A 56,614-nucleotide genomic window follows, 5' to 3' on the forward strand; every position below is an offset into this window, starting at 1 on the left:
AAGGGGCAGGAAACGACGGGCCAGAAGTTCTCCGACTATTTCGACTGGCGCGAGCGCCTGGAGCGGATGCCCTCGCACCGGGTACTGGCGGTGTTCCGCGGCGAGAAGGAGGAGGTGCTCGACCTCGCCTTCGCCGCGGAGGGCGAGGATTCCGCGCCCGGCGTGCCGGGGCCGTTCGAACTCGCCGTCTGCCGCCGGTTCGGCGTCTCCGCGCGGGGCCGGCCGGCGGATGCGTGGCTGCTCGACACGGTTCGCATCGCCTGGCGCACCAAGATTCGCACCGGCATCAAGGCCGATCTGCGGGCGCGCCTGTTCGAGGGGCGGAGGAGGCAGCGGTGAAGATATTCGCCGGCAACCTCAAGGATCTGCTGCTTGCCGCCCCCGCGGGCGGGCGAGCGACGCTCGGGCTCGATCCCGGCTACCGCAACGGCGTGAAGGCGGCGGTGGTCGACCGCACCGGCAAGGTCGTGGCGGTCGAGACCACCTATCCGCACGAGCCGCAGCGCCGCTGGAAGGAGGCGGTGGCCTCGCTCTCCCGGCTCTGTCGCCAGCACGGCGTTGAGCTGATCGCCATCGGCAACGGCACAGCCTCGCGCGAGACCGACCGGCTCGCCACCGAGATCCTGGCCGCCAACCCCGATCTCAAGATGGCCAAGGTCACGGTGTCGGAGGCCGGCGCCTCGGTCTACTCGGCCTCGGCCATCGCCACCCGTGAGTTGCCGGACCTCGACGTGTCGCATCGCGGGGCCGTCTCCATCGCCCGGCGCTTGCAGGACCCGCTGGCGGAACTGGTGAAGATCGACCCGAAATCCATCGGCGTTGGCCAGTACCAGCACGACGTCACCGAGCAGAAGCTGTCACGCTCGCTTCAAGCGGTGGTCGAGGATGCGGTGAACGCGGTCGGCGTCGATGTGAACACCGCCTCCGGCCCGCTGCTGGCCCAGGTCTCGGGCCTCGGCGCGTCGGTGGCGGACAAGATCGTGACCCACCGCGACGCCCACGGCCCGTTCCGTACCCGCGCCGGACTGAAGAAGGTGCCGGGCCTCGGCGCTAAGACTTTTGAGCTCGCGGCGGGCTTCCTGCGCATCCCCGATGGCGAGGACCCGCTCGACCGCTCCGGCGTCCACCCGGAGGCCTATCCGGTGGTGCGCCGCATCCTGGAGGCGACGAAGAGCGACATCCGCGTGCTGATCGGCAATGAAGCGGTCCTGCGCCCGCTCTCCCCCGCCGCCTTCGCCGACGAGCGCTTCGGCGTGCCGACCGTGCGCGACATCATCGCCGAGCTGGAAAAGCCCGGCCGCGACCCGCGCCCGGCCTTCAAGACCGCGAGCTTCCAGGAAGGGGTCGAGACGATCGGCGACCTCAAGCCGGGGATGCAGTTGGAGGGCGTCGTCACCAACGTCGCGGCCTTCGGCGCGTTCGTCGATATCGGCGTGCATCAGGACGGACTCGTCCACATCTCGGCGATGGCCCGCAAGCGGATCGCCTCGCCCTCCGAGGTGGTGAAGACCGGCGACGTGGTGCGTGTGCTGGTGTTGTCGGTCGATGTGCCGCGCAAGCGCATCGCGCTGTCGATGCGGCTCGACGACCCCCTCGAAGGCGCGACGCCGCCGCGTGGAAACGCCCCCCGCCACGAGGCGCAGCCCCGGCGCCCGGCGCCCGCAGCCCCGCCGCAGGACGGGGCGCTGGCCGACGCGCTCCGGCGCGCCGGAGTCTCCTCGTCTAAGCGTTCTTGAGCGACAAGCGGACAACCTGCCCGCGGGCTGGGACCGGCGTTTCGCGGCGGGAGACCTCCGGGACCGTCGCCGATCTTTGAACCGGCCACCGCAGCACGTCGCCCATCTCACGGTGGGAATGGGCGTTCCGACAGACGGGTAGCCCGGCCTGATGCGTCAGCGTGAGGGCGGACGTTTGCCCCGTCGAATCCCAGCTCTTGAGCCCGCAGAGTACAAGGTAATCCTGGATCGTAATCAGATCCGCATCCACGAGTGCTAGGGCCTCTTCGCGTGTCTCGATCAGATCGGGATTCAAGGCCTGCTCCACCGCAAAAACAAACTTAGAAGAAATTATTCGTCTCGGAAAATCAACCCAAGGTATGGGTACAGGATCGAGCCGGATCTCCTCCGCACACGACAAGCCGCTGGTGGGCGAGCCGTCGTCCGGACGGTCGATCGCCGGCATCGTCGAGAGCATTCTCGCCCATCCGAACATCATTCGACGTCGCTCGGCCGTACACACCATATCCGGCAGCGATGGCCTTTCACGACGTGAGGCATCGGTGACGGATCGGGATGACTGCGCCGTGCTCATGGGGGCGAGAGACCGGTTGGATGCGGTGAAGCCGATCGGGTCGCTTCCCTGTGTGCATCGCCAGTGAGACGCACGCGTTCGAGATGGTGTCGTGCAAGCTGGGATCGGCGTGCCGTCCCCAGATTCGCCGCTTTTTTCGGTTTCCTGCGCTGCACAAGGTGCGGGTTTCACCCGCCCGATATGCCTCGCCGACTTTCGCTGGCGACGCGGCGGTCGTACGGCGAGCGCATCCGTTGTGTCGGTCCGGCCCGCAACGTTCACCGGTGGAGCCTACCGAACCGTGATCCGCTTCGAGAACGTCACCAAGGTCTATTCCACCTATGGTCGGCGGCGCACCATCCTCGACCGGGTGAACTTCACCCTGAAGCCCGGCATCAGCTACGGCATCATGGGGATCAACGGCGCCGGCAAATCGACCACCATGAAGCTCATCGCCGGCGTCGAGGAGCCGACCCGGGGCCGCATCGTCCGGGGTCTTCGCGTCTCCTGGCCGCTCGGCTTCGCAGGCGGCTTCAACTCCAAGATGACCGGTCGCGACAACGTCATCTTCGTCGCCCGGATCTACGGGGAGGATCCGCGGCGCGTGCTCGAATTCGTCGAGGATTTTTCCGAACTCGGCAGCTACCTGAACATGCCGGTCAACACCTACTCGTCCGGCATGGGCTCACGCCTTGCCTTCGGGATGAGCATGGCGATTCCCTTCGACACCTACCTCATCGACGAAACGCTCTCCGTGGGCGACGCGCGCTTCCAGAAGCGGTGCGCCGAGGTGTTCAACAAGCGGCGCGAGACCGCGGACGTGATCCTGATCTCCCACAGCATGGAACAGATCCGCGAATACTGCAGTCAGGCGCTGATCCTGATCAACGGGCAGGCGGTGGTCTACGACGATGTCGATGAGGCGATCACGGCCTACCGGCGCCTGAACAGCTGAAGGGTCGCCCTGCCGCGGGACGCCATCGCCCCATTCAAGGTTCGGACACGCTTTCGCCGCGAGGGCGGGCCAGAGACGCAAGCGTGCGATCCGTCGCCGCCCTGACGCGGCGCGGCTGACCGCGCGAGGCGTGCGAGCACCGAGACCATGAGCACCGAGATCAGCAGTCCGAACAGCGCAGCGGTGACCACCGCCGACCGCTCGACCGCGGTCACGGAATCGCTCAAGCGGTTTGCCCGCATCGCGCGCCAGTCCGACCACAAGAAGGGCATTCGCGCCTATCAGACGCATATCCGGCGCGATCCCTGGATCCCCGCCTTCTTCGTGCTTCTGTTCCTGCTGCCGACGATGGTCACCGCCGGCTATTTCTATCTTATCGCCTCCGACCGCTACATCACCGAGGCACGCTTCGCCCTGCGTCCGGCGCTCGGCAACGTCGACAAGGTGCAGAGCGAGGAAACGGGCAACAACAGCTCCCTGTCCAAGCAGATGATCGCTCAGGACACGCTGATCACGACGAGCTACATCGCCAGCCGGCAGATGATCGAGACCATGGAGCGGCAAATGCCGCTTCGCGAGATGTTCTCGCGGGACGGCATCGACTTCTTCTCGCGCTTCGACGCCAGCGAGCCGATCGAGCGGTTCATGCTCTACTGGCACAAGCGCGTGACGACCTCGGTCGATTCCAATGGCGGTATCATCAGCCTGAAGGTCGCCGCCTTCGACCCGCAGGAATCCTACACGCTGACCCGCGCGCTTCTGGACGAGAGCGAGCGCATGGTGAATGAACTCAGCCTCAAGGCGCGCAACGCCGCGCTGGCTGAGAGCACCCGCGAACTCAAGAACGCCGAAGAGCGCCTGCTCACCGTCCAGCGTGCCATGCGCGACCTGCGCAACCGCGCCGGCATTCTCGATGCGCAATCGGCCAACAAGAACAACCTCTTGGTCATCGCGGAGCTGCGCAAGAAGCGCATCGACCTGTCGGTGCAGCTCAACCAAAGCCTGCGCGACCTCGCGCCGGAGCGGCGTCCGATCCAGGATTTGAAGGCGCAGATCCAAGATCTCGATGACAACATCGAGAAGATCGAACGGCAGATGACCAGCACCGATCCGGATCAGCGACGCCTACTATCGGAGGCGATGACAGAATTCGAGGGGCTGGAGAACGAGCGCAAGAACGCGCTCCTCTATCATAACAAGGTGTTGGCCGCGAGCGAGCAGGCCCGCATCGTCGCCAACCGTCAGATCGAGTTCTTCACCCCCGTGGTCAATCCGGTCGTGCCCACATCGGCGATCGAGCCGCGCAAGCACTTGATCACGAGCATCGTCGCGCTCGTGGCCATGGCTTTGTTCGGCTTCAGCGTCCTGATCCGAAAGTATCTCTATAGCTGACGCACCGGTCAGGCGATCTCACCGGGTGGACGGCGGGTCGGCGGCGAGGCGGTGGGATCGGCCGGCGTACCCGGCTCGGGCGCCAGGGCCGGTTCGGGCACCGGCGAGGGCGTTCCGGTCGCGCGCGGCTCACCCGTGGTTCCGCCGGTCCAGCCCTGCGCCCGCCAACCCTCGGCGCGCTCGTCGAGATCGACCGCGCCGGCGCGCTGCATCAGAGCGATGACACGGTCGGCGACCTCCCCGTCCGCCCGCACGGTGACCAGTGTGCCACCGCGTCGGATCCCCTCGGCATAGGTCTCGGCATCGGCGCCGCTCAGCCCCGCGCCGGTCAAGGCGCCGATCAGGCCGCCCGCGGCCGCCCCCACCCCTGCCCCCGACAGGGCGGCGACGAGCCAGCCCGCCGCGATCACCGGACCGGCGCCGGGGATCGCGAGCAGCCCCAGGCTTGCCAGCAGGCCCGCGCCGCCGCCAAGGACGGTGCCGACCGTCGCACCCGCCCCCGCCCCTTCGGCCGCCGAACCCTCGTGCTCACTTGCCGAGGCATGGCCCTGCGCCACGGGCTCACCGGTGGCGCCGCCGGCCAAGGCACCGGCCGGCCGATCCGCGCCGTTCAGCGAAACGATGCCGATATCCGAGTGCGGCACCCCCTCCGCCTCGATGCGATCGATGACGCGAGCGGCGGTGTCCTGATTGTCGAACAGGGCGGTGACGGCGCGTGTTGCCATGGTCGTTCCTCTCGTCTGATTTGGGGTGGCCAGCCGCTACTCGGCGGCGACGTTGCCCCGGAAATCCATGCCGACGCTCAGCGTGCGGCCCGCATGCTCGGCACGCCCGCGCCAGATGCCCTGCCCGTCGAGTTGCAGGTCGGCGACGTCGGCAAAGCCCATCTCGGCGAACCGCGCGCGCACCTGAGCGGTGGTGAAGCTGTTGGCGCCCGGTTCGAGCCGCCCGCCCACTGCCCCGTGCGCCTTTTCCGCAGGTGTCGCGGCGGGCGCCTCCGCCGGCTCCGGCGCGGCACGGACCGCCGTCGATGCCAGTACGGCGAGGAGGAGAAGGGGAAGGGCGCGCATGATCCAAGGCTCGTCCGCAGGGGCCGGCCGTTCGCCGAGCCGGTTGCCTGACCAAGCCCCGGTCACCGGCCGAGGTTCCGTATCGACGCGGGCGTTGTCAGGGTCGGCGTTAACGCATCGCTAACCCTGTACCCGGCAAATCCTGCCGGGTGCGGTCCTGCGGGTAGGCCCGCGCGATTCGTCTTCGGGGATTCGGCGCGATGAGCGAAACGGCCAGGGCCGTTCCAGCGGGAGCAGGCGGGCTTGGCGGCCTGTCGTCCCTGCGCATGCCGAACCGGGCGAGCTTCCAGGCGCTCTCCAAGCGCTCGGACCTGTTCTTCGCCACCGCGGTGATGGGCATCCTCGTGGTGCTGATCTTTCCGCTGCCAGCCTTCCTGCTCGACCTGCTGCTCGCGGTCTCGATCATCATCTCGGTGCTGATCATGATGACCGGGCTGTTCATCGACAACCCGCTCGAATTCACCGTCTTCCCGACGCTGCTGCTGGTCGCGACCTTGCTGCGGCTTGCGCTCAACCTCGCCTCGACCCGGCTGATCCTCGGTCACGGCCACGAGGGCACGGCGGCGGCGGGCCACGTCATCGAGGCCTTCGGGCACTTCGTGATGGGCGGCAACTTCGTGATCGGGATCATCGTCTTCGCGATCCTGATCATCGTGAACTTCGTCGTCATCACCAAGGGCTCGGGCCGCATCGCCGAGGTGGCGGCGCGCTTCACCCTCGACGCCATGCCCGGCAAGCAGATGGCGATCGACGCCGACCTCTCGGCCGGGCTGATCGACGAGAAGGTCGCCAAGGCCCGCCGCTCGGCACTCGAAGAGGAATCCTCCTTCTTCGGCGCCATGGACGGCGCCTCGAAGTTCGTGCGCGGCGACGCGGTGGCCGCGCTCCTCATCACCGGCATCAACGTGGTCGGCGGCATCATCATCGGCGTCGCACAGCAGGGACTCGGCTTCGCCGAGGCGGCCAAGACCTACACCCTGCTCACCATCGGCGACGGGCTGGCCTCCCAGGTGCCGGCGCTGATCGTCTCGACCGCGGCCGGTATCCTCGTCTCGAAGGCCGGCGTGAAGGGCGCAGCCGACAAGGCGCTCGGCAAGCAGATGGCGAACTATCCGAAAGCCCTCGGCATGTCGGCGGGCGTCATGATCCTGATCGCGCTCCTGCCCGGCATGCCGATGCTGCCCTTCCTCGCGCTCGGCGGCGCCTCCGGCTACGCGGCGTGGCGCATCGCCAAGACGCAACGCGAGACCCCGCCCGCGGTGGCAGAGGGCACGCCCGGCGCTCCCGCCCCCGGCGGGGCACCGGCCGAGGAGACCGTCACCGATCTGCTCAAGCTCGACGATCTCAAGCTGGAGATGGGCTACGCGCTCCTCGCCCTCGTCAACGGCGAGGGCCAGGATCGGCTCACCGACCAGATCAAGGCCTTGCGCCGCCAGCTCGCGGCGGAGCTCGGCATCGTCATGCCCTCGGTGCGCATCCTCGACAACGTGAGCCTGGAGGCCAACACCTACGTGGTGCGGGTGAAAGAGATCGAGGCCGGCACGGGCCAAGTCTTCCCCGGCCAGTTCATGGCGATGGACCCGATGGGCGGCCAGGTGCAGTTGCCCGGCCAGCACCTGCTGGAGCCGACCTTCGGCCTGCCCGCGACCTGGGTCGATGCCGGCTTGCGGGATCAGGCCCAGCTCAAGGGCTACACCGTGGTCGATGCGGCCACCGTGATCTCAACGCACCTGACCGAACTGATCAAGGCCCACGTCTCGGAACTCCTGAACCACGTCGAGGTGCAGAAGCTGCTGCGCGAACTGCCCAAGGAGCACACCGAACTCCTCAAGGAAGTGGTGCCCTCGCAGATCGCCACCACCGGCATCCAGCGCGTGCTGCAACTGCTGCTCACCGAGCGAGTCTCGGTGCGCGACCTCGGCTCCATCGTTGAGGGCATCGCCGAAGTGGCCGGCCACGTGAAGAACCCGCGCGACATCGTCGAGCATGTCCGCGCCCGCCTCGGCCGGCAGATCTGCGCGCAATACCAGGGCCCGGACGGAACGCTGCCGATCATCACCCTGTCGCCGGCCTGGGAGCAGGCCTTCCTCGAATCGATCGTCGGCGAGCGCGAGGAGCGCTACCTCGCGATGCAGCCGTCGAAGCTCACGGAGTTCGTCAATACGGTGCGCGACCGCTTCGAGCAGGCCGCGCGCATGGGCGAGATGCCGGTGCTCGTCACCTCGGTCCAGGCCCGGCCCTTCGTGCGCTCGATCATCGAGCGCTTCCGCCGCGAGACCCCGGTGATGAGCCAGGCGGAGATCCATTCCCGCGCGCGGCTGCGGACGGTCGGATCGGTGTAGACGAGCAATCGAACCCTTTCGCGGTGATCGTATCCAATCACCGATCACCCTTAGTACGGCCGGGCAGAAAGCATCCGCCGATCACCCGTAGCGTCATGAGCGGCTGTGTTCGATGCACATCGATCGCGGCCAGACGGCAACTTGTATAAATTCCGACAGGGACTGCAATTTTTAGCTTTTGTTAATAGCCAAAAATCTACTTTCGTCGCTGTCCTGCGGCAAGAATCGGACCGTGGGGCATCGAGGGATCTAGCCGTGCTGCGTTTCGATATCCCGAGGAAGCTCTACACGCTCGTTGGCCTGTCGGCGCTGAGCCTCCTGGCGATCTGCACCGTCGCGCTGACCTACCAGTACAACGCGATGTACGCGCAGCGCCTCAGCCAGCTCGAGCTGATGACGGAATCGGCCATCAACCTGGTCGACCACCATTACCGGCTCGCCCAGAAGGGGGAGATGCCGGAGGCGACAGCCCGTGCGTCCGCCTATGCCGGCGTCTCGGCGATGCGGCACGGTGCGGACGGCTACTTCTTCATCTGGGACCGCGACGTGACCGTGGTCGCACACGCGGACAAGACCCTGCTCGGCCGCAACTTCAGCAATCTCAAGGACACAACGGGCTTCGCCTTCGTCGCGGACGTGCTGCCACGGGCCGTGCGGGATGGGGTGGCATCGGTCGTCTACACCTGGAAGCGCGCACCGGATTCTGCGGCGACGGCGAAGGTCGCCACGTTTCGCTACCATGCGCCCTGGGGGCTGTATGTCGCCACCGGCGTCCATATCGACGATCTAAAGGCGACGCTGTGGGAGCAGATCCTGCGCCTCGGCGCGATCGCGCTCGGCATTCTCCTTCTTCTCGGCGCCGCCTCCTGGGCGATCATCCGCTCCATCGTGCGCCCGATGAACGCCCTGCGGGCGACGATGGGCCGGCTCGCGCAGGGACGCACCGACATCGCCCTGCCGGAGGCTGAGCGCAGCGACGAGGTCGGCGCGATGGCGCGCGCCGTGGCGGTCTTCCGCGACAACGCCGTCGAGCGCGAGCGGCTGCAAGGGGCGCAGGATGCCGACCAGGCGCTGAAGATGGAGCGGGCCGAGCGGCTCAACGCCCTGATTCAGGGGTTCGAGGGCACGATCACCGGCATCGTCACCACCATCGGCGGGGCCGCTTCGCAACTGCAATCGACGGCCCAGGGCCTCGCCGGTACGGCGAACCAGACCGCCGGGCAATCGACCGCCGTCGCCGCGGCCGCCGAGGAGGCGACCACGAACGTCAACACCGTGGCCGCCGCCGCCGAGGAACTGGGCAGCTCCGTCCAGGAGATCGGCCGACAGGTGGACGGGTCGGCCGCCCTATCCCGCACGGCGGTGGAGGAGGCCGGCCAGACCGGACAGCTCGTCCAGGATTTGAGCGAAGCCGCCGCCCGCATCGGCGATGTCGTGGCGATGATCTCGGACATCGCCGGCCAAACCAATCTGCTGGCCCTCAACGCGACGATCGAGGCGGCACGCGCGGGCGAAGCGGGCCGGGGCTTCGCCGTGGTGGCGGCGGAGGTGAAGGAGTTGGCGAGCCAGACCGCGCGGGCGACGACGGACATCTCGGAGCAGATCGCCCGCATCCAGCGCTCGACCGATACGGCCGTCAGCGCGATCGGCGACATCACCGGGCGGATCCAGGAGATCAGCAGCGTCTCCACCTCGATCGCGGCGGCGGTCGAGGAGCAGAGCGCGGCGACCCAGGAGATCGTCCGCAACGTGGCCCAGGCCGCGACCGGCACCAGCGAGGTGACGCACAACATCTCCGGTGTCGCCCGCGCCTCGGAGGAGACCGGGACGGCCGCCGCACAGGTGCTCGGTGCCGCCTCGGAGCTGTCTCAGCAATCCGATCACCTGCGGGCCGAAGTTCGACGCTTTCTGGCCACGGTGCGCGCGGCCTGAGGCCTGAGGCGATCGCCGACGGCCTTAGGCAAAGAGCCGAGCCGACCTCAAAGGGTCGGCTCGGCTCCGCATTTCGCGCACTTTGTTGTTTCAGAGAGCCAGCGTCGCCGAGAGATAGGGAAGCGGCTCGGCGCTTAGGTCAGGCGCCGGTCAGGCGTGTCCCTCGATCGCGCGCAGGACGGCGACCATTTGGTCGGCCTGCGAACGGGTGAGCCCGCGGCTGATGATCGTGCCGTCCCGGCAGATCGAACAGGTGCCGTCTTCGGCGACCCGAATTTTGATCGAAGCCATAATGTCCATCCAGGAGCCAGAGCGGCTCCCCATTCCGTCGAAGCTTAACCGTTCCTGAAGGGCTCGCAACCCTGCGCGTCCCATTCATCCACGGAAGCGGTGTGAGGTAAGGATCGCTGATCCCGCCGTCACTGCGACGAAATGGACGCGGAATTCAAGGCTCGTGACCCGAAACACAACCGGGGGCGCGCTCGGGAGAGCGGCCGCCGGTAAGGGCTTGAACGAGGGTGGCTCAGACCGCCTTCTTCTCCAGCCGCCGCTCGATCACGTGCTTGTCGAGGCCCGGAGCGACGAGCGGCGGCTCCGGCGCGGCCTTGCCGTCCTTGCCGAGCGCGTTCGTGAGGCGGGAGCGCTCGAACAGCAGCACCACGACGATGGCCACGGCGAACGGAATGATCAGGTAGAACAGGCGGAAGATCAGCACCGCGGCGAGAACCGGCGCCTTCTCAGCATCGGTCTGAAGCTGCATGGCGGTGAAGAACACGAGTTCGAACACGCCGAGGCCGCCCGGCGCGTGCGAGGCGAGCGCGACGGAGAACGAGGCGAGGAAGATGCCGAGCACCGGAATGAAGCCGGGGTTCAGGGCATCCGGCAGGGCGAAGTAGATGATGCCGGCAGCACCCAGCAGCTCCAGCGGCGCCGCGATGAGCTGGCGCACCATGATACCGGGCCGCGGATACTCGATCTTGAAGTTGCGGATCGTCAGCGGGCGGAAGCGCAGCACCGAGCCGAGGACGTAGAGCGCGACGAACCCGAGCAGTCCGAAGCCGACCAGCCGCGAGGTCGCGGGATTGGTGAGTACCGCCGGCAGCAGGTTGTCGAGCCGTGCGAGGAGGTTCGGATCATATACCAGAACGAAGCCGCCGAGCAGGATCGTGCCAAGGCCGAAGGTGAAGGAGCACAGGGCCACCAGCACCGCGACCTGCGCCGCCGAAAGTCCCTTCGAGGTGTAGGCCCGGTAGCGCACCAGGGCGCCGGAGAAGACCGAAGCGCCGATATTGTGCGAGAGGGCGTAGGTCGTGAACGAGCACAGCGACACGAACAGCCACGAGATGTGGCGCACGCCCAGATGCAGCAGCGCGATCCGGTCGTACCAAGCGAGTGCGGCGTAGGCGACGAGGGTAGAGACGGCCGCGAACAGGAAGTGGTGGAGCGGAATGGCGGCAAACGCCGCCTCGATGCTCGCCCAGGATAGGGTCTTCAACTGCCCCCAGAGCAGGTAGCAGGACACCGCCACCGCGGCGAGGCCGATCAGGCCCCAGAAGACTTCACTGAGTTTTTTCATGGATGTCCGCCGCCTCTCTCGGGAGCGGTCTCTCCTGCGCCACGACCGCGCGCATCGCAAGCGGGACTGGGCAACCGTCTCGATGGGGCCGGCTCTTGCCGTTAGATCATGACGGTTTCATGCCGAAACACGCGGCTCTGCCCGACTCAGCGAGTGTAACAGGCAACGCATTCAGTGCGGCTTGAGCGGTCGGGAATGGCCCTCGATGAACGCGACACCGGCACGGCCACTCATACGCCCCCGCAGGATCGAGCTGCGCGATTTCTACGGGGTGGTACCAGGGAATCGTCGTCTGGCCCGCGTCGCCGGCCCCGTGCCGCCGACGCGCTCGACGATCCTGCCTAGAATCTGGCCTCTCAGGCCCGCGCCCGAAGTCCGATCGCGTCCATCTCGGCCTGCTCGCGGGCGGCTTCGGCCGCACGCTCGGCGGAGCGCTCGCGATCCTCCAGGATCTCGACCTTCTTCAGTTCCTCGAACGCCTCGCCCAGTTCGGCCTTGGCCTCGGCGAGCTGCCCCTCAAGGGCGGCGGCCGACTGGCGCATGTTGTCCCGGCGGCCGGTGGCAGCGCGGGCATAGGTCGGGTAGGCGAAATGGGCCGGATCGGAGATCCCGGCACGGGCCTCCTCCTGCGAGACTTCCCGGTCGAGTTCGGCCGCCATGCGGTTGAAGTCGGCCATCATCATCTCGATCTGCGCCACCCTGCGGCGCTTCTCATCCACCTGGAACCGACGCAACCGGATCAGCGTGTCACGCGATTTCATGTCGGGCCATCCACTCCACGCTACGCCGGGACGCGACACGATCGGCGCGGGCGATCCACACGGACCGTTACCCCGACGCGCTTCTCGAAGCCGCCTCACGCACCGCCGACAATGGCGGCCAACCGGTCATAACCCTCGCTGATGGAGGTTGCTTCTTCCTTACCCTGCCCCAGAAAAGCCGTCAGATCGGGCATGAGAGCCACCGCTTCGTCCACCTCCGGCGAGGAACCGGCACGGTAGGCCCCGAGCCGGATCAGCTCTTCCATGTCGGCATAGGTCGCCAGCACCTTTCGCGCACGGCGGACGGTGGGGAGGTGGGCCGGGTCGCAGGCCCGCGGCATGGTGCGCGAGACCGAGCGCAGCACGTTGATCGCCGGGTAGCGCCCCTGCTCGGCAATGCGCCGCTCCATGACGATGTGCCCGTCGAGGATGCCGCGCACCGCATCCGCCACCGGCTCGTTGTGGTCGTCGCCCTCCACCAGCACGGTGAACAGGCCGGAGATCGCCCCCTCCCCCACCCCCGGCCCGGCCCGTTCGAGCAGGCGCGGCAATTCGGAGAAGACGGTGGGGGTGTAGCCCTTGGCGGTCGGGGGCTCGCCGCCGGCCAGCCCGATGTCGCGTTGGGCCATGGCGAAGCGGGTGATCGAATCGATCATGCACAAGACCTGCGCGCCCTGATCGCGAAAGTACTCGGCCACCGCCAGGGTCACGTAGGCGGCGTTGCGGCGCATCAGCACCGGCTCGTCGGAGGTCGCCACCACCACGACCGAGTGGGCGAGCCCCGCCGCGCCGAGGTCGTCCTGGAGAAACTCCTGAACCTCGCGGCCGCGCTCGCCGACGAGGCCGATCACCGCCACGTCGGCGGCGGTGTAGCGGGCCAGCATCGAGAGCAGCACCGACTTGCCGACGCCGGAGCCGGCGAAGATGCCCATGCGCTGCCCGCGGCACATAGTGAGAAAGGTGTTGATACAGCGAACCCCGAGATCGAGCGGCGGCCCGACGCGCCGTCGTCCGTGCGCGGGGGGCGGGTCGGCCCGCAGGGGATAAATCGCGGGCCCCTGCGCGAGGGGGCCGAGGCCGTCGATCGGGCGCCCGAGGGCATCGACGGTACGACCGAGCCAAGCGGCGGAGGGGCGGATCGCGCCCGCCGCCTCGTCGCGTACCAGAGCCGGACAGCCGCGGCGCACCCCCTCCAGCGAGCCGAACGGCATGGCGAGCGCGCGGTCGCCGGCAAAGCCGATCACCTCGCACGGCACCGTCGAGGCCGCGACGCCGGCGCCCTCCACCACCACGTCGATGCGACCGCCGAGCCGCATCGCGGAAACCGGCCCGGCGACCTCGACCAGAAGGCCGCGGATCGCCGTCACCCGGCCGAAGGTCTCGAGGGTCTCGACGGTCGAGAGCGCGGCGAGTGCCGCCGCCAGCCCTCCGGAGCCGCGCTCCTGCGTCATGTGCCCCGACCCCGTTAACCGCGTCCCGCCACCGAACCGGCCGATGTCTTAACACCGCCGGACCGCTCGCCAAGGCTTCGAGGCACCCATCCGGATGGGGATGCCGCCGCTCGCGGGAATGAGAACGGCGACGAATGGCCTCCGTCACCTTTCCGCAACAGAGAGACCAACCTGAGACAACAGAAGGGGTTAGCCGGGGAGGCTCATCCGCAGTTTCGGGAGCGCGCGCAGCACAAGGGAACAGATCGCCAACGATCGGGAGAATCGCTCCCGGACTCGAAAGAGACAGTGCTTGCAAGCGGGATTCGGGTTTTGTTAACGGTTAAGGAATAGCGTTTCGAAAGTGGGAATGAGGGAGCGTCCGCCGGGGCCGTCGGCGGACGACCGGCGGCAGCTTGTCTCAAGCGCCCCGAAACGGCCTGTCCGGTGGGGATCACGATGCGCGTACTTCTGATCGAGGACGACAGCGCCACGGCGCAGAGCATCGAATTGATGCTCAAGTCCGAGAACTTCAACACCTACACGACTGACCTTGGCGAAGAGGGTGTCGATCTCGGCAAACTCTACGATTACGACATCATCCTTCTGGATCTGAACTTGCCCGACATGTCGGGCTACGAGGTGCTGCGTAGCTTGCGCGTCGCCAAGGTGAAGACCCCGATCCTGATCCTGTCCGGCATGGCCGGCATCGAGGACAAGGTGAAGGGCCTCGGCTTCGGCGCCGACGACTACCTGACCAAACCCTTCCACAAGGACGAACTGGTGGCGCGGATCCACGCCATCGTCCGCCGCTCGAAGGGTCACGCTCAGTCGGTCATCACCACCGGCGACCTGATCGTGAACCTCGATCAGAAGACCGTCGAGGTCTCGGGCTCGCGCGTCCACCTCACCGGCAAGGAGTACCAGATGCTGGAACTCCTCTCGCTGCGGAAGGGCACCACGCTCACCAAGGAGATGTTCCTCAACCATCTCTACGGCGGCATGGACGAGCCGGAGCTGAAGATCATCGACGTGTTCATCTGCAAGCTGCGCAAGAAGCTCGCGAACGCGTCTGCGGGCAAGAACTACATCGAGACCGTGTGGGGCCGTGGCTACGTGCTGCGCGAGCCGGTCGAGGGCGAAGACCGCATGGCGGTCTGAGCACAGCCACGCACCAAACAGACATCCAAAGCCCCGCTTCGGCGGGGCTTCAGCGTTTCAGGGTCCAGATCGAGAGCCCAGACCGGACCGGGACGCACCTCGATGAGCGGATCAGCGGCCGACGAGGCGAGGTGCGAGCGCTTGCACCAACGTGTGAGCGTTCCGTTCGGCGGTCGCGCCATCCTCGGCAAGCGACCGGATGGTCAGGAGGTCGCTGCCGCGTAGGACGAACGCCGTGGCCGATGTCGTCAGAGGGCCGGCCGGATGGGTGAGGACCCAGCCGACGGCCGGGCCAACGGACAACTCGGTTATGTTGCAAGCCGGATTGCGCGAGCGGCATGCCGATCGGAACGATGCGAGCGAGGTCCGGCCGGACTGAAGACGCGCGACCGCATCATCCATATGCCCGCCGATCGATAGGTCGATCGTCGGTGCTCCCTTGCAGCCTGGGCAGGTGAGTGTCAGCCGCCTCACGTGGCTCGTCATCGCGAAGGAGTCATCCAGGGCGGCACGAGCCTCCGAAGCGATCTCGGTCAGGTCGTGCCGGACAAAACCTTCGGCGTGCGCCAAAGCTGATGAGAGACAAGCGAAAGCCGCGATCACCGTCCTGCGCATGAACGGTCTCCTCATGATTCGAACACGCGCAGGTTGAAGCATGTGCCCGGAGGGTCCACTTCCGGAGGCCCCCCCGGTCGCCAGACGCCTACGCTTCGGCCGGCTCCTCGCGGAAATACGGCTCGACGGCGCCCTTGAGCTTCACCGTCATCGGGTTGCCGGCCCGGTCGAGCGCCTTGCCGGCCGAGAGCCGCACCCAGCCCTCGCTGACGCAGTACTCCTCGACATTGGTCTTCTCGGCACCCTTGAAGCGGATGCCGACGCCGCGGGCGAGGACCGCCTCGTCGTAATAGGGGCTGTTCGGATTGACCGAGAGGCGGTCGGGGGGGGGTTCGGACATGGGTCGTGCGTTCCTGGAAATCGTGCCGGCCGGTTACGGCAATCGCGGCGCGCCCGCAACGGCACGCTCGGTTCGCACCGCGTCGATCAGCTCCGCCACCCGTCCGCTCTGGAGGAGCGGGATCCACCGCATCACCGTCTCATGCGGGAAATCCCACCACGCCGCCTCGACGAGCGCGGCCGTCGTCGCCTCGTCGAAGCGGCGGCGCACGATCCGGGCCGGGTTGCCGGCGACGACCGCGTAGGGCGGCACGTCCCGCGTCACGACGGCATGGGCCGCCACCACCGCGCCATGGCCCACGGTGATGCCCGACAGAATCATACAGCCCGATCCGAGCCAGACGTCATGGCCGATGATCACGTCGCCGCGTGAGGCGTGATAATCCTGGGGTGCGTCCGCCCCCGGCCAGAGGCCGGTCATCGCGGCGAACGGATAGGTCGAAACCCAGTCGAGCCGGTGGTCGCCGCCGAGCAGGATCTCGACCCGATCCGCGATGGAACAATACCGGCCGATCGTCAGCTGCCGGCCGGATTCGGGGAAGCGCACCTTCGGCCGGCCGTAAGAGTATGCACCAATTGTGAAATTCCAGCGCTGAGCCAGCTTTTCCAGATGCAGCCGGGTCTCGTTGTGCGGGTTGCGCCCCCGCCTCAGCCGTTGCAACAGATGCCTCAACAGTGCCCCCCGCAAGAAGAGGGTGCGGGCGCGCAAAAACGAGCGGAAGAGGACGGCATCGCCATGGCCGACAATATGTCCGAGGATCTGAAGTCCGGGGCGCTCGTCTACCACCGACTGCCGAAACCCGGAAAGCTCGAGATCCAGGCCACCAAGCCGCTCGGCAACCAGCGCGATCTGGCGCTGGCCTACTCTCCCGGCGTCGCCGCCGCCTGCATGGCGATCTACGACGACCCGCAGGAGGCCGCCACCCTCACCATCCGCCAGAACCTCGTCGCCGTGCTCTCGAACGGCACCGCCGTGCTCGGCCTCGGTGATATCGGCCCGCTGGCCTCCAAGCCGGTGATGGAGGGCAAGGCGGTCCTGTTCAAGAAGTTCGCCGGCATCGACGTGTTCGACATTGAGGTGGACCAGAAGGACGTCGACAAGCTGGTGGACGTGGTCTGCGCCCTGGAGCCGACCTTCGGCGGCATCAACCTTGAGGACATCAAGGCGCCGGAATGCTTCGAGGTCGAGGAGCGGTGCCGGGAGCGGATGAACATCCCGGTCTTCCACGACGACCAGCACGGCACGGCGATCATCGTCGCGGCGGCGGTCCTCAACGCACTCGAACTCGCGGGCAAGCGGCTCTCGGACGCCAAGATCGTCACCTCGGGTGCCGGCGCGGCGGCTCTGGCCTGCCTCAACCTCCTGGTCTCGCTCGGCGCGACCCGTGAGAACATCACCGTCACCGACATCAAGGGCGTGGTCTACAAGGGCCGCGCCGAGCTGATGGACCGCTGGAAAGACGTCTACGCGCAGGAGACCGACGCGCGGACCCTGGCCGAAGTGATCCCCGGCGCCGACGTGTTCATCGGCCTCTCGGCGGGCGGGGTGCTCAAGCCCGAATATCTCGAGAAGATGGCCGAGAAGCCGCTGATCATGGCGCTGGCCAACCCCTACCCCGAGATCATGCCGGATCTCGCCGAGCAGGCGCGGCCCGACGCGATGATCTGCACCGGGCGCTCGGACTTCCCCAACCAGGTCAACAACGTCCTCTGCTTCCCCTACATCTTCCGCGGCGCGCTCGATGTCGGCGCCCACAAGATCAACGAGGAGATGAAAAAGGCGGCCGTGAAGGCGATCGCGGCGCTCGCCCGCGAGACGCCGTCCGACGTGGTCGCCCGCGCCTATGGCGGCGAGGCCCGGCCGTTCGGGCCGCGCTCGCTGATTCCGAGCCCGTTCGATCCGCGCCTGATCGTGCGCATCGCGCCCGCGGTGGCGAAGGCGGCAATGGATTCGGGCGTCGCCGGCCGTCCGGTGGAGAACATCGACGCCTACGCGGAATCACTCGACCGCTTCGTGCACCGCTCCGGCTTCATCATGAAGCCGCTCTTCTCCAAGGCGAAGAGCGATCCGAAGCGCGTCATCTACGCCGAGGGCGAGGACGAGCGCGTGCTGCGCGCCGCACAGGCTGTGGTCGAGGACGGTGTCGCCCGGCCGATCCTGGTCGGTCGCCCGCGAGTGATCGAGACCCGCATCAAGCGCTTCGGCCTCGACCTCAAGCACGGCGAACATTTCGACCTGATCGATCCCGAGGACGATCCGCGTTACCGGGATTATGTCGCCACCTATCTCGAAATCGCCGGCCGGCGCGGCATCACCCCCGATCTCGCCCGGACGCTGGTGCGCACCAACTCCACCGTGATCGCGGCGCTCGCGGTGCGCCGCGGCGAGGCGGACGCGCTGATCTGCGGCTTGGAAGGCCGGTTCGAGACGCGCCTGCGGGTGATCCGCGACGTGATCGGGCTCTCGCCCGACTCGATCGACTTCGCCGGCATGAGCCTGATCGTGACGAAGAAGGGCGCCTTCTTCCTCGCCGACACCCATGTCCGCCAGGATCCGAGCGCGGAGGAGATCGCCGACGTCGCCATCGCCTGCGCGAACCATGTCGGCCGTTTCGGTCTGACGCCGAAGATCGCGCTCCTGAGCCACTCCGATTTCGGCCAGTCGGACTCCGCTTCCGCGAAGAAGATGCGGCGCGCGCTAGAACTGATCCAGGCGCGCGCGCCCGATCTTCAGGCCGACGGCGAGATGCAGGCGGATTCGGCCCTGTCCGAACTCATTCGCGACCGGGTGCTGCCGAGTTCCAACTGGAAGGGCGCGGCCAACATCCTCGTCTTCCCGAACCTGGATGCCGCCAACATCGCCTTCCAGTTCGCCAAGGTGCTCGCCGACGCGCTGCCGGTCGGTCCGCTGCTGATCGGCCCGGCCAAGCCGGCGCACATCCTCACGCCCTCCGTCACCGCCCGTGGCATCGTCAACGTCACCGCCGCGGCGGTGGTGGAGGCGCAGGCCGCGGTGCCGCTGCAAGTTGCGCCGGAGGCCGAACCCGGCGTGGGGCCGCTCTCGGAGTAACGCACCGAGCCTTGGGGCCCCCCTGCTTCACGCAAGGACGGGGCCCGAGCTTGGCTGTAATTTTGCATTCAGTTCCGGGCGTTGAACGCGTCTGGAGTCTGCAATGTGCCGTGGTGACGATCCGACCTGTGCCGCCTTCGCCGAACATCGGCTGCGCTACCGGCGCGACATGGAGCCCGAGCGACGGTCCTTCCTGAAGAGCAGCTTCGTCGCCACCGGAGGGGCCGCGGCGCTGGCGGCGGGCGGCCTTTCCCTGGTGAACCCGGCCCTGGCGCAGAGCAGCGCACGCCGGCTGAAGCAGACCGCCCACTACCACCTGCCGGCTAATGCCGAGACCATCCACTGGGGCTACTTCTCGAAGACCCTCAAACCCCAGGTCGAGATCGAGTCGGGCGACTTCGTCACCATCGAGACCCTGACTCACCACGCCAACGACGACGCCGAGCGGATGGTGACGGGCGATCCCGGCGCCGAGAGCGTGTTCCTCTGGACCAAGGAGAAGAAGGGCGTGCCGCGCCGCGGCGCCGGACCCGAGGATTCCAAGCTCGGTCCCGGCGGCGGGCTCGGCGTCCATATCTGCACCGGCCCGGTGGCGATCCGCGGCGCGGAGCCCGGCGACGTGCTGGAGGTGCGCATCCTCGACGTGGCGCCGCGCCCCTCGGCCAACCCGAAATTCAAGGGCCGGACCTTCGGCAGCAACGCAGCGGCATGGTGGGGCTACCACTACAACGACATGCTGGGGGCCAAGAAGCGCGAGGTTCTCACCATCTACGAGGTCGATGCGACCGGCGAGCGCGATTGGGCCAAGGCCGTCTACAGCTTCCCCTGGCCGGGCGTGACCGATCCGGACGGCCACGAGCATCCGACGATCGACTATCCCGGCCTGCCGGTCGATCACACCAAGACGAAGCGCAGCTTCGACGTGCTGAAGGGCATCCGCGTGCCGATCCGCCCGCATTTCGGCACAATGGGCCTCGCCCCGTCCGAAGCGGACATGGTGAACTCGATTCCACCGAGCTACACCGGCGGCAACATCGACAACTGGCGCATCGGCAAGGGCGCGACGATGTATTACCCCGTCGCCGTGCCGGGCGCGCTGTTCTCGGTGGGCGACCCCCATGCGAGCCAGGGCGATTCCGAACTCTGCGGCACGGCGATCGAGTGTTCGCTCACCGGCACTTTCCAGTTCATCCTGCACAAGCGAGCCGATCTCGCGGGCACGTCGCTGGAGTCCCTGGACTTCCCGATGATCGAAACCGCCGACGATTGGGTGCTCTCGGGCTTCAGCTACCCGAACTACCTGAAGGATCTCGGCCCGGACGCGCAGAACGCGATCTTCCAGAAATCCTCCCTCGACCTCGCCATGCGCGACGCCTTCCGCAAGATGCGCCAATTCCTGATGCAGGCGAAGGGACTGACCGAGGACGAGGCGATCTCGTTGATGTCGGTCGCGGTCGATTTCGGCATCACCCAGGTGGTCGACGGCAACTGGGGCGTCCACGCCATCGTCAAGAAGGCGATCTTTTCGGAGCGGCCGGCCTGACGGCTCCGAGCGGCCGATCCTCCAACCCGACGCCCTCATCCTGAGGTGCCGCGAAAGCGGCCTCGAAGGATCCTCCAGATCCCGCGCGACCCCTGGAAGATCCTTCGAGGCTCCGCTTCGCTGCGCACCGCAGGATGAGGCCACGGATGGGAAGGCCGGGAGCTGAGCTTGGATCACAGCGCGCGGATCTTCTCCTCGATCCGCTTGGCCTCCGCCTCGTCGACCTGCACGGGCCGCCCGCTATCGTCGGGAATCCCCTCGCCGGTCTGGGCGATGGTGGTGTCACGGGGCCGGGCATTCGGACCGGTGGAGTCGGGGCGCTCCTCGCGCGTCTGACGGTCGTCGTCGTTCATGGTGGCCATCCTGCTCGGGTTCTTCACCCGGGGAACGCCCGTCGCCGCCTCGGTTTCCCCGAAGGGCCCGGGCGGGGATTCAGGCCGCCGGCCACCCCTCCCCTTTCGCCAGCAGCCGCGCCGAGAAATGGCCGCCGGGAAACACGGCCGCCACGCCGGGCCGCTTGAGGCGCAGGTCCCAGGCTCGCAACTCGGCGTAGCGCAGATGCAGCACCCGGCCGTTGCCGGAGCGGGAGACGAAGCAGCGCTCGAAGGCGAGGAGCTGCGTCGGCATCGGCGGGTGCGGGCCGGCGCCCGTGTCGATCTCCAGGGCAAGCGAGGCCTGCGCCCCCGCCTCGAAGGCGCGGAACGCATTGAGCAGGGCGTCGTATTCGACACCATCGACGCAGAGCTGCAGGCAGAAGCGCGGCGCGAAATCCGCCGTGCGGTCGAGCGGGCTGTCGCGCAGCAGCGTCAGGGCGAAGCGCCCGCCCTCGGCCTCCGGCAGGGTGAGGCGGTGATCCTCCGCCACGCCGTCGAGCGCCCGCAGGCGGTCGGGCTCGATCGGCGAGGGCGCCGCCTCGCGCCCCTCCGCCCGACCGTCGGTGCGGAAGTGCTGGAGAGGGTTGACCCCCGCCGCGACTACGTCGGGATAGCGGGCGAGATAGAGGCTGGTGCTGAAGCCGGGGCTCGGGTCGAGACCCTGCGCCGCGCCGATCTGCCCGTAGTGGCGCAGGGGGTCGAGCCGGGTCCGGCCGCTCTGCCGGCGGTAGAAGGCGGTGTCGAAATCCGCGTTCGGGTTCCGGTCCCGACGGGCGCCGAACCACGCGTAGTGCAGGAAGGGGTCGAGGCCGCTGCGCGCCACGCCCGGATTGCGCTCGCGATAATAGGCGGCATCGAACAGCTTCGGGACGCGGCCGATCACGACGCGGCGCAGGAGCCCGCTGGCAAGGCCGACGAGGCGGGCGACGGGGGATGCGCTCATGCGACGACCTGCGCCTCGCACAGGGCCCGGATCGCGGCCGCGAAGGCCTCGGTGTCGCAATCCTCGGCGATGTGCCGGCTCCCCTCCTCCCGAACCGCGTCCCACAGGGCCGCGTCCTCGTGGAGCGCCACCAGCGCCTCGGCGAAGGGTCTTGGGTCGCGCCAGTCGCGCACGAGGAAGCCGGCGCCGTCCGCCCAGCCGACCTGATCGGCGAGGATCGGCGTGACGACGCAGGGCAGGCCGCGCGCCACCGCCTCATGGACCTTGTGCGGAATGCCGGCGGCGAAGCGCGTCGGCGCCAGGAACACGCGGGCCGCATCGAGATAGGGCTCGGTCTGCGGCACCCGGCCGGTGACCTGCACACCCGGCTCGCGCGCATAGCGCTCCCGGATCTCCGGCGCGATCCCACCGACGATGGTGAGCTGCGCCGCCGGCAACCGCGCCCGCACGAGCGGCCAGACGCTCCCGAAAAACCAGTCGAGGGAATCGACGTTGGGCTGCCCTTCGCGGGCGAGCGCGCCGACGAAGACGAAGCCCGCGCGGCCGGCAAAACCCGGCGTCGGCGCTTCGGGCCGGGTCAGGGCGTGGCCGAGCACGGTGGCGTTGCAGGCGCTGTAGCGGGCGAGCACCCGCGCCTCGGCCGGGGAGACGCAGACCACCGCGTCGGCAAGCCCGAACAGGCGCGTCTCGCGCTCCGCCTGCCACGCCAGATCGGCGGCCACCGCGCTGCCCGCGGTCGCGGCCTCCGTCACGAAGTCACGCAGCGCAAACAGGGCCTCGGAATCGAAGATCACCTTCGAGCGCACGAAGCTGCGCGGATCGAGCCCGGCGGCGTGCAGCGCCTGCGTGACGAACAGGATGTTGTGCGGGCGGCTGACCCAGAGCACGTCGTAATGGTCGCGCCGCTCGGCGATCAGGCGGGCAAACCCCTCGTCGCCGCTGGCGTAAGAAATCTCGATGCGCTCATCGAGGTCGCGGTAGCGCCGCGCCTCCTCCGCATCCGCCTCGTAGTTCGGAAAGAACGTCACCGCGTAGCCGAGACCCGCCATGGCGTTGAGGATGGCGTTGGCCCGCGGCAGGCCGGCGCCGAGATCGAGATGCGGCACCCGGTCATCGACGTAGAGCACCCGCAGACGCCAGGGATCATGGTCGAGGAGGCCGGTGCCGCGCGGCTGCGGCCCCTGCGCGAACAGGCTCTGCCGGTGCCGGTCGAGGAAGCGGGCGCGGTTGCGGTCGAGCAGCGCCTCCACATCCTCGCGGCGGGCGCTGGTGGCGTTCTCGTAATGGATCGCCGTGGCGCGCGGCTGCACGATGACGCGACGCCCGGCCTGGTGGCAGCGCAGGCAGAGGTCGGTGTCCTCGAAATAGGCCGGGGCGAAGAGCGGATCGAAGCCGCCGAGCGCCTCGAACAGCGCCCGCTCGATCATCAGCACGGCGCCCGAGACGTAGCCGACATCGCGGGTCGCGGCATGCTTGGGGGCGAAGGGGTCGGCGTTGCCGCGCCCGTGCGGATGGGTGAGTTGCGCGTCGTCGCGAAAGCCTGCGCCGGATTCCTGCAGCACGCCGCCGGGGAAGACGAGGCGGGCGCCGACAATGCCGGTGCCCTCATGATCGCGGAAGGTCGCGACCATCGCCGCCAGCGCGCCGGGCAGGAGATCGACATCCGGGTTGAGGAACAGGATGAAGCGCCCCCGCGCCCTTGCCGCGCCCGCGTTGCAGGCGGGCCCGAAGCCGGTGTTGGTGGCGTTCTCGATCAGCGTCACCCCGTCGAGATGCGGGTAGAGGGCGCGGGTCTCCGGGGCGGAGGCGTTGTCGACCAGCACGACCTCGAAGCGGACGCCCGCCAGCCCCTGGCTCGCGCAGAGGCGATAGAGGGTGAGCGCCAGCAGGTGGCGGGCATCGCGGGCGACGATGACGATGGAGACATCCGGATCGGGCTGCGGCGCGAAGGCGAGGCGCACGCCGTTGCGCTGGATCGCCTCGACAATCAGCGCGGCCTCGGCCAGCGCCGCGCGGCGACCGGGGCCGGGATCGATCGTGTCGAGCAGGGGGACGGCGGGGGTTTCGCTCATAGGCTAAGCCGCGCCCTCCGGCAGAATGATCCGGCCGATCCCGTCATCGGTGAGGAACAGGAGGCACCCGCTCGCCGGGCCTGTGGCCGCCCCGCGGAACGACAGGCTCACGGGCAGCGGTGCCGGCAGGCGGCCGGTGAGGTTGGCATAGGTGTCGATCCGGCGCCGGTGGAGCGGCGTGACCCGCTCCAGACGCCATTCGGAAGCGCCCTCCCCCGCGACTAGGAAGGCGGCTGCCGGATGCGTACCGTTGACGAGCACGCCGGGCAGCAGGGTTTCGATTTCAAGCCGATCCCCTGCGCAGCCGACGATCCGGCCCTCCGTCTCCCAATCCGCCTGCATCCGGGCGAAGGCGCGGGCCAGCGCCGCGCGGGTTGCGGGCGGCAGCGTTCTATCGCGCACCCATTCGGGCGATAGGGCGACATCGAGCGGACCGAGATCGGGCGCCGCGCCGTCGGCTGACGCCTCCGCACGGGCGAACCAGCGCTGCCGCTGCGGTGCATAGACCGCCGCCGTTCCGTGGCCGGGTCGCCGCTCGGTGGCGACGAGAACGCCCAGATCGGGATCGGCAGCGGGCCGGGAGCGGGCGGAGGTTTCACAGGTCAGAACGAGGCCGCCGCCGCGGACAACAAACGACTCCGCATCCGGATTGGCATTCCCTCTCCCCGCACGCGGGGAGAGGGCTCTGCCGACCTCGTCGTCGGCAGAGCGAGGCGGCAGCCGATGGTGAGGGGGCGCAGACGAAGGAGTCTCCAGCTGATCCGCCCCCTCACCCTCGCTACCGCTTGTCGCGCCGACGACAAGGTCGTCGCGACCCTCTCCCCGCGTGCGGGGAGAGAGGATGCCATGCTTGATCCGCCGTGCCCTAAGAAGCTCAATCAGCTCCGCCTCTGCCGCCAGCGCGGTCGCGGCGTAGCGCGTGAACAGCGCCTCGCTCGCCCGTGTCAGCCGCGCCAGGGCCTCGGAATCGGCCGCCACCGCCAGCACCCCCGCCTTCACCGCCTCGAAGTCGCGGCAGCGATGGGCCGGCTCCACCGGCTCGAAACCTTCGAGGCCGATCTCGGTCCCGATCACCGGGCGGCCGAAGGAGAGCGCCTCTCCGACCTTCATCTTGAGCCCGGAGCCCATCAGCATCGGTGCCACGACGAGGTCGGCCTGGGCGTAGAAATCCTCCAGCCGGTCGAGATAGCCGAGCAGCCGAACACCGGGGCCTTCGACGCCGGGCAGGCTGCGGCAGATTTCGCCGGCGATGACGAGTTCCGGCCGATCCGGAGTCCAGCCGTCGCGCCAAGCCCGGATGAAGCGGCCGATGGAGAACAGGTTCGGGTCGTTGCCGTGGCCGAGAAAGCCGATGCGGGCGACCCGCTCCGGCACGGCGAACGGCCTCTGGGCTGGAAAGTGCGGCGGGAGCAGCAGGACGCGGCTGTCGGTCAGGCTCGCGAAATAGCCGGCTTCCGCCGCCTGGATCGCCAGGACGACGTCGGCGCGGGCGAGACCCGCCGCCTCGCCGGCCGTGTCGGTGTAGAAGAAGTTCGGCTCGGCGCGGAACGGCCGGTACTGGGTCTGGCGGCCGGCGAAGCGGTCGTGGGTGTCGATCAGCGTCAGGACGCCCGGCGGGACCCGTTCCAGGGCGCGCGACAGGAAGACGTAGTTCACCAGCACCGCGCCGGTCTCGGGGTAGGCGGAGCCGTACCACGCGACGAAGTCGCCGACCTCATCGGGGCACCATTCGTCGATTCCGAAGGCGGTCGAGCGCGTCTTGAGCGGGATCACGGCCCGCGCCTCGATCAGGAAGACGTTGCGGAACGTCCGCTCCATTTCCTCGAGATCGGTCGGCGGGTGCTGGCCGAAGCGGCGGTAGATCTGATCCTCGTGGGCGTAATAGGCGAGATCGATGGCAAAGCCGCCGCGGGTCAGCGCCTCGCAGGTGGCCGCCAACCGGCGCCGGTTGCCGGCGCTCACGGGCGCGGCCGGCATCGGTGCGAGCACGAGGATCGCGGGCTTCTCCGCTTGGTCGAGCGGCATCACGAGGCCCCTATCGTCAGCGCCGTGAAGCCGTGGGCATGGAGCGCGAGGCAGCGCTCGGGCCGACCCTCGGGAGCCGCGCCCCAGACGGGTTCCAGGGTCAGATGCTGGCGTGGGTGCCGGCCAAAGCGCAGCCGTGCCCCGGCAACCCGCGCACAGCCCCAGCCCGCACGGGCGCGAAACAGCAGGGCGTGCGGGATCGCGGTGCCGCCCAGCGACCAACCGTGATCCCCGTCGGCAAGGTCCGGCGCATCCTCGGCGACCGGCAGCGCGATGACTGCCGCCTCGACGAGGCCGAACAGGCGCCCGAGCGGCGCGAGCCCGGCCGTGCCCGACGAGAGCAGCGCGCGCGCGAGCAGGGTTCGCTCGTCCGAGGACAGGACATCGCTCGCGGCCGGCTCGGGCCGCACCACGAGGTCGCGGAAATGCGTGGCGAGGCTGACGCCCTCGCGCAGCGCAGCACCCTCCGCTTCGAGCGCCAGCAGGCAGACGGGACCGTCCGGTGCGCCCGCTTCGAGGCCGGAGAAGACCCAGGTCACCAGCTGCACCGTCTCGGGCGCCGCGACATGCAACGGAATCGGCAGAGACGGCGGCAGAGGAAAGCGCAGCACGCAGGCGCCGGGCGCGGCCTCCACGAGTTGCCCAGGTACGGGCACAGTCCCGTCCCCCGTCGGCCGCACAACCGCAGTGGCGCTCATGCCGTCACGCCATCTGCCGGGGCGTTCGTTGGGCCTCCCACCCACAGCCTCATCCTGAGGTGCCGCGCAGCGGCCACGAAGGATCGTCCAGATCCCGCGCGATCCCTGGAGGATCCTTCGAGGCCCGCTGACGCGGGCACCTCAGGATGAGGAATGTGGCCTGGAAGATCCATTCGCATCGCCGCCGCGCCGCTTACGCCTGCGCCAGCGCCAGCGCCGAGAGGATCCGCGCCCAGGAGCGCGTGCCCTTGTGGAAACTCGTCAGCTCGTACTTCTCGTTGGGCGAATGGATGCGGTCGTCGTCAAGGCCGAAGCCGATCAGCAGGGTGTCGAGGCCGAGGATGCGCTTGAAGTCGCCGACGATCGGGATCGAACCGCCGGCCCCCACCGCCACCGCCGGGCGGCCCCACTCGGCCGCGAGCGCGGCCTGGGCGGCGGCGAGCTGCGGCATGTCGTAGGGCAAGGCCACCGCCCGCGAGCCCTTGTAGCAGATCACCTCGACCGAGCAGTCGGCGGGGATGCGCTCGCGCACGAAGGCTTCGAAGGTCTTGGAGAGCTGCTCCGGGTCCTGGTCGTCCACGAGGCGGAACGAGACTTTCGCGGAGGCCTGGGAGGCGATGACGGTCTTCGTCCCCTCGCCCGTGTAGCCGCCGATGATGCCGTTGACGTCGCAGGCCGGGCGCGACTGGATCAGCTCGATCGGAAGGCGCCCGCGCTCGCCCGCCGGCTCCTTCAGGCCGATGGGTCCCAGGAACTTCTCAGGGGTCAGGCCGAGACCGCGCCACTGCTCCAGCAGCTCGGGCAGGGGCTCGCGCACGCCGTCATAGAAGCCCGGCAGGGTCACACGGCCATCGGCATCGTGCAGGTCGGCGATGATCCGGGACAGGACGTGGATCGGGTTGGCCGCCGCGCCGCCGAAGAAGCCGGAATGCAGGTCGCGGTCGGCGCAGGTCACCTTCACTTCGTAATAGGCGAGCCCGCGCAGCGAGGTGGTGATCTGCGGCGTCTGCCGATCCCACATGCCGGTGTCGCAGACGAGCACCACGTCGGCCTTCAGCCGCTCGCGGTTGGCCTCGACCCATTCGGGCAACCCCTGCGAGCCGTTCTCCTCGGCGCCCTCGATCAGGATGGTGACGCCGACGGGCAGGTCGCCGTTCATCGCGAGATGCGCGCGGCACGCCTCGACGAAGGTCATGACCTGACCCTTGTCGTCGGACGCACCGCGGGCGACGATTTTTTTCGAGTCTCCCGTCTCGTCGATGCGCGGCTCGAAGGGCGGCGTCTTCCAGAGGTTTTCCGGATCGACCGGCTGCACGTCGTAATGGCCGTAGAACAGCACGTGCGGCGCCCCCGGCTTCGGGCGGTGCGCCAGCACGACGGGATGCAGCGAGGTCTCCTCGACGCTGGTCTCGAAGCCGAGCGCCGTCAGGTTTCCTTCAAGCCAGTGCGCCGCTTCGCGGCAATGGCCGGCATAGGCGGAATCCGTCGAGATCGAGGGGATGCGCAGCCACGCAAACAGCCGCTCCAGGCTGTTATCCAGATCGCGGTCGATGTCGTTGAGGACGGGGTCGAGTGCATCGGCCATGGCGGCTCCTCGAAGTCGGCGTGCGGGGCAAGCGTTAGCCGAGCTTCTCGCCCTGCGTAACCCCGGCCCGCCGGGAAGCGCGCCTGAGCCTCGCTGGTCCGTGATCGCGCCGTGCCGTCCCTCCCCAGGGCGAGCGGAACAGGGCCACCTTGGAATCGTTATCGCCACGACCCGGTGCGGGCCCTGAGCCCACGCCCTTCCAAGACGCGCTCCCCGTCCGGCCCCTCGCGAAGCCTTATGCCTCGCGTTCCGTCCGTGCGGAGCCCGAGCCTCATCACGGATGTAACCATGCTCATCGACAGCGGTTCGCCCGGCGCCGTCGGGACAATCGGCATCACGCTCACCATCAATGGCGAGCGGCGCGCGCTTCAGGTGGCGCCCTGGACCACGCTGCTCGATCTCCTGCGCGAGCGCCTCGACCTCACCGGCACCAAGAAGGGCTGCGACCACGGCCAGTGCGGCGCCTGCACCGTTCTCGTGAACGGCACCCGCATCAATTCCTGCCTCACCCTCGCGGTGATGAAGGACGGCGCGGAGATCACCACCGTCGAGGGGCTCGCCGGCCTCGCCCATCGCGAGGGCAAGAACAGCCTTCACCCGATCCAGGAAGCCTTCGTCGAGCACGACGCCTTCCAGTGCGGCTACTGCACGCCGGGCCAGCTCTGCTCCTCGGTCGGCCTGATGAACGAGGGCCACGCCAAGACCCGCGACGAGATCCGTGAGGCGATGAGCGGCAACATCTGCCGCTGCGGCGCCTACACCAACATCGTCGATGCCATCGAAGAGGTCATGCACCAGGGAGACGCCCGATGAACCGCTTCGATTACGTTCGCCCCAGCACGGTGGCGGAGGCGGTGCAGGCGCTGGGCAGCGACCCGGCGGCCCGCTTCATCGCCGGCGGCACCAACCTCATCGACCTGATGAAGTACGACGTCGAGCGGCCGGGCAAGCTCATCGACATCACCCGCCTGCCGCTCGGCGAGATCGAGGAGCGCGACGGCGGCTTGCGCATCGGCGCCCTCGTCACCAACGCGACGCTGGCCTACGACGCCCGCATCCGCGAGCGCTACCCGCTGCTGGCGGACGCGATCCTGGCCGGCGCATCGGCACAGCTCCGCAACGCGGCCTCGACCGGCGGCAACCTGCTGCAGCGCACCCGCTGTTACTACTTCTACGATACGGCCACGCCCTGCAACAAACGCGAGCCGGGCTCCGGCTGCTCGGCCATCGGCGGCGTCGATCGCATCCACGCGATCCTCGGCACCAGCGAGCATTGCATCGCCACCCACCCGTCCGACATGTGTGTGGCGCTCGCCGCACTGGAAGCAACCGTGCAGGTGAGCGGGCCGCAGGGCGAGCGTTCGATCCCGTTCGCCGACTTCCACCGCCTTCCCGGCGACGAGCCCTCGAAAGACACCAACCTCGCGCCCGGCGAGATCATCCTCGCCATCGACCTGCCGGCCAAGGGCTTTGGCGGCAAGCATCATACCTACCTAAAGCTGCGCGATCGGCTGTCCTACGCCTTCGCGCTGGTCTCGGTCGCCGCCGCGCTCGAACTCGACGGCCAGACCATCCGCACCGCACGCCTCGCGCTCGGCGGCGTCGCTCACAAGCCCTGGCGCAACACGGAAGCCGAGGCGCTGCTGCAGGGCAAGCCGGCCACCCGCGAGACCTTCAAGGCCGCGGCGGACCTGATCCTGCGCGAGGCCAAGCCGCAGGCGACCAACGGCTTCAAGATCGAGCTGGCGCGCCGCGCCATCGTCCGCGGCCTGGAGCAGGCCGCCGCCGGCACGCCCCAGTCCCAGTCCGACAAGCGCATCCAGTAAGGAGCAGCCATGACCGTCCAGATCAGCCCGGCGGCCGGCCGCGACCGTTTCGTCGGCAGCGCCGTCAGCCGCGTCGATGGCCCGGCCAAGGTCACGGGCCTTGCCAAATATGCCGGCGAGTTCGCCGCGCCCGACCTCGCCTACGGCGTGGTCGTGTCGAGCGCCATCGCCAAGGGCAGCGTGCGGAGCATCGACGCTTCCGCCGCAGAGGCGGTGCCGGGTGTCATCAAGGTGATCACACACGAGAACCGCCCGGCCACCTCCGACAACCCGGAGGATTACCAAGACGCGGTGGCGCCACCCGGCGCGCCGTTCCAGGCGCTGGCGACGAACCGCATCATCTTTTCCGGCCAGCCGGTGGCGCTCGTCGTCGCCGAGGATTTCGAGACGGCGCGTTATGCCGCCTCCCTGGTGCGGGTCGATTACGGGGTCGTGGCCCCGCGCACCGACCTCTCGGCGCAGGCGCCCGAGGCCTACGATCCGCCGATGAAGCGGGCCGGCATCAAGCCGCCGCCGGAGCCGTGGGGCGACGCCGAAAAGGCGTTCGATGCGGCGGAAATCCGCGTCAACGGCCAGTACCGGATGGCCGACGAGCACCACAACCCGATGGAGCCGCACGCCTCGACCGTCGTCGTGGAGAAGGACGGGACCTACACAGTCTACGACAAGATCCAGGGCGTCTCGAACACCCACGACTACATCGCCAGCGCCTTCGGCCTGAAGCCGGAGCAGGTGCGGGTGCTGAACCCCTATCTCGGCGGTGGCTTCGGCTCGGGCCTGCGCCCGCAATACCAGCTTTTCCTGGCGATGCTGGCCGCGAAAGATCTCGGCCGCTCGGTGCGGGTGACGCTGACCCGCGATCAGATGTGGTCCTTCACCTACCGCTCGGAAGCGCTCCAGACCGTCTCGCTCGGCGCCGACCGCTCGGGCAAGCTCACCGCGCTCAAGCACGACGCGGTGCAGGGCACCTCGTCCTACGAGGATTACCAGGAGGTCGTCGTCAACTGGTCGGGCGTGCTCTACGACTGTGACAACGTCGCGCTCACCTACAGCCTCGCCAAGATCGATACCCCGACGCCGGGCGATATGCGCGCACCTGGTGCCGTAACCGGCGTCTACGCCATCGAGACGGCGATGGACGAACTGGCCTACGCCACCGGCCAGGACCCGATCCAGCTTCGCCTGAAGAACTACACCGAGAGCGACCCGACCGAGGACAAGCCGTTCGGCTCCAAGGCGCTCAAGGACTGCTTCCGCCAGGGCGCCGAGCGCTTCGGCTGGAGCCGGCGCAACCCGCAGCCGCGCTCCATGCGCGAGGGCCGGGAACTCGTCGGCTGGGGCATGGCGACCGGCATCTGGGAATCGATGATGATGCAGTCGAGTGCGCATGCCGTGCTCACCGCGGACGGCCGGCTCGAAGTCGGCAACCAGACGGGCGACATCGGCACCGGCACCTACACGATCCTGACCCAGATCGCCGCCGACACGCTGGGCCTGCCGCTCGAACACGTCACGACCAAGCTCGGCGACACCAAGCTCGCCAAGGCCCCCGTGGCCGGCGGCTCGTGGACGGCGGCCTCCTCCGGCACCGCCGTGATGAAGGCCTGCCGCGACATCGCCGAGCAGGCGTTCAAGCTGGCGCGCGGCATGGAGAACTCACCGCTGGCCAACGCCGATTTCGAGCGCGTCGTCTTCTCGAACGGTCGCATCGAGGTGGCGGGTGATCCGTCCAAGAGCGTGGCACTCACCGACGTCCTGACGGCGACCGGCACGCCAAAGCTGGAGGCGACCGGTGAGGCCGCCCCGGACAAGGATTTTGCGCAAGAATTCGAGGCCTACACCCATTCGGCGATCTTCGTGGAGGTGAAGATCGACGAGGAGCTGGGCCAAGTGCGCTGCACCCGCGTGGTGTCGGCCATCGCGGCAGGCAAGATCATCAATCTCAAGACGGCCCGCAGCCAGATCCTCGGCGGCGTCGTCATGGGTATCGGCTCGGCCCTGCACGAGGAATCGATGCTCGACCACCGCATCGGCCGGTTCATGAACCACAATCTCGGCGAGTACCACGTGCCGGTGCATGCCGACATCCACGACATCGACGTGATCTTCGTGGACGAGGAGGACAAGGCGAACCCCCTCGGCGTGAAGGGCCTCGGCGAGATCGGCATCGTCGGCGTGGCCGCTGCGATCTCCAACGCGGTCTACCACGCCACCGGCAAGCGCATCCGCCACCTGCCGATCACGCCCGATAAGATCCTGGGCGAGGACTGACCCGCACCGTCGCCGCGAAACAGAAGCCCCGTCGGCCCAGTGCCGGCGGGGCTTTTTCTTGGAGGGCCGGCTCCAACGGCCTGTGCCAGACCTGTTGCCGTCGCCTTGTCCGGATCGCCTCACTGACGCTCATGATGAAAGCCAAGCGTAGCTCGAACCGTCGTTGCACAACGCAACGGCTTCGGATGATGCACGCCTCCGTCCGCTCGATGCGCTAGATCTGCACGCGCCTTGCAAGCCCGCGCCGTAACGGCGTTTCATCCCGAGCCTTCAGCCTTGAACACCCTTCTCGTCTTCCTCGGTGCCGGCCTCGGCGGTGTCATGCGCTACGGCGTCAACGCCTGGGCTGTGCGGCTCGGGGCGAGCTTCCCGTGGGGCACGCTCGGCATCAACGTCGCCGGCTCGGTGCTGATGGGGATCGTCACCGGCTGGCTGGCCGCGCGCGGCGGGCCGCCCCAGGCGCGGCTGTTCGTGGCCACCGGAATCCTGGGCGGCTTCACCACCTTCTCGACCTTTTCCCTCGAAGCCTTCACCCTGATGGAGCGTGGCGACGGGCTGGCAGCGCTCGCCTACGTGCTCGTCTCGGTTTTGGCGGGTATCGGCGGGCTGGCCCTAGCCCTGATCGTGATGCGCCACGCCCTGTGAAGGAGGAAGCGGTGAGCGAATGGCTCCTGTCGTGGCGGTTCTGGGCCCTGCTCTCCGCCGGGTTCGCCGCCGCCACGGCGATCCTCGCCAAGGTCGGCATCGACGGCGTCGCGCCGGATGTGGCCACCTTCATTCGAACGCTCGTCGTGGTGGCGCTCGCCGGGGTGATCCTCGCCGCGTCCGGACAGGCGCAGGAGCTGGGCCGCGTCTCCGGCCGAAATCTTGTCTTTCTGATCCTGTCGGGGCTCGCCACCGGGGCGTCCTGGCTCTGCTACTTCCGGGCGCTCGCGCTCGGTGACGCCGGCCGCGTCGCGCCGCTCGACAAGCTGAGCGTCGTGCTCGTGGCCGTGTTCGGCGTCCTCTTCCTCGGCGAGCGCCTCGCACCGCATCACTGGCTCGGCGTCGGGCTGATCGCAGCGGGCGCGGGGCTGCTGGCATGGCGGGCCTGATGCGCGTCGCACTGACGGGCCTCGCCCTCGCCGCGTCCCAGCCGGCCGCGGCGGAGATCGATCCCTTCGTCGATGCCGCCCGGCACGTGCCGGGGCTCGCCCTCGACATGCGCTATGCCGGCTCCGACAACTTCGTCGGCCGGCCCATCGCCGGCTACGAGGCATCGCGCTGCCTGCTCACCCCGCAGGCCGCCCGCGCGCTGGCCCGGGTGCAGGCGTCACTGGCGCCGGACGGCCTCGGCCTGAAAGTGTTCGACTGCTACCGCCCGCGCCAGGCGGTGGCCGACTTCGCCGCCTGGGCGCGCGACCCGGCCGACACACGCATGAAGGCCGCCTATTACCCGCGGACGGACAAGGCGGATCTGTTCCGCCTCGGCTACATCGCCGAGCGCTCGTCGCATTCCCGCGGCTCCACCGTGGACCTGACGCTGGTGCGCAGCGCCGACGGCGCCGAACTCGACATGGGCACGCCGTTCGACCTGTTCGACCCGGCCTCGGCGACGGATTTTCCCGGCGTCAGCCCGATCCAGTCGCGCAACCGTCACCGCCTGCGCGACGCGATGATTCGCGCCGGCTTCGTGCCCTACGCGCAGGAATGGTGGCACTTCACCCTCAAGGGCGAGCCCTACCCCGACACGGCCTTCGACCAGCCCGTCCGCTGATCGACGCCGTCCGGCCCGGCCAAACCGAGATGCTGCCGTGATTTTTTGAGGTGGGTTGAATTGTTCTAAATCAATAGTGCAAAGCTTCGAAACAGAGCTCGATTAAAGCATTTCCAATGTTTTGAAGATCGCTTGCGCAATATCGACAGATGGAGCCATGATGAATGCATGGCGCACATTCTGACATTCCCGAACGCTTCTCACGTCAGCGCGTGGCCCTCGCGGGCCGATACGCTGTCCTCGGCCCGCGACGGCTCCGTCGGCTTGGCTGGTCTGCTCGCGGCCTTCGACGCGGTGCTCGAATCCGTGCGCCTCGCGTGGTGGGACGGGTCCTCCCTCGGCCTGAGCCGGGGTGGCCTCGAATCCCTGGTCGGGTTGGAGCCGGGCGACGCGACACCGCCGCGGCTGATCCCGGTCGAAGCGCGGGCGCAGGTGCAGGCATGAGCGCCGGCCTCGTCACGGCTCCACCCGACGCGGCGGAGCGGCACGCGCAGGGCACGCTGGAGCGGGCGCTCACGACCGCGTTCTGGCAGGCACTTCAGCGCGAGCCGATGCATGTCATGGCCGCTCTTGAAGCCGCAGCGCGTACCGTCGGCACGCTCTACCGGCAGGTGGCCGCCGCGCACGATCCCGACGGGCACTGCCCCTGCGGCTGGGAGCCCGACCCGGAAACCGACCTCATCGTCCTGGAAGCGATGCTGGCCGCCGCCCTCTCCCGCCCGGCCCAGCTGGATCTCGCCGACATGGTGCCCGCCGGGCGGGCCTGACCGGTCAGGCGAGCGCATCGCCCCGGACGCCGAATCTCAAGAATCGGCTGGCCACACGACACTTGGCGAGGCGGCCCCTCTCGATAGGGGCTGCCCGCTGCCGGCTTCGCCTCAGGATCAGACGACCGCGCTCGTCGCGCCCGGAGCCAGCAAGGCCTCCTCCTCGTCGTCGGCCTCGCCGTCGATCTCGGCATCAGACTCTTCGTGGCCGGTTACGCCCGCGGCTCCCGCGAGGCTGCGGGCGACGCGGCGCAGGAGCTTGCGCAGGCGGCGGCGCTCTTTGTTGTCGAAGTCTTCGAGCAGTTCGGCCTCGACTTCGTCCCAGATCCGCTCGATCGCGGCGGCCTTGGCAAAGCCTGTTTCGGTCAGTCGCACGCGCACGATGCGGCCGTCGCCGGCCTCGGCCCGGCGCTCGACGAAGCCGAGGGCGGCGAGCCGCGAGATCGTCTTCGAGGCGGTCGGCGGGCGCACCCGCAGGGTCGCGGCGAGATCGCCCATGGTCATGCTGCCGGCCGCCGCCAGCGCCTGCACCACCTGCTCCTGGCCGGCGAACAGGTCGAGTTCGGCGAGCCGGTCGCCGATCCGGGCGCGGTGCAGCCGCGCTGCCTGAACGAGCGCCCAGCCGACGCTCTTGGCCGCCGGGGGGCGCAGCCGCTTGACGGTCTTGCCCGCCTTGTCCTTTGCCGCGCTTCGGCCACCCGACTGAGCGGGAGCGTCGCCGTGTGCCGCCACGGCGACCACTTCGTTTGCCGCCGACATGATCCGGTTTCCCTTCACGGACGTGCGGGCTCCTGAACGCTGCCCGGAAAGAGTGCCCTCTGGGCGGCCCGCAGGGCAAGCATCTGCCGACCGGCGATGAAACTTCGATGACAGAAACCCTTCGCTTTGCCGACACAGGGCCGACAACACACCGCTTTTGCAAGAAACCGCTTCACGGCGCGGCCGATTTCGTGGATTCCCGCGCCGCATGAGCTTCCACCGGAACCGAGACGACGGGCTGTTTCCATGAAGCGCCGTGAGGCGCTCGGCCTCTATCCCCTGCGCGACCTGCGCCGTTGTGCGGACGACGCCTGGAGCGCGACCGGCCCCGATCCCGTCTTCGCGCTCGGCCCGGCGGACGCGGTGTCGGCCCTGTCGGGCCAGCGCATCCGCATCCGCTGCCGGCCGGATTCGGTGTGGCCGGTGCTCGCGGTCGAGGCGCGGGGCGAGGCCGAGCCGCGCCGCTACCGGCTCACGGTTCGGGCAGACGGCACCGACGACCTGATCCGCCTGCCGCGCGGCACACGCGCGCTGCGCCTGGAAGCCGCCGAGGCAGGCCCGCGCTTCCGCCTCGATGCGGTGCGGATCGAGGCGGCGGGCCGGATCGAGGCGGCTCTCCTGTCCGCCGAAAAGATCATCGAACGGTTGCCGCCGCAGGAGCGTCGGCCGCTGCGCCTGCTGCGACGCGCCGTCGGCCTCCTGCGCAGCGTGCCGCCCGGCGAAATCTGGCGCCGCCTCACCCGCGCCGCCCAGACCCACCGTCCGCCCGCCAGCTACGCCGCCTGGATTCAGGCAGTGGAAGCCAAGGCTCTGCCCTCCATCGAGACGATGCGGGCGCAGCTCGGGGCCCTGTCGGAGCGCCCACTGATCTCTCTGCTGGTGGCGGGCGGCGACGATCCGGTCCAGCTCGGGGAGACGGTCGCGAGCCTGCGGGCGCAGGTCTACCCGGATTGGGAATTGTGCCTCGCGGCCGCGCCATCGGCCGCGCTCGAGGCGCTAGCGGCGGAGGACGGCCGCATTCGTCTGCTGCCGCCCGCGAAAAGCAAAGCCGCCTCCCTCGATGCGGCGCTGGCGCAGGCGCGCGGTTCCTATCTCGCCACGATGGGGCCCGGTGCCCGGCTTGCGCCGCAGGCGCTCCTCGCCCTCGTCCGGCGGCTCGCCCGCGAGCCCGATCTCGACCTGCTCTACACGGATGAGGATCGGATCGGGCCGGAGGGCGAGCGCTGCGATCCCTATTTCAAGCCGGACTGGTCGCCCGAGACACTCGAGAGCAGCTTCTACATCGGCGGGCTTGCCCTCTACCGCACTGCCTTGGTTCGGGCGGCCGGCGGCTTTCCAGGCGAGAGCGAAGGCGCGACTGACTACGACCTCGCGCTCCGCGTGACGGAGCGGAGCGAGCGCGTCGGCCACGTCGCGCAGGTGCTCTGCCATCGTCGCGCCGCCGCGTCCGACCCGGGGGCCGCCGCCCGCGCGTTGGCCGGACGCGCCCGGCGCACCGGCGGGCTCGATGCCGTCCGCGCGCTCGGCCCCGTGCATTTCGCCCTCCGGCGCGTGCTCGCGGCCCGCCCACTCGTCTCCCTGGTGATCCCGACCGCCGGGCGCGACAGCCTCATCGGCGGGCGCAACATCGATCTGCTCGCCGCCTGCCTCGCCAGCATCCGCGAGACCGGCACTTACGACAACATCGAGATCGTGGCGGTGGATAACGGCGACCTGCGCCCGCAGACGCGTGCGGCGGTCGAGCGGTTCGGGGCGCGCACCCTCACCTGGGACAAGCCGGTCTTCAACGTCGCCGCCAAGATGAATCTCGGCGCAAGGGCGGCGAGCGGCGAGGTGCTGGTCTTTCTCAACGACGACATCAGCGTCGTCACGCCGGACTGGATCGAGGCGATGCTGGCGCAGCTCGCCATTCCCGGCGTCGGTGCGGTCGGCCCCAAGCTCTTGTTCGAGGATGGCAGCCTTCAGCATGCCGGCGTGGTCTTCGGCGAGGGCCTGCCGGACCATGTCCGCCGTGGCTTCCCCGGTGACGACGCCGGGTATCACGGCTCGAGTCTGGCCAACCGCAACACTCTCGCCGTGACCGGCGCCTGCGTGATGGTGCGGCGGTCCGATTTCGAAGCCATTCAGGGCTTCGACGAGGGATACGCCATCAATTACAACGACATCGACCTCTGCCTGCGGCTCGGCGAGCGAGGCCTGCGCACGGTCTATTGCGCCGAGGCGAGCCTGCACCATTACGAGAGCCGCAACCGCATCCCCACCGTCGATCCCGCCGAGCAGGCGCGCTTCCGCAAGCGCTGGGGCGCGCGGCTCGCCCGTGACCCGTACTACCCGGACCCGTTCGGCATCCGCCCGCCCGCCTTCACCCTCGACGCCGAGCGGTTTCCGGCAGCACAGCAGCGCATGGTAGAGGCGTGGCGATGATGACGACGACACACAGACCCGGAGATGACCTGTGAAGGCCGTGATCCTCGCGGGCGGGCTCGGCACGCGGCTCTCGGAGGAGACCGTGGTGCGCCCCAAGCCGATGCTGGAGATCGGCGGACGGCCGATCCTCTGGCACATCATGCAGATCTTCGCCGCCCACGGCGTGACCGAGTTCGTGATCTGCCTCGGCTACAAGGGCTACGTCATCAAGGAGTTTTTCCTCAATTACCGCTTGCACTTGAGCGACGTGACGCTCGATCTCGGACGGGGCGACGTGCAGTTTCACCGCTCGGCGGCCGAGGACTGGAAGGTTTCGCTGATCGAAACCGGCGACGCCACCATGACCGGCGGGCGGCTCAAACGGGTGCGCGACTATCTCGGCGACGACGATTTCTTCATGACCTACGGCGACGGCGTCGCCGATATCGACCTCACGGCGCTGGCAGCCTTCCACCGTGCGCACGGCCGGCTCGCGACGCTGACGGCGGTGGTGCCGCCGGGCCGCTTCGGCGCGCTCGACCTCGCGGGCGACGCGGTGCGCAGCTTCCGCGAGAAGCCGGCGGGCGACGGCGCGACCATCAATGGCGGCTTCTTCGTGCTCTCGCCAAAAGTGCTCGACCGGATCGAGGGCGACGCCACCGTGTGGGAGAGCGGCCCGCTGGAGAGCCTTGCCCGCGACGGCCAGCTCCACGCCTATCATCATCACGGCTTCTGGCAGGCGATGGACACCCTGCGCGACAAGAAGCACCTCGAAGAGCTCTGGGCCCGCGGCGACGCGCCCTGGAAGGTATGGTGATGGCTGCGCTCAACCCCGATCCTGCCTTCTGGGCGGGCAAGCGCGTGCTGCTCACCGGGCATACCGGCTTCAAGGGCGCGTGGTTGAGCCTGTGGCTCGCGCGCCTCGGCGCCCGCGTCACCGGCTTTGCCCTCGCCCCTGAGACGCGGCCGAACCTGTTCGAGGCGATCGCATTCCCGTCCGAGGCCTCGCGCATTGGCGACATCCGCGACCTGCCGGCGCTCGCCGCGGCCGTGGCGGCTGCCGAGCCGGAGATCGTGATCCACATGGCGGCGCAGGCCCTGGTGCGGCCCTCCTATACCGATCCGGTGGGGACGTTCGCGGTCAACACCATGGGCAGTGTTCACCTACTCGAGGCGGTGCGGTCGGCCCCGAGCGTACGCGCCGTCGTCGTCGTGACGAGCGACAAGGCCTACGAGAACCGCGAATGGCCCTATGCCTATCGCGAGACCGAGGCGATGGGCGGGCGCGATCCCTACAGCGCCTCGAAGGGCTGCGCCGAACTCGTGACGAGCGCCTACCGCGCCTCGTTCTTCGGCGCGGGCGGCCATCCCGCGCGGATCGCCAGCGCGCGGGCCGGCAACGTCATCGGCGGCGGCGATTGGTCCCTCGACCGGCTGATCCCCGATATCGTGCGCGCCTTCGAGGCCGGGGACTCGGTCGAGATCCGGGCGCCGCACGCGATCCGCCCCTGGCAGCACGTGCTGGAACCGCTGGCCGGCTACCTCAGGCTTGCCGAATGCCTCGCGGGCGCCGACGGCGCCGCCTTCGCGGAGGGCTGGAATCTCGGGCCAGCGGACGAGGATTGCCGGCCGGTCTCTTACCTCGTGGAGCGGCTGGCGCAGGGCTGGGGCGGGGGAGCCGGCTGGCACCTCTCGCAGAAGACCCATCCGCACGAGGCGACCTATCTCAAGGTCGATGCCTCCAAGGCCCGCGCCCGCCTCGGCTGGGACCGGCGGCTGACCCTCGACACGGCGCTCGACTGGACTGCCGCGTGGTACCGCGCGGCCGCTTCCGGCGCCGATCCCCGCGCTCTGGCCGAGGCCGAGATCGCGCGCTACGAGGCGCTGGGCCAGCCTGGAGCAAAAGCCGGAGTCCAAGCGTGACCGCCCCGACCTGCCGCGCCTGCGGCGCCGCCCTCACCCGGACCTTCTGCGATCTCGGCCTGTCGCCGCTCGCCAATTCCTACGTCACGCCGGAACGGCGCCACCGGGGCGAGACCTTCCACCCGCTCCACGCCTATGTCTGCGATGCCTGCTGGCTGGTGCAACTCGAAGCCTTCGAGAGCCCCGAGGCGATCTTTTCGGATTACGCCTACTTCTCCGGCTTCTCCGCCGGCTGGCTGCGCCACGCCGAAAGCTACGTCGCCGCGATGATCGCGCGCTTCGGCTTGAGCGCCGAGAGCAAGGTCGTGGAGGTCGCGAGCAACGACGGCTACCTGCTGCAATACTTCGTCGCCCGGAGCGTGCCGGTGCTCGGCGTCGAGCCGGCAGCCAACGTCGCTCGCGTCGCCGTCGAGCGCGGCGTGCCCACCGAGATCGCCTTTTTCGGTCGCGAGACCGCCCGGCGGCTCGCGGCGGCGGGCCACAAGGCGGATCTGACGGCGGCCAACAACGTGCTCGCCCACGTGCCCGACATCCACGATTTCGCAGCGGGCTTTGCCGAGATCCTGAAGCCGGAGGGCGTGGCGACCTTCGAGTTCCCGCACCTCCTGCGGATGATCGAGCAACGGCAGTTCGACACGATCTACCACGAGCACTTCTCCTACCTCTCGCTCGGCGTGGTCATCGGCATCCTGCGCCAGCACGGCTTGCGGGTGTTCGATGTCGAGGAATGGCCGACCCATGGCGGATCGCTGCGCGTCTTCGCCTGCCACGAGGCCGCCGCGCACGCGCCGACGCCGGAGTTGGAGCGCGTGGTGCTCAGCGAATGGGGGGCGCACCTGTTCGACCCCTCCGGCTATGCCGGGTTCGGGCGGGCGGTGGCCGACATCAAATGTGCGGCGCTCCGCTTCCTGATCGAGGAGCGGGCGGCGGGCCGCACGGTCTGCGCCTACGGCGCGGCGGCCAAGGGCAACACCTTCCTCAACTATTGCGGCATCAAGCCGGAGCTGGTCCGCGCGGTGGCCGACCGCTCGCCGCACAAGCAGGGCACGTGGCTGCCCGGCAGCCGCATCCCCGTGGTCTCGCCGGACGAACTCCTGGCAATGCGCCCCGACACGGTGCTGATCCTGCCCTGGAACCTCGAGGACGAGATCGCCGGCGAGATGGCCGCGATCCGCGAATGGGGCGGACGCTTCGCCGTGGCGATCCCCGAACTGACGGTGTTCTGATGTCGCGGCCCGCCCCTCCCAGCCTCATCCTGAGGTGCCGCGCAGCGGCCTCGAAGGATCGTCCAGGGATCGCGCGGCCGGCGGGAAGATCCTTCGAGGGGGCCGCTTCGCGCCGCCATCTCAGGATGAGAGCGAGGGTGGGAGCGGCCATGCCTTCGCAGCCGGGCGCACGCATCTCATGATCTTCGAGGAACTCGCGCTGCCCGGCCTGTTCCGCGTCGTGCCCGAGCCGCACGCGGACGAGCGCGGCTTCTTCGCCCGCACCCAGTGCGAGAGCGAATTCGCGGAGCGCGGGCTGGTCGGGCGCTTCACGCAGTCGAGCGTGTCGTTCAATCATCGCCGCGGCACTGTGCGCGGGATGCATTTTTCGAAGTTGCCCCACGCCGAGACGAAGCTCGTGCGCTGCACCGGCGGCGCAATCCACGACGCGGTGATCGACCTGCGGCCCGATTCGCCGACCTATCTCCGCACGGCATCCGTGACGCTCTCGGCCACGAACCGCCACGCCCTCTACATCCCGGCGGGCCTCGCCCACGGCTTCCAGACCCTGAGCGACGACACCGAGATTCTCTACATGATCGACCGACCGTTCGTGGCCTCCGCCGCGGACGGCGTACGCTGGGACGATCCCGCCTTCGGGCTCGCGTGGCTCGAGCCGGTAACCGTCATCGCACCGCGTGACCTCGCCTTCCCCGATTGGGCGGGGCGGTGAAGCGGGTTGTCGTCACCGGCGGGGCCGGCTTCGTTGGCCGCCACGCGATCGCCGCTTTGGCCGCTCGCGGCTTCGAGGTTCACGCCATCGGCCGAACCGCGCCGGAAGGGGTCCACGCCTTCCACGCGGCCGACCTGCTCGATCCGGTGCAGCGCCGGGCTGCCGTGCAGGCGGCCTCGGCGAGCCACCTGCTCCACCTCGCCTGGGTCACCACACCCGGCCGCTACTGGCAGGCACCGGACAACCTCGATTGGACGGCCGCGAGCCTCGACCTCGTGCGGACGTTCCGCGAGGCGGGCGGCACCCGCGCGGTCGTGGCCGGGACGTGTGCCGAGTACGATTGGACGGGGATCAACCTCCTGCCGCGTGCAGAATTGGAATCCCCCTCGCCCCGCACGCGGGGAGAGGGCTTCGGCGAGCCTGTCGTCGCGACCCTCTCCCCGCACGCGGAGATAGGGGATGCAGCGGCGATCCGAGAGGGTCATTTGGCGGAAGCGGCCCCCTGCCGCCCGGCGACGCTCTACGGGGCTGCCAAGGACGGTCTTCGCCGCATCCTGCAAGCCTACGCGGCGACCGCCGGACTCTCCCTCGGCTGGGGGCGATTGTTCTACCTCTACGGTCCCGGCGAGACGCCGGGCCGGCTGGTCAGCGATGCGGCGCGGGCGCTGCTCACGGGTCAGCGTCTCGCCACCAGCGAGGGCCGGCAGCGGCGCGATTTCCTGCATGTCGCCGATGTCGGCGCGGCCTTCGCGGCCCTGCTCGACTCGGGGGTGGAGGGGCCCGTCAATATCGGCTCGGGCGAAGCGGTGCCGGTGCGCAGAATTCTGGAGACGATCGGTGCGCTGACCGGACGCCCCGATCTGATCGATTTCGGCGCCCGCCCCCTCGGCCCGACGGAGCCGGCCTGCATCGAGGCCGACATCCGGCGCCTGACGGACGAGGTTGGGTTTTCCCCGCGCTACGGCCTGGAACAGGGCCTAGAGCAAACCGTCGCGGCGTGGCGCGCCGCGCTCAGCAATGCGGCATCAATCCCTTGAGCCGAGCCAGGATATCCTCGCCCGCGCAGGGGCGGGCGATGAACTGCGCGCCCTCCGGCATCCGCTCGGGATCGGGCGAGGCGCGGCCGGACACGATCAGGATCGGCAGGTTCGGCCGTGCCTGGGCGACGGAAGCAGCCAGATCGAAGCCATCGACCCGGCCCGAGAGCTGCACGTCGGTCACGAGGCCGCAGATGTCGGGCCGCGCTTGAAGGATGGACAGCGCGCGCTCGGCGGAGGCGCATTGCACGGTGTCGTAGCCGCCCCCCTCCAGCACGTCGCCGAGGTCCATGATGGTCAGGGCCTCGTCCTCGACGATGAGGATGACGGGACGGTCGGCTTCCGGATTCGTCGTCTCGGTCTGGCTCGCCACCTTACGCTCTCCCCGATTTGCTCCAGCGGCCCAAGGTGTTCGCAGACTTGTCGTTGACAGACTCGGCCTGCCCACAGACCTGGCCCGCTCACAGACTGAGCCTGCTCACAGGCTTGGCCGTTTCCCGCGACGGGAACCGCTGCGCTGCGATCATCCAACGGGTAACCCCGCTGCGGGTTGCAGGGTCCCGTGGTTCTCTGCGGCCAAGCTCGCAAGCTTCGCGCCGTAGGGCCGATCGCGGCCTGCCGGCCTTAGGCCACCGCCTCGGTCACCGCCGTCACTGCCGCGATCAGACGGTCGAGATCGCCCGCATCGATGGTGAGCGCCGGGGTGAGGTAGACGATGTCGCCGAACGGGCGCACCCAGACGCCGCGCTCGACGAAACGCCGCTTGAGATCCGCGAGCTCGGGCGTGCCTGCGAATTGCACCGCGCCGATGGCGCCGAGCACCCGAACCTCCCGCACACCGGGCAACCGGCTCAGAGGGGCGAGCCCCTCTTGCAGGCGTGCGGCGATGGCTTGGGCCTGCGCGAGGCGCGGCTCGGCCTCGAACAAATCGAGGCTGGCATTCGCCGCCGCGCAGGCGAGCGGGTTCGCCATGAAGGTCGGCCCGTGCATCAGCGCGGCCGATGCCTCGTCCGACCAGAAGGCGGAAAAGATCTCGGTGGTGGCGACCGTGGCGGCCAGCGCCATCGTGCCGCCGGTGAGCGCCTTCGACAGGCAGAGGATGTCGGGCACGATGCCGGCCTGCTCGCAGGCGAACAGCGTCCCCGTGCGGCCGAACCCGGTGAAAATCTCGTCGGCGATGAGCGGCAGGCCGTGGCGGCGCGCGAGCCGCGCGATGGTGGCCAGCACTTCCGGCGGATGGGTCAGCATCCCGCCCGCTCCCTGCACCAGCGGCTCGACGATCACTGCCGCCAGTTCGTGGCGGTGGCGGGCCAGCGCCGCATCGAGGGCCGCCTCGTCCTCGGCCGTGCGCGGCAGCGCGCAAAACACCTGAGTGGGAAGGTAGGCGCCGAAGCGGCGGTGCATCCCCTCCTCGGGGTCGCAGGCCGACATCGCGCCCATCGTGTCGCCGTGATAGCCGCCACGGAAGGCGAGCACGCGGGTACGGCCGGTCTCGCCGCGGTTGAGCCAGAGCTGAACCGCCATCTTCAGCGCGACCTCGACGGCGACCGAGCCGGAATCGGTGAAGAAGACGTGGTTGAGATCGCCCGGCAGCAGCGCGGCGAGGCGCGCGCCCAGCCGCTCGGCTGGGGCGTGGGTGAGCCCGCCGAACATCACGTGCGGCATGCGCATGAGCTGGTCGGCCATCGCCGCGGCGATGTGCGGGTGATTGTAGCCGTGCACCGCCGTCCACCACGAGGCGATGCCGTCGATGAGTTCGCGCCCGCCTTTCAGCGTGATGCGCGAACCCCGCGTCGCGATCGCCTCCAGCGGCGGCGCCGCGGTCTTCATCTGGGTGTAGGGGCGCCAAAGGTGGTGGTGTTCGAGCGCGGTCATGGGCGCCGGATTGAGGGGTGGCGCTGACGGAGTCAAACGCGTCAGCCCTTCCCTCTCCCCCCTGCGGGAGAGGGTGGCCCCGAAGGGGTCGGGTGAGGGGCTAACTCCGCACTCTTCGGAAGCGTCGCTCCCCTCTCCCGCCTGCTCCGCAGGCACCCTCCCCGCAAAGGGGGGAGGGTGTCGCATGCGGCGGCCCTACTCCGCCGCCTCGCCATAGGCTTCCGTCGGCGGGCAGGAGCAGACGAGGTTGCGGTCGCCGTAGGCGTTGTCGACGCGGTTCACCGGCGGCCAGTACTTGTCCATGCGCAAGCTGCCCGACGGGAAGCAGGCGGCCTCCCGCGAGTAGGGCCGCTCCCAGGCGCCGATTAGGTCCTGAACCGTGTGCGGCGCGTTCTTGAGCGGGTTGTTGGCCCGGTCCATCTGCCCCTCCTCGATCGCCCGGATTTCCTCGCGGATCGCCAGCATGGCGTCGCAGAAGCGGTCGATTTCGGCCTTGGTCTCGGATTCGGTCGGCTCGATCATCAGCGTGCCGGCCACCGGCCAGCTCATCGTCGGCGGGTGGAAGCCGCAATCGATCAGGCGCTTGGCGATGTCCTCGACGGTGACGCCCGCGCTCTTCTGGAACGGGCGGACATCGACGATGCATTCATGCGCGACCCGTCCGTTCCGGCCGGCATAGAGGATGGAATAGGCCCCATCGAGCCGCCGGGCGATGTAGTTGGCGTTGAGGATCGCCACCCGTGTCGCCTGGGTCAGGCCGCGCCCGCCCATCATCAGGCAGTAGCTCCACGAGATCGGCAGGATCGAGGCCGAGCCGAAGGCGGCGGCCGAGACCGCGCCCTCCTCGCCCGAACGCGGATCGGAGGGCAGGAACGGGATCAGGTGCGTCTTCACGCCGATCGGCCCCATGCCTGGCCCGCCGCCGCCATGCGGGATGCAGAAGGTCTTGTGCAGGTTGAGGTGGCTGACATCGGCGCCGATATCGCCGGGCCGCGCCAGCCCCACCATCGCGTTGAGGTTGGCCCCGTCGAGATAGACCTGACCGCCATGGGCGTGGACGATGTCGCAGAGTTCGCGCACCCGCGCCTCGAACACGCCGTGGGTGGACGGGTAGGTGATCATGCAGGCCGCGAGCTTTCCGGAATGCTGCTCGGCCTTCTTCCTAAAATCCTCGACGTCGATGTTGCCGTGGGCGTCGGCCCCGACCACGACGACGCTCATGCCGCACATCTGCGCCGAGGCCGGGTTGGTGCCGTGGGCCGAGGACGGGATCAGGCAGACCGTGCGGTGCCCCTCGCCACGCGAGAGGTGATAGCGGCGGATGGCCAGCAGCCCCGCATACTCGCCCTGCGCGCCCGAGTTCGGCTGCATCGAGATCGCGTCGTAGCCGGTGATGGCGCAGAGCTTTTGGCTGAGATCGTCGATCAGCTCGCGATAGCCCAGCGCCTGGTCCTCCGGCACGAACGGGTGCAGCTCCGAGAATTCCGGCCAGGAGACCGGCAGCATCTCGGCGGTGGCGTTGAGCTTCATCGTGCAGGAGCCGAGCGGGATCATCGCCCGGTCGAGCGCGAGGTCGCGGTCGGCGAGCCGGCGCATGTAGCGCGTCATCTCGCTCTCGGCCCGGTTCATGTGGAAGATCGGGTGGGTCAGGTAGTCCGAGGTGCGCTCCAGCTCGGCCGGCAGGCGCGGCTCGGGATAGCCCTCATCGTAGGGGAGATCGCCGCCCCCGAATGCGCGCCACACCGCCTGGACGATGTCGGGCCGGGTGCGCTGATCGACGCTAATGCCGATGCGGTCCGTGCCGATCCGGCGCAGGTTCACCCCGTTCTCGACCGCGCTCTTCAGGATCACGCCCTGGAACGCGCCGACGCGCACGGTGATCGTGTCGAAGAAGTGCCGGGGCTCGACGGTGAAGCCGAGGGCTTCCAGCCCCTCGGCGAGGCGCACGGCGTCACGGTGGACGCGCCGGGCGATCGCCTTGAGGCCCGCCGGCCCATGATAGACCGCGAACATCGAGGCGATGACCGCGAGCAGCACCTGACTGGTGCAGATGTTCGAGGTCGCCTTCTCGCGGCGGATATGCTGCTCGCGGGTCTGGAGCGCGAGGCGGTAGGAGCGGTTGCCGCGGGCATCGACCGAGACGCCGACGATGCGGCCGGGCAGCGCCCGCTTGTGCGCGTCGCGGGTCGCGAGATAGGCGGCGTGCGGACCGCCATAGCCCATCGGCACGCCGTAGCGCTGCATCGAGCCCACCGCGATGTCGGCGCCCATCTCGCCTGGCGCCTTCAGCAGCGTCAGCGCCAGCGGGTCGGCGGCGACCGCGGCGAGCGCACCGGCCTCATGAAGCGCGGCGATCACGCCGGAGAAATCGTGAACCGCGCCGTTCACGCCGGGATACTGGAACAGCGCCCCGAAGACCGTGGACGGGTCCAAATCCGAAAAGGGATCGCCGACGACGACCTCCCAGCCGAGCGGCGCCGCGCGGGTCTTCAGCACGGCGATGGTCTGGGGCAGGCAGTCCCTGTCGACGAAGAAGGCGTTCCGGTCCGACTTCGCCACGCGCTTGGCCATGCCCATGGCCTCGGCCGCCGCGGTCGCCTCATCGAGCAGCGAGGCGTTGGCCACATCGAGCGCGGTGAGATCGCAGACCAGGGTCTGGAAGTTGAGCAGAGCCTCGAGCCGGCCCTGGCTGATCTCCGGCTGGTAGGGCGAGTAGGCGGTGTACCAGGCCGGGTTCTCGAAGATGTTGCGCTGGATCGCCGGCGGCATCGTCGTGCCGTGATAGCCCTGGCCGATCAGCGAGACGAGCAGGCGGTTCTTGTTGGCGGTGGCGCGCAGCTTCTCGAGCGAGCGGCGCTCGGTCAGGGAGGCGCCGAAATCGATGTACTCGGCCTGCCGGATGTCGGGGGCAGCGTCTCGTCGATCAGCGCGTGCAGCGACTTCGCGCCGACCGTCTCCAGCATCTGGTCGATCTCGGAGAGCTTCGGGCCGATATGGCGGCGGGCTGCGAAATCGAAGGGATCGTGGCGATCGTATTTCATGGGGAGGCCTTTCGAAGGCGGATGCCGTGACATCCCTCCCCCTCTGCGGGGAGGGTGGCCCCCGAAGGGGGTCGAGAGGGGAGCGACCTTTCCGGAGAGACCTGAGCCGGCCCCTCACCCGCCTGCTCCGCAGGCACCCTCTCCCGCAGAGGGGAGAGGGAAAGCGGGCGCGCTACTTCGCGAACGCCGCGTAGGCCGCCTCGTCCATCAGCTCGTCCATGGCGGAGGGATCCTCGAGCTTGAGCCGGTAGAGCCAGCCGCCGCCCTGCGGGTCGGTGCCGACCGAGGCCGGGTCGGCGACCGCCGCCTCGTTGACCTCGGTGACTTCGCCGGAGAGCGGCGCGTAGACGTCGGAGGCCGCCTTGACGGACTCGACGACCGCGGCCGCCTCACCCTTGGTCAGCTTCGCGCCGACCTTTGGCAGCTCGACGAAGACGAGGTCGCCGAGCTGTTCGGCGGCGTGCGCGGTGATGCCGACCGTGGCGACGTCGCCGTCGAGGCGCAGCCATTCGTGCTCGTCGGTGAAACGCAGCATGGTCAAAACTCCTGACACGAGAGAGATCAGCCGCGCTTGAAGCCGGCCGGGACGAAGGGAAGCGGGGAGACGACGAGGGGGAGCCGCTGGCCGCGGACCTCGGCGAAGACGCGGGTGCCGGGGCGGTCAGCGCGGCCGGTAGGAAGCCCATGGCGACAGGCGCCCCGACGCTCGGTCCGAAGCCGCCGGAGGTGACGCGGCCGACCGGATCGCCGCCGGCCTCGGCGGCGAAGAGCGGGGCCTCCGCCCGCACCGGCGCCCTGCCCTCGGGGCGCAGGCCGCCGCGCCGCCGCGACGGCCCGGCCTCCATCGCGGAGAGGATTTTTTCGGCGCCCGGAAACCCGCCTTCGCGGGCGCCGCCCCGGCGGCGGGCGGGGGAAATCGCCCAGGCAAGGCTGGCCTCGACGGGGTTGGTGCCGGGATCGATGTCCGCCCCGTGGAGCGGCAGGCCGGCTTCGAGGCGCAGGGAATCGCGAGCACCGAGGCCGACCGGCAGCACCTCGGCCTCCGCGAGCAAGGCTTCGGCCACAGCCTCCGCGCGCGCGGCCGGCACGGAAATCTCGAAGCCGTCCTCACCGGTATAGCCGGAGCGGCTGACGAGGCAGGGCGCGCCGAGGATCGCGACGGCGCGCACATCCATGAAGCGCATCGCCTCGGTCTCGGGTGCCAGCCGCGCCAGCACCTCGGCCGCCTTCGGGCCCTGAAGCGCGATCAGCGCATCCGGCACCAGCGCCATGTCGAGATCGTCCGGGAGATGCGCCCGGAGATGCGCGAAACCGGCGGCCTTGTTGGCGGCGTTGACGACGACGTGGAGCCGACCGGGCAGGCGCGCGACCATGAGGTCGTCGAGGATGCCGCCGGCCTCGTCCGTCAGGAAGCCGTAGCGCTGGCGGCCCTCGGGAAGCCCGAGGATATCGATGGGGATCAACGCCTCAAGGGCGCGGGCCGCCTCCGCACCATCGCCGGAGCGAGGCGTCAGCGCGATCTGGCCCATATGCGACACGTCGAAGAGGCCGGCCGCTGCCCGCGTGTGCAGATGCTCCTTGAGCAGCCCGGCGGGGTATTGCAGCGGCATCGCGTAGCCCGCGAACGGCACCATCTTGGCGCCGAGGCGCAGGTGGAGCGCGTGCAGCGGCGTCTGTGCCAGCGGATCAGCGGAAACGGGGGCGGCGGGGCTCACGGCACCGGCAGCTTGCAGACTCATCGGGCACTCCACGACAGACGGATCTTGCCCGCCGGCCGGCTGGCAAGTTGCCCCCATCTGTCGCGCTTACCTGAGAGCTTCCCTCACTCGGCATTCGAGCGAGGTTTCTCCTTCGGTGGACGCCGGACGGCGCCTCTCTCCAGATTGTCCAACGATACGGTGATTGTGCCTGAGAGTTTCCGGGGGTGGTTGCTCCGTCGGCGCCATGATTCATCTTTCGATGAGCCTGGGCTCTCCCGTATCGTCTGTAACGAACCCCGGAAGGCTCGCACTTTGCGCCCGCCTATGCAAGTCAAGTTCGGTGACGATCAGCGCATCATGTTGCGCTGCCGACAATAGCCACGGAAGCTCTCAAAGCCGGCCGGGCAGCGGCGCACACAGGCCCCGGCCGCGTATTTCAGCGGCGGACGGCAGGCGTTGCGGAAGCGCGTCTCGCCGAACAGGTAGGACTGCGCCGGGCCGGCCGAGGCCGGCAGCGGGCTGACGAGGGGACCAGCAAAGGCGATCAGCAGAAGGACGACGAGGCGGCGGCGCAGCATGGCAGGGGTTCCGGCAGAGCCTAGGCAACGCGGCGCCCCGCAACGGGTTCGCCACGCTCATCACCATCGTCTTGACATCGCCTGAGCGCCGTCGCCTTCAAGCGCCATGTCGCCGAACCCATCGAACAGCCTCGACGCCTTCGCCGGAGAAAAGCTCGCCGGCCTGGAAGCCAGCGCCCTGCGCCGCCGGCTGGCCGTGACCGCCCGCGGCCCCGAGGCGGCGGCCGAGCGGGGGGGCCGCAGCCTCGTCTCGTTCTCCTGCAACGATTATCTCGGCCTCGCCCACGATCCGCGGGTGATCGCGGCGGCCACCGAAGCGCTGGCGCGCTACGGCGCCGGCGCGGGCGCCTCGCGGCTGGTGACCGGCAATTCCCCCCGCTCGCGGCGCTGGAGGAGCGGCTTGCTCGGCACAAGGGCAAGGAGGCCGCCCTCGTCTTCGGCTCGGGCTATCTCGCCAATCTCGGCATCGCCCCGGCCCTCGTCGGCGCGGGCGACCTGATCCTGATCGACGAACTCGGCCATTCCTGCCTGTTTGCGGGAGCGGCGATGTCGAGGGCGCAGACCGTGCGCTTTGCCCATAACGACGTCGCGCAGTTGCGCGTGCTGCTCGCCGAGCATCGCGGCGCGGCGCGGCGGGCGCTGATCCTGACCGAGCGGGTGTTCAGCATGGATGGCGATCGGGCGCCGCTCCCCGAGATCCTGGCGCTCGCCGGCGAATACGACGCCTGGACGCTGGTGGACGATGCCCACGGTCTCGGCGTGGTCGAGCCCGGCCAGCGGGCGCCGCTCGAAATGGGCACGCTCTCGAAGACGCTGGGCTCCTATGGCGGCTATCTCTGCGCCTCGCAGCCCGTGATCGACCTGCTGACCAGCCGGGCGCGCAGCCTCGTCTACACCACCGGCCTGCCGCCGGCCTCCGCCGCCGCGGCGCTCAAAGCCCTCGACATCGTCGAGACGGAACCGGAGCGCGCTGCCCGGCCGCTGGCGCTCGCGCGCCGCTTCACCGCGGGTCTCGGCCTGCCCGAGGCGATGAGCCCGATCGTGCCGGTGCTCATCGGCGCGGCGGAGGCAGCGCTTGCTCTCTCGACGGCGTTGGAGGCGCGCGGCTTCCTCGTGGTGGCGATCCGTCCGCCGACGGTCGCCCCCGGCACTGCCCGTCTGCGGGTCGCCTTCTCGGCAGCGCATGACGAGGGGCAGGTCGATGCCCTCGCCGAGGCGCTGATAGAATTGGTGCCGGAGAGCGTCCGCGCCGGCTGAACGCCGTCACGCGATCGGATCGAGCCGGCGGATCGAGGTGACGGCGCCGAAACTCTTGACGGCGATGCGCTCGACTGCCTCGCGCAAAGGCTCGACTGCCACCGCCATGTGGTGGCCGTTGGCGTGGATCAGCCGGTCGGCGTCGAGCATCAGCCCGACATGGCCCTTCCAGAACACGAGGTCGCCGCGCCGCAGGCCGTCGAGCCCTGGCGGCAAGGCGTTGCCGAGGGCCCGTTCCTGCTGGTCCGCATCGCGCGGGCAGGCCAAGCCCGCGGTCTCCAGGCAGAGCTGGACGAGGCCCGAGCAATCGAGGCCGAGACTGGTACGCCCGCCCCAGAGATAGGGCGTGGCGACGAGCCGCTCGGCGGTGGCCGGAAAATCGGGCTCGGCGGTCCCGAGCGGCACGGCATGGCCGGCAAAGACATAGCCGCCGCCGGCGAGCCGCCAGTACTCGCCCTCCTGCGCCTCCGCCGCGAAGGCGGCGCCGAGGCTGAGATGGGCGATGTGCGGACGCTTCAGGTCGGGCGCGGGGTAGACGAAGGTGCGCAAAGCGGCGACCCGATGGGTCGGCGCCGGATCGATCGCCCCAAGCGCCGTCTCCGGCAGGTAGCCGACATAGCCGTCGCGGGCGATCTGGCCCCAGGCGAATCCATCCCGGATCTCGAACACCGTCACGGCGTCGCCCATCACCGCCTCGGTCTCGAGCCCGGCCTCGAGGCGCGGCGCGCGGCGAAGGGGCGTGGAGGGCACGGCGACCCGCGCCGGCTCGCCCGCGACGTAGCGCTCGGCTGTAACGACGCCCTTCAGGCGGATATCGGCAAGGTCGGGCCGGGCCGGGGTGAGGCGGGGATCGCGAGTGTCTGGCATCGTGGAGCCTGCGTGGCGCAGGATCGGGGCGGGATTCGGGATGACGTGTCGCCACAGCCCCGATTTTCGTGTGCCCCGCAGGCCCGTGGATTCGCCAAACCTTTTGCAGCGCGACCGCGACACTCTGACCGGCGCGGGCCTTGTTCGCCGGATGGTGCCGTCAACGAATGTGCTGGCGCCCGCGCGGATCGGCGCGCATCCTGCATGCTCGACGAGCGGGGCGTCCGCCCGGCAAGCCATGCGGCCGGCGGTCCGTCACGTCCGATTTAGGTGCAGTGCACAAACCGGACGGACCGTCCTATGATCGGTGCATGAAGACCGCGAGTCGTGCCGTGAAAAAAACTCCGAAGAGCTTTCAGGATCTGCCTCCGATCCGGGTGCGGCGCGAGCCGCCCACGGTCGACGAGGCGGTCGCCGCCGCCCAGGATCTGGCCGACGACGTCGAGCAGCAGGTGGAGATCGCCTGCGGGCTGATCGGCCTCGGCCCGGATGAGGTGCGCCCCCACGTGGTCGCCGCCGCCAAGGCCGCGGCGGCGCGTCCGGCGCACCGGCCGTTGGAGCAACGCATCCTCGCGCCGACGAGCCCGAACCGCGCCCCGCCGCGGGCGGTGATCGTCGAGCGCCGCAGCCGCCCGACCGTGGTGGTCGAGCGCCGCAGCCGGCCCCTCGATCAGCGCCGGTAAGCCCAAGGCATCGACTTTTTGAAAAAGCCGGCCGCCGGCTTTCGGGACGATGCCCGGGCCTACCAGGGCAGCGCCTCACCCCGGTGGTCGAGAAAGGCGAGATCCGTCCGGCCGGCTCTCGCCTCGATCACGTCCGCCAATCCGGCCGCGCTCGTCGCCACGTCGAGGTCGGCCCCCTCGCCGCCCATATCGGTGGCGACCCAGCCCGGATGCAGCAGCAGCACGCCGAACGCGCGGTCGGCGTGGCGCGCCGCGAAGCTGCGGGCGTTGGTGTTGAGCGCCGCCTTGCTCGCCCGGTAGTTCTCCCAGCCGCCCTCGGTGTTGAGGCCGACGCTGCCGAGCACCGAGGACATGAAGGCGAGCGTGCCGCCCGGTGCAAGGGTCTCAGCAAAAGCGTCCGCGAACAGGATCGGGCTCACCGCATTGATCAGGTAGACCTGTGCGTGGATCGCCCGCGCCACCGCGTTGAGCGGCTTCTCCGCCTCGATCAGCACGCCGGCCACCACGAAGACGAGATCGAATTGTTCGCGCCGCGTCCGTTCGTGCAGGGCGGCAACCGACGCATCGTCGTCGATATCGACCGTTTCGACCCGCACACCCTCCGCCGCGAGCCGTTCGAGACCGGGCGCGGCCCCGCGCCGGGTCGCGGTGACCTGCCAGCCGCGCCGCAGGAAGGTCTCGGCCAGCCCGAGCCCGAGGCCGCGGGAGGCGCCGACGATCAGGGCGTGTTTTTGGGTGTGGCTCATGGTGGTTCGTCCACACTCGCACCGATGGATGTGTAGGCCGTAGGCTTCACGGCAAGGCGTGATCAATCCCCCGTCTGCACCGACCACGTCGCGTGGCGCACCTCCGGCCGCTTTTCCAGATCGGCCACCACGGCGTCGAGATCCTTGGCGTGGACCGTCGTGGCGGTGAGCGTGGCGATGACGTCGACGGTGGTCTCGCCGCGTTCCTCCACCTCCGTCGTGCCGACGGGGTAATCCGCCGCCTCCAGGCGCTCGACCAGCAGGTCGCGGGCGAGGCCGGCGGTCTCGGCCGGTACCGTCACCTGCACCGCGTAGGTCGCCTCCGTCGCGCTCTCGTCGATGGGGATGCGGTCGATGAGATTCACCAGCGGGCGCAGCAGCGTGTTGCCGGCAAGGACCGCGATGGTGACGAAGCAGGCTTCCAGCGGAAGGTCGGCCCCGGAGAAGGCGCCCGCGGCCGCCGCGCACCAGAGGGTCGCGGCGGTGTTGAGGCCGCGCACGTTCATCCCCTCCTTCATGATGACGCCCGCGCCGAGAAAGCCGATGCCGGAGACGACATAGGCGACGACACGGGTCGCCCCCTCCGCGCCGGTCAGCCGCATGCCGAGATCGACGAAGGCGGCGGCGCCCAGCGCCACCAGCACGGCGGTGCGCAAGCCCGCACTGCGCTGCCGGTACTGCCGCTCGACCCCGATCAGGGTGCCGAGGCCGAAGGCGACCGCGAGGCTGATGCCGGAATTCACGGCTTCGGGCGTGGGGAAGGGAAAGGGGCCGGGCATGGACCGTTCGGGGACCTTTTCGGTGTCGCGCGGTTTCCCCGCTGTCGCACGAGCGTGACGGTTGCGTGACGAAACGTCAGCGATCCGCGCGCAGCCGGTCGCGTGCGGTCAATTTGCCCGTGGCCAGGGGCACGGCGCGGGATTGACGCGGCGACCGGGCAGCGGGCACACCGGCAGGATTGTGGGAGCCTTAAGAAAAACCCACGCTGAGGAGACGCGCATGCTGCAGGATCTTTCTCCTGCGACGAGGGCCGAGGCTCGACCGGCGACGGCGCTGGCAGAGGCGCTCGTATGAGCGTCGAGGCACTCGCCCGGCCCGCGGCGGCAGCGCCCGTCCGCGACCGCATCCTCCAGCTTCGCGACGGGCTGAGCCACGGGCTGATCGGCGCCGACAAGCTGGTTGAGCGCCTGTTGATCGGGCTCCTGACCGGCGGCCACCTGCTGATCGAGGGCGCGCCGGGGCTCGCCAAGACCCGCGCGGTCAAGCGTCTGTCGGACGGGCTCGACGGCTCCTTCGCCCGCGTGCAGTGCACGCCCGACCTGATGCCCGCCGACCTCACCGGCACCACCGTCTGGCGCCAGGATGCGGGCACCTTCGAGTTCCTGCCGGGACCGCTGTTCCACTCGCTGATCCTCGTGGACGAGGTGAACCGCGCGCCGCCCAAAGTGCAGTCGGCGCTGCTGGAATCCATGGCCGAGGGACAGATCACGGTGTCGGGCCACACCCACCGCCTGCCTGACCCGTTCATGGTGGTCGCGACGCAGAACCCGATCGAGCATGCCGGCACCTTCCCGCTGCCCGAGGCGCAGCTCGACCGCTTCCTGCTCCACGTCGTCGTCGAGATGCCGGACGAGGCCTCCGAGCGCCGCATCCTCGATCTCGTCGAGGGCGAATTGAACCACCACGCCGAAGCGATGCCGGTGAAGCTCTCGGTCGCCGAGGTGATCGCCGCCCGCGAGGCCGCGCTCGCCACCTACGTCTCGCCGGCCCTCAAGGACTATCTCGTGCGGCTCGTGGCCGGCACCCGCGGCGACAGCGTCGCGCCGGAGCTGCGCGCGGCGATCGAGCACCCGGCCTCGCCCCGCGGGACGCTGGCGCTGATGGTCGCCGGCAAGGCCCGCGCCTACCTGCATGGTCGCGACCACGTCGTGCCCGAAGACATTTCGGAGTTGGCCGCAGACGCCCTCGCGCACCGCATCGGCCTGACCTGGCGCGCGGCGGCCGAGGGGCGCACCACGCGGGGCATCATCGGCGGGCTGGTCGAGCGGACGCGGGCGCTGTAGCCGTCATGACCGCGACGGCGGCCCCCGCAAGTGACCCGACCGACGCCCCCGGCATCCACCTGTCCGGGGCCGGGCTGATGAGCCTGCGCCATCTCGCGCGGCGCGGCGTCTCGCCCGCGACCCGCACCATCGCCGGGTTGCCCGGCGGCATCGTCACGCGAAAGCGCGGGCGCGGCTCGGAGCCGGACGACGTGCGGCCCTGGTCCGAGGGCGACGACCGCCGCTTCATCGACCGCAACGCCACCGCCCGCACCGGCCAAGTGCACGTGCGCACCCATCACGACGAGCGCGACCGCGCCGTGGTGCTGCTCGCCGATTTCCGGCCCTCGATGCTGTTTGGCACCCGCCGGGCGCTGCGTTCGGTGGCAGCGGCGGAGGCGCTGACGCTGCTCGGCTGGCGCATCGTCGGCGATGGCGGGCGCATCGGCCTGATCGCAGCGGGCGCGGGCGAGCCCGCGGTGATCCGCCCGGCCGGCGGCGAGCGGGCGATGACCGCCGTCACCGGCGCGCTGGCCCATGCCCACGCCGAAGCCCTCGCCGGCCCGGCGGTGGACGACCCGCCGCTCACCGATACGCTGGCCCTCGCCCGCTCGCTCCTGCCCTCGGGCGGACACCTCGTCGTGGCGAGCGCGCTGGACGCGCCGGGGCCGGATTTCGAGAGCCTGATCACGGCGCTCGCTGAGCGGCTCTCGATTCGGTTGCTGCTGGTGAGCGACGCCTTCGAGCGAGCGCGCCCGGCCGGCCTCTATCCCTACGCCCTGCCGGGCGGACAGCGCGGTACCGTCCAGGCCGACCGCAGGGCCCAGCCCGCCGACGCGATCGACCCGCGCCTCGCCCGCCTCCATGCCTGCGGCGTCGAGGGCCTGCGCATCGACGTCGAGGCCGGGCCGGAGAGCTACGCCCCGCTGATGGAGCGGCTCGATGCGGTGTTGTGAGATCGGGAGTGAAT

The 56,614-nt window shown here is 69.4% G+C and carries 48 protein-coding genes, 4 pseudogenes and 1 riboswitch (1 of these 53 running past the window's edge); of the genes and pseudogenes, 26 read left to right on the forward strand and 26 right to left on the reverse strand.

Annotation, left to right across the window (positions count from 1 at the left end):
- Positions 1-1,736 (forward strand): annotated as a pseudogene (locus MSPGM_RS03385) (Tex family protein) (it extends 579 nt beyond the left edge of the window).
- On the opposite strand, the gene MSPGM_RS03390 reads toward MSPGM_RS03385, so the two are convergent.
- Positions 1,723-2,193 (reverse strand): hypothetical protein, encoded by a 471-nt coding sequence (locus MSPGM_RS03390; protein ID WP_245265698.1) that lies wholly within the window; start codon positions 2,191-2,193, stop codon positions 1,723-1,725. The pseudogene MSPGM_RS03385 and the gene MSPGM_RS03390 overlap by 14 nt on opposite strands.
- A gap of 397 nt (positions 2,194-2,590) precedes the next feature.
- Here MSPGM_RS03390 and MSPGM_RS03395 point away from each other — a divergent pair, with 397 nt between their 5' ends.
- Both MSPGM_RS03395 and MSPGM_RS03400 read left to right on the forward strand, forming a co-directional pair.
- Positions 2,591-3,244 (forward strand): ABC transporter ATP-binding protein, encoded by a 654-nt coding sequence (locus tag MSPGM_RS03395; RefSeq protein ID WP_003606985.1) that lies wholly within the window; start codon positions 2,591-2,593, stop codon positions 3,242-3,244.
- Between the two features lie 147 nt (positions 3,245-3,391).
- Complete coding sequence (locus tag MSPGM_RS03400) at positions 3,392-4,636, forward strand: hypothetical protein (protein WP_003606986.1); 1,245 nt, start codon at positions 3,392-3,394, stop codon at positions 4,634-4,636.
- An 8-nt stretch (positions 4,637-4,644) separates the two neighbouring features.
- Here the strand turns inward: MSPGM_RS03400 and MSPGM_RS03405 are convergent, their stop codons facing one another.
- Positions 4,645-5,361, reverse strand: a complete 717-nt coding sequence (locus MSPGM_RS03405; RefSeq protein WP_012752140.1) for a hypothetical protein — start codon at positions 5,359-5,361, stop codon at positions 4,645-4,647.
- Between the two features lie 36 nt (positions 5,362-5,397).
- The gene (locus MSPGM_RS03410) at positions 5,398-5,706 is read right to left on the reverse strand and encodes a hypothetical protein (protein ID WP_003599600.1); all 309 of its coding nucleotides are present in this window, start codon (positions 5,704-5,706) and stop codon (positions 5,398-5,400) included.
- Between the two features lie 200 nt (positions 5,707-5,906).
- On the opposite strand from MSPGM_RS03410, the gene flhA reads away from it, so the two are divergent.
- Positions 5,907-8,048: a flagellar biosynthesis protein FlhA gene (flhA, locus tag MSPGM_RS03415; protein WP_003599599.1), complete on the forward strand. Its 2,142-nt coding sequence runs from the start codon at positions 5,907-5,909 to the stop codon at positions 8,046-8,048.
- Positions 8,049-8,303: 255 nt separating this feature from the next.
- Positions 8,304-9,980 carry a methyl-accepting chemotaxis protein gene (locus tag MSPGM_RS03420; RefSeq protein WP_003599598.1) on the forward strand — a complete coding sequence of 559 codons (1,677 nt, stop codon included), beginning with the start codon at positions 8,304-8,306 and terminating at the stop codon, positions 9,978-9,980.
- Between the two features lie 150 nt (positions 9,981-10,130).
- Here MSPGM_RS03420 and MSPGM_RS03425 read toward each other — a convergent pair whose 3' ends face one another.
- The 4 genes from MSPGM_RS03425 to fliI form a co-directional block, all read right to left on the reverse strand.
- On the reverse strand, positions 10,131-10,271 hold the full coding sequence (locus tag MSPGM_RS03425) for a hypothetical protein (RefSeq protein ID WP_003599597.1): 141 nt from the start codon (positions 10,269-10,271) through the stop codon (positions 10,131-10,133).
- A gap of 232 nt (positions 10,272-10,503) precedes the next feature.
- On the reverse strand, positions 10,504-11,556 hold the full coding sequence (locus MSPGM_RS03430) for a lysylphosphatidylglycerol synthase domain-containing protein (protein ID WP_003599596.1): 1,053 nt from the start codon (positions 11,554-11,556) through the stop codon (positions 10,504-10,506).
- Between the two features lie 356 nt (positions 11,557-11,912).
- Positions 11,913-12,317, reverse strand: a complete 405-nt coding sequence (gene fliJ / locus MSPGM_RS03435; protein ID WP_003599595.1) for a flagellar export protein FliJ — start codon at positions 12,315-12,317, stop codon at positions 11,913-11,915.
- Positions 12,318-12,412: 95 nt separating this feature from the next.
- A complete protein-coding gene (gene fliI / locus MSPGM_RS03440; protein ID WP_003599594.1) occupies positions 12,413-13,768 on the reverse strand; it encodes a flagellar protein export ATPase FliI in 1,356 nt (451 codons plus the stop codon).
- Between the two features lie 438 nt (positions 13,769-14,206).
- Here fliI and ctrA point away from each other — a divergent pair, with 438 nt between their 5' ends.
- The gene (gene ctrA / locus MSPGM_RS03445) at positions 14,207-14,908 is read left to right on the forward strand and encodes a response regulator transcription factor CtrA (RefSeq protein ID WP_003599593.1); all 702 of its coding nucleotides are present in this window, start codon (positions 14,207-14,209) and stop codon (positions 14,906-14,908) included.
- Between the two features lie 111 nt (positions 14,909-15,019).
- Here ctrA and MSPGM_RS03450 read toward each other — a convergent pair whose 3' ends face one another.
- From MSPGM_RS03450 to MSPGM_RS03460, 3 genes are all read right to left on the reverse strand, one after another.
- Positions 15,020-15,523 carry a hypothetical protein gene (locus tag MSPGM_RS03450; protein ID WP_003599592.1) on the reverse strand — a complete coding sequence of 168 codons (504 nt, stop codon included), beginning with the start codon at positions 15,521-15,523 and terminating at the stop codon, positions 15,020-15,022.
- 88 nt (positions 15,524-15,611) lie between these two features.
- Positions 15,612-15,863 carry a DUF3297 family protein gene (locus MSPGM_RS03455; RefSeq protein WP_003599591.1) on the reverse strand — a complete coding sequence of 84 codons (252 nt, stop codon included), beginning with the start codon at positions 15,861-15,863 and terminating at the stop codon, positions 15,612-15,614.
- Between the two features lie 33 nt (positions 15,864-15,896).
- Positions 15,897-16,523, reverse strand: coding sequence for a CatB-related O-acetyltransferase (locus MSPGM_RS03460; protein WP_003599590.1), 627 nt, complete (start codon positions 16,521-16,523; stop codon positions 15,897-15,899).
- 75 nt (positions 16,524-16,598) lie between these two features.
- Between MSPGM_RS03460 and MSPGM_RS03465 the strand changes: the two genes are divergently transcribed.
- Both MSPGM_RS03465 and MSPGM_RS03470 read left to right on the forward strand, forming a co-directional pair.
- Positions 16,599-18,932, forward strand: a complete 2,334-nt coding sequence (locus MSPGM_RS03465; protein ID WP_003599589.1) for an NADP-dependent malic enzyme — start codon at positions 16,599-16,601, stop codon at positions 18,930-18,932.
- 103 nt (positions 18,933-19,035) lie between these two features.
- Positions 19,036-20,475, forward strand: a complete 1,440-nt coding sequence (locus MSPGM_RS03470) for an acetamidase/formamidase family protein (protein ID WP_012752143.1) — start codon at positions 19,036-19,038, stop codon at positions 20,473-20,475.
- Positions 20,476-20,648: 173 nt separating this feature from the next.
- Here the strand turns inward: MSPGM_RS03470 and MSPGM_RS03475 are convergent, their stop codons facing one another.
- The 6 genes from MSPGM_RS03475 to MSPGM_RS03500 all read right to left on the reverse strand — a co-directional run bounded on the left by MSPGM_RS03475 (position 20,649) and on the right by MSPGM_RS03500 (position 28,172).
- Positions 20,649-20,828 carry a hypothetical protein gene (locus MSPGM_RS03475; RefSeq protein WP_003599586.1) on the reverse strand — a complete coding sequence of 60 codons (180 nt, stop codon included), beginning with the start codon at positions 20,826-20,828 and terminating at the stop codon, positions 20,649-20,651.
- A 79-nt stretch (positions 20,829-20,907) separates the two neighbouring features.
- A complete protein-coding gene (locus MSPGM_RS03480) occupies positions 20,908-21,792 on the reverse strand; it encodes a hypothetical protein (protein WP_003599584.1) in 885 nt (294 codons plus the stop codon).
- The gene (locus MSPGM_RS03485) at positions 21,789-23,864 is read right to left on the reverse strand and encodes a glycosyltransferase (protein ID WP_261926169.1); all 2,076 of its coding nucleotides are present in this window, start codon (positions 23,862-23,864) and stop codon (positions 21,789-21,791) included. The genes MSPGM_RS03480 and MSPGM_RS03485 overlap by 4 nt, the downstream gene beginning before the upstream one ends.
- Before the next feature lie 3 nt (positions 23,865-23,867).
- Positions 23,868-25,889 (reverse strand): glycosyltransferase, encoded by a 2,022-nt coding sequence (locus MSPGM_RS03490; RefSeq protein ID WP_003599582.1) that lies wholly within the window; start codon positions 25,887-25,889, stop codon positions 23,868-23,870.
- Positions 25,889-26,587, reverse strand: coding sequence for a hypothetical protein (locus MSPGM_RS03495; RefSeq protein ID WP_043707103.1), 699 nt, complete (start codon positions 26,585-26,587; stop codon positions 25,889-25,891). Before MSPGM_RS03495 ends, MSPGM_RS03490 begins: the two co-directional genes overlap by 1 nt.
- Positions 26,588-26,780: 193 nt before the next feature.
- The gene (locus tag MSPGM_RS03500; protein WP_012752147.1) at positions 26,781-28,172 is read right to left on the reverse strand and encodes a M20/M25/M40 family metallo-hydrolase; all 1,392 of its coding nucleotides are present in this window, start codon (positions 28,170-28,172) and stop codon (positions 26,781-26,783) included.
- A 288-nt stretch (positions 28,173-28,460) separates the two neighbouring features.
- Here MSPGM_RS03500 and MSPGM_RS03505 point away from each other — a divergent pair, with 288 nt between their 5' ends.
- From MSPGM_RS03505 to MSPGM_RS03540, 8 genes are all read left to right on the forward strand, one after another.
- Entirely contained in the window at positions 28,461-28,985 is a 525-nt protein-coding gene (locus tag MSPGM_RS03505) for a (2Fe-2S)-binding protein (RefSeq protein WP_003599579.1), read from the forward strand.
- Positions 28,982-29,998: an FAD binding domain-containing protein gene (locus MSPGM_RS03510; protein ID WP_003599578.1), complete on the forward strand. Its 1,017-nt coding sequence runs from the start codon at positions 28,982-28,984 to the stop codon at positions 29,996-29,998. Before MSPGM_RS03505 ends, MSPGM_RS03510 begins: the two co-directional genes overlap by 4 nt.
- A 9-nt stretch (positions 29,999-30,007) precedes the next feature.
- Positions 30,008-32,269, forward strand: coding sequence for a xanthine dehydrogenase family protein molybdopterin-binding subunit (locus MSPGM_RS03515; RefSeq protein WP_012752148.1), 2,262 nt, complete (start codon positions 30,008-30,010; stop codon positions 32,267-32,269).
- A 321-nt stretch (positions 32,270-32,590) separates the two neighbouring features.
- Positions 32,591-32,914 carry a CrcB family protein gene (locus tag MSPGM_RS03520; RefSeq protein WP_244414062.1) on the forward strand — a complete coding sequence of 108 codons (324 nt, stop codon included), beginning with the start codon at positions 32,591-32,593 and terminating at the stop codon, positions 32,912-32,914.
- Between the two features lie 11 nt (positions 32,915-32,925).
- Positions 32,926-33,363 carry an EamA family transporter gene (locus MSPGM_RS03525; protein WP_003599575.1) on the forward strand — a complete coding sequence of 146 codons (438 nt, stop codon included), beginning with the start codon at positions 32,926-32,928 and terminating at the stop codon, positions 33,361-33,363.
- Positions 33,363-34,025: a M15 family metallopeptidase gene (locus tag MSPGM_RS03530; RefSeq protein ID WP_003599574.1), complete on the forward strand. Its 663-nt coding sequence runs from the start codon at positions 33,363-33,365 to the stop codon at positions 34,023-34,025. The genes MSPGM_RS03525 and MSPGM_RS03530 overlap by 1 nt, the downstream gene beginning before the upstream one ends.
- Positions 34,026-34,193: 168 nt before the next feature.
- Positions 34,194-34,469, forward strand: a complete 276-nt coding sequence (locus tag MSPGM_RS03535; RefSeq protein ID WP_003599573.1) for a hypothetical protein — start codon at positions 34,194-34,196, stop codon at positions 34,467-34,469.
- A complete protein-coding gene (locus tag MSPGM_RS03540; protein WP_003599571.1) occupies positions 34,466-34,792 on the forward strand; it encodes a hypothetical protein in 327 nt (108 codons plus the stop codon). Before MSPGM_RS03535 ends, MSPGM_RS03540 begins: the two co-directional genes overlap by 4 nt.
- Before the next feature lie 117 nt (positions 34,793-34,909).
- Here MSPGM_RS03540 and MSPGM_RS03545 read toward each other — a convergent pair whose 3' ends face one another.
- On the reverse strand, positions 34,910-35,551 hold the full coding sequence (locus MSPGM_RS03545) for a MarR family winged helix-turn-helix transcriptional regulator (protein ID WP_012752150.1): 642 nt from the start codon (positions 35,549-35,551) through the stop codon (positions 34,910-34,912).
- Between the two features lie 246 nt (positions 35,552-35,797).
- Between MSPGM_RS03545 and MSPGM_RS03550 the strand changes: the two genes are divergently transcribed.
- The 6 genes from MSPGM_RS03550 to MSPGM_RS03575 all read left to right on the forward strand — a co-directional run bounded on the left by MSPGM_RS03550 (position 35,798) and on the right by MSPGM_RS03575 (position 42,855).
- Complete coding sequence (locus tag MSPGM_RS03550; protein ID WP_261926170.1) at positions 35,798-37,975, forward strand: glycosyltransferase; 2,178 nt, start codon at positions 35,798-35,800, stop codon at positions 37,973-37,975.
- A 31-nt stretch (positions 37,976-38,006) separates the two neighbouring features.
- Positions 38,007-38,774 carry a glucose-1-phosphate cytidylyltransferase gene (rfbF, locus tag MSPGM_RS03555; RefSeq protein WP_003603991.1) on the forward strand — a complete coding sequence of 256 codons (768 nt, stop codon included), beginning with the start codon at positions 38,007-38,009 and terminating at the stop codon, positions 38,772-38,774.
- Positions 38,774-39,880, forward strand: a complete 1,107-nt coding sequence (gene rfbG, locus MSPGM_RS03560; protein ID WP_003603990.1) for a CDP-glucose 4,6-dehydratase — start codon at positions 38,774-38,776, stop codon at positions 39,878-39,880. Before rfbF ends, rfbG begins: the two co-directional genes overlap by 1 nt.
- Positions 39,877-41,106, forward strand: a complete 1,230-nt coding sequence (locus MSPGM_RS03565) for a class I SAM-dependent methyltransferase (RefSeq protein WP_003603989.1) — start codon at positions 39,877-39,879, stop codon at positions 41,104-41,106. Before rfbG ends, MSPGM_RS03565 begins: the two co-directional genes overlap by 4 nt.
- Positions 41,107-41,284: 178 nt before the next feature.
- Positions 41,285-41,818 (forward strand): dTDP-4-dehydrorhamnose 3,5-epimerase family protein, encoded by a 534-nt coding sequence (locus MSPGM_RS03570; protein WP_003603988.1) that lies wholly within the window; start codon positions 41,285-41,287, stop codon positions 41,816-41,818.
- Positions 41,815-42,855 carry an NAD-dependent epimerase/dehydratase family protein gene (locus MSPGM_RS03575; protein ID WP_003603987.1) on the forward strand — a complete coding sequence of 347 codons (1,041 nt, stop codon included), beginning with the start codon at positions 41,815-41,817 and terminating at the stop codon, positions 42,853-42,855. Before MSPGM_RS03570 ends, MSPGM_RS03575 begins: the two co-directional genes overlap by 4 nt.
- Here the strand turns inward: MSPGM_RS03575 and MSPGM_RS03580 are convergent.
- The 6 genes and pseudogenes from MSPGM_RS03580 to MSPGM_RS03605 form a co-directional block, all read right to left on the reverse strand.
- Entirely contained in the window at positions 42,830-43,228 is a 399-nt protein-coding gene (locus MSPGM_RS03580) for a response regulator (RefSeq protein WP_003603986.1), read from the reverse strand. The two genes, MSPGM_RS03575 and MSPGM_RS03580, sit on opposite strands and share 26 nt — an antisense overlap.
- Before the next feature lie 251 nt (positions 43,229-43,479).
- Positions 43,480-44,730, reverse strand: coding sequence for an adenosylmethionine--8-amino-7-oxononanoate transaminase (locus MSPGM_RS03585; RefSeq protein ID WP_012752153.1), 1,251 nt, complete (start codon positions 44,728-44,730; stop codon positions 43,480-43,482).
- A 195-nt stretch (positions 44,731-44,925) separates the two neighbouring features.
- Positions 44,926-47,771, reverse strand: a pseudogene (gcvP, locus tag MSPGM_RS03590) (aminomethyl-transferring glycine dehydrogenase).
- A 172-nt stretch (positions 47,772-47,943) separates the two neighbouring features.
- On the reverse strand, positions 47,944-48,306 hold the full coding sequence (gene gcvH, locus MSPGM_RS03595; RefSeq protein WP_003603983.1) for a glycine cleavage system protein GcvH: 363 nt from the start codon (positions 48,304-48,306) through the stop codon (positions 47,944-47,946).
- Between the two features lie 26 nt (positions 48,307-48,332).
- Positions 48,333-49,510 (reverse strand): annotated as a pseudogene (gcvT, locus tag MSPGM_RS03600) (glycine cleavage system aminomethyltransferase GcvT).
- A 147-nt stretch (positions 49,511-49,657) separates the two neighbouring features.
- A riboswitch (glycine riboswitch) is annotated at positions 49,658-49,759 on the reverse strand.
- Positions 49,760-49,818: 59 nt separating this feature from the next.
- Positions 49,819-50,049, reverse strand: coding sequence for a hypothetical protein (locus MSPGM_RS03605; protein WP_003605724.1), 231 nt, complete (start codon positions 50,047-50,049; stop codon positions 49,819-49,821).
- Between the two features lie 106 nt (positions 50,050-50,155).
- Here MSPGM_RS03605 and MSPGM_RS03610 point away from each other — a divergent pair.
- A pseudogene (locus tag MSPGM_RS03610) lies at positions 50,156-51,306 on the forward strand (aminotransferase class I/II-fold pyridoxal phosphate-dependent enzyme).
- 6 nt (positions 51,307-51,312) lie between these two features.
- Here the strand turns inward: MSPGM_RS03610 and MSPGM_RS03615 are convergent.
- Positions 51,313-52,173, reverse strand: a complete 861-nt coding sequence (locus tag MSPGM_RS03615; protein ID WP_003605727.1) for a C40 family peptidase — start codon at positions 52,171-52,173, stop codon at positions 51,313-51,315.
- Between the two features lie 311 nt (positions 52,174-52,484).
- Between MSPGM_RS03615 and MSPGM_RS03620 the strand changes: the two genes are divergently transcribed.
- Positions 52,485-52,856, forward strand: coding sequence for a hypothetical protein (locus MSPGM_RS03620; RefSeq protein WP_041357427.1), 372 nt, complete (start codon positions 52,485-52,487; stop codon positions 52,854-52,856).
- 59 nt (positions 52,857-52,915) lie between these two features.
- Here the strand turns inward: MSPGM_RS03620 and MSPGM_RS03625 are convergent, their stop codons facing one another.
- Positions 52,916-53,602: an SDR family oxidoreductase gene (locus MSPGM_RS03625; RefSeq protein WP_261926171.1), complete on the reverse strand. Its 687-nt coding sequence runs from the start codon at positions 53,600-53,602 to the stop codon at positions 52,916-52,918.
- 62 nt (positions 53,603-53,664) lie between these two features.
- On the reverse strand, positions 53,665-54,381 hold the full coding sequence (locus tag MSPGM_RS03630) for an MgtC/SapB family protein (RefSeq protein WP_003605733.1): 717 nt from the start codon (positions 54,379-54,381) through the stop codon (positions 53,665-53,667).
- Between the two features lie 291 nt (positions 54,382-54,672).
- On the opposite strand from MSPGM_RS03630, the gene MSPGM_RS03635 reads away from it, so the two are divergent.
- On the forward strand, positions 54,673-55,665 hold the full coding sequence (locus tag MSPGM_RS03635; RefSeq protein WP_003605735.1) for an AAA family ATPase: 993 nt from the start codon (positions 54,673-54,675) through the stop codon (positions 55,663-55,665).
- Between the two features lie 5 nt (positions 55,666-55,670).
- Positions 55,671-56,600, forward strand: coding sequence for a DUF58 domain-containing protein (locus MSPGM_RS03640; protein WP_012752157.1), 930 nt, complete (start codon positions 55,671-55,673; stop codon positions 56,598-56,600).
- Positions 56,601-56,614 lie beyond the last annotated feature (14 nt).

The sequence above is a fragment of the Methylorubrum sp. GM97 genome, from assembly GCF_024347855.1.
GTDB lineage: Bacteria > Pseudomonadota > Alphaproteobacteria > Rhizobiales > Beijerinckiaceae > Methylobacterium > Methylobacterium extorquens.

Coding starts and splice junctions, on each gene's coding strand:
- MSPGM_RS03505 (WP_003599579.1), top strand. CDS start 28,461: ATGCTCATCGACAGCGGTTCGCCCGGCGCCGTCGGGACAATCGGCATC.
- fliJ (WP_003599595.1), bottom strand. CDS start 12,317: ATGAAATCGCGTGACACGCTGATCCGGTTGCGTCGGTTCCAGGTGGAT.
- gcvH (WP_003603983.1), bottom strand. CDS start 48,306: ATGCTGCGTTTCACCGACGAGCACGAATGGCTGCGCCTCGACGGCGAC.
- MSPGM_RS03390 (WP_245265698.1), bottom strand. CDS start 2,193: ATGCTCTCGACGATGCCGGCGATCGACCGTCCGGACGACGGCTCGCCC.
- MSPGM_RS03455 (WP_003599591.1), bottom strand. CDS start 15,863: ATGTCCGAACCCCCCCCCGACCGCCTCTCGGTCAATCCGAACAGCCCC.
- MSPGM_RS03400 (WP_003606986.1), top strand. CDS start 3,392: ATGAGCACCGAGATCAGCAGTCCGAACAGCGCAGCGGTGACCACCGCC.
- MSPGM_RS03540 (WP_003599571.1), top strand. CDS start 34,466: ATGAGCGCCGGCCTCGTCACGGCTCCACCCGACGCGGCGGAGCGGCAC.
- MSPGM_RS03570 (WP_003603988.1), top strand. CDS start 41,285: ATGATCTTCGAGGAACTCGCGCTGCCCGGCCTGTTCCGCGTCGTGCCC.
- MSPGM_RS03550 (WP_261926170.1), top strand. CDS start 35,798: ATGAAGCGCCGTGAGGCGCTCGGCCTCTATCCCCTGCGCGACCTGCGC.
- MSPGM_RS03530 (WP_003599574.1), top strand. CDS start 33,363: ATGCGCGTCGCACTGACGGGCCTCGCCCTCGCCGCGTCCCAGCCGGCC.
- MSPGM_RS03585 (WP_012752153.1), bottom strand. CDS start 44,730: ATGACCGCGCTCGAACACCACCACCTTTGGCGCCCCTACACCCAGATG.
- MSPGM_RS03475 (WP_003599586.1), bottom strand. CDS start 20,828: ATGAACGACGACGACCGTCAGACGCGCGAGGAGCGCCCCGACTCCACC.
- MSPGM_RS03545 (WP_012752150.1), bottom strand. CDS start 35,551: ATGTCGGCGGCAAACGAAGTGGTCGCCGTGGCGGCACACGGCGACGCT.
- MSPGM_RS03450 (WP_003599592.1), bottom strand. CDS start 15,523: ATGCGCAGGACGGTGATCGCGGCTTTCGCTTGTCTCTCATCAGCTTTG.
- MSPGM_RS03640 (WP_012752157.1), top strand. CDS start 55,671: ATGACCGCGACGGCGGCCCCCGCAAGTGACCCGACCGACGCCCCCGGC.
- MSPGM_RS03510 (WP_003599578.1), top strand. CDS start 28,982: ATGAACCGCTTCGATTACGTTCGCCCCAGCACGGTGGCGGAGGCGGTG.
- MSPGM_RS03520 (WP_244414062.1), top strand. CDS start 32,591: ATGCGCTACGGCGTCAACGCCTGGGCTGTGCGGCTCGGGGCGAGCTTC.
- MSPGM_RS03465 (WP_003599589.1), top strand. CDS start 16,599: ATGGCCGACAATATGTCCGAGGATCTGAAGTCCGGGGCGCTCGTCTAC.
- MSPGM_RS03490 (WP_003599582.1), bottom strand. CDS start 25,889: ATGCCGCTCGACCAAGCGGAGAAGCCCGCGATCCTCGTGCTCGCACCG.
- MSPGM_RS03425 (WP_003599597.1), bottom strand. CDS start 10,271: ATGGCTTCGATCAAAATTCGGGTCGCCGAAGACGGCACCTGTTCGATC.
- rfbG (WP_003603990.1), top strand. CDS start 38,774: ATGGCTGCGCTCAACCCCGATCCTGCCTTCTGGGCGGGCAAGCGCGTG.
- flhA (WP_003599599.1), top strand. CDS start 5,907: ATGAGCGAAACGGCCAGGGCCGTTCCAGCGGGAGCAGGCGGGCTTGGC.
- MSPGM_RS03635 (WP_003605735.1), top strand. CDS start 54,673: ATGAGCGTCGAGGCACTCGCCCGGCCCGCGGCGGCAGCGCCCGTCCGC.
- MSPGM_RS03485 (WP_261926169.1), bottom strand. CDS start 23,864: ATGAGCGAAACCCCCGCCGTCCCCCTGCTCGACACGATCGATCCCGGC.
- MSPGM_RS03495 (WP_043707103.1), bottom strand. CDS start 26,587: ATGAGCGCCACTGCGGTTGTGCGGCCGACGGGGGACGGGACTGTGCCC.
- MSPGM_RS03615 (WP_003605727.1), bottom strand. CDS start 52,173: ATGCCAGACACTCGCGATCCCCGCCTCACCCCGGCCCGGCCCGACCTT.
- MSPGM_RS03535 (WP_003599573.1), top strand. CDS start 34,194: ATGGCGCACATTCTGACATTCCCGAACGCTTCTCACGTCAGCGCGTGG.
- MSPGM_RS03470 (WP_012752143.1), top strand. CDS start 19,036: ATGTGCCGTGGTGACGATCCGACCTGTGCCGCCTTCGCCGAACATCGG.
- MSPGM_RS03605 (WP_003605724.1), bottom strand. CDS start 50,049: ATGCTGCGCCGCCGCCTCGTCGTCCTTCTGCTGATCGCCTTTGCTGGT.
- MSPGM_RS03480 (WP_003599584.1), bottom strand. CDS start 21,792: ATGAGCGCATCCCCCGTCGCCCGCCTCGTCGGCCTTGCCAGCGGGCTC.
- MSPGM_RS03630 (WP_003605733.1), bottom strand. CDS start 54,381: ATGCCCGGCCCCTTTCCCTTCCCCACGCCCGAAGCCGTGAATTCCGGC.
- MSPGM_RS03405 (WP_012752140.1), bottom strand. CDS start 5,361: ATGGCAACACGCGCCGTCACCGCCCTGTTCGACAATCAGGACACCGCC.
- MSPGM_RS03515 (WP_012752148.1), top strand. CDS start 30,008: ATGACCGTCCAGATCAGCCCGGCGGCCGGCCGCGACCGTTTCGTCGGC.
- ctrA (WP_003599593.1), top strand. CDS start 14,207: ATGCGCGTACTTCTGATCGAGGACGACAGCGCCACGGCGCAGAGCATC.
- MSPGM_RS03625 (WP_261926171.1), bottom strand. CDS start 53,602: ATGAGCCACACCCAAAAACACGCCCTGATCGTCGGCGCCTCCCGCGGC.
- MSPGM_RS03430 (WP_003599596.1), bottom strand. CDS start 11,556: ATGAAAAAACTCAGTGAAGTCTTCTGGGGCCTGATCGGCCTCGCCGCG.
- MSPGM_RS03500 (WP_012752147.1), bottom strand. CDS start 28,172: ATGGCCGATGCACTCGACCCCGTCCTCAACGACATCGACCGCGATCTG.
- MSPGM_RS03410 (WP_003599600.1), bottom strand. CDS start 5,706: ATGCGCGCCCTTCCCCTTCTCCTCCTCGCCGTACTGGCATCGACGGCG.
- MSPGM_RS03620 (WP_041357427.1), top strand. CDS start 52,485: ATGAAGACCGCGAGTCGTGCCGTGAAAAAAACTCCGAAGAGCTTTCAG.
- fliI (WP_003599594.1), bottom strand. CDS start 13,768: ATGACGCAGGAGCGCGGCTCCGGAGGGCTGGCGGCGGCACTCGCCGCG.